The organism is Hylemonella sp. GW821-FHT10B10, from assembly GCF_059415585.1.
Genome location: NZ_JBWKNN010000003.1, coordinates 277,853 through 333,647 on the forward strand (window position 1 = coordinate 277,853; position 55,795 = coordinate 333,647).

General features: G+C 65.6%; 54 protein-coding genes (2 of these 54 cut by a window edge). 35 read left to right on the plus strand and 19 right to left on the minus strand.

All coding sequences use genetic code 11. From position 1 onward, the window contains the following. Positions 1 to 347: the 3' portion of a DUF1631 family protein gene (locus AC07NT_RS14850; protein WP_498599350.1), read on the plus strand. It extends 2,410 nt beyond the left edge of the window; 347 of the gene's 2,757 nt are visible here — the last part of the coding sequence; the start codon falls outside the window, past its left edge; the stop codon is at positions 345 to 347. Positions 348 to 406: 59 nt separating this feature from the next. Here the strand turns inward: AC07NT_RS14850 and AC07NT_RS14855 are convergent, their stop codons facing one another. The 3 genes from AC07NT_RS14855 to AC07NT_RS14865 all read right to left on the minus strand — a co-directional run bounded on the left by AC07NT_RS14855 (position 407) and on the right by AC07NT_RS14865 (position 3,407). After that, positions 407 to 904 carry a Smg family protein gene (locus AC07NT_RS14855; protein ID WP_498599349.1) on the minus strand — a complete coding sequence of 166 codons (498 nt, stop codon included), beginning with the start codon at positions 902 to 904 and terminating at the stop codon, positions 407 to 409. Positions 905 to 974: 70 nt separating this feature from the next. Continuing rightward, a complete protein-coding gene (gene dprA, locus AC07NT_RS14860) occupies positions 975 to 2,099 on the minus strand; it encodes a DNA-processing protein DprA (protein ID WP_498599348.1) in 1,125 nt (374 codons plus the stop codon). Positions 2,100 to 2,123: 24 nt separating this feature from the next. Continuing rightward, on the minus strand, positions 2,124 to 3,407 hold the full coding sequence (locus AC07NT_RS14865) for a LysM peptidoglycan-binding domain-containing protein (protein ID WP_498599347.1): 1,284 nt from the start codon (positions 3,405 to 3,407) through the stop codon (positions 2,124 to 2,126). 183 nt (positions 3,408 to 3,590) lie between these two features. Here AC07NT_RS14865 and def point away from each other — a divergent pair, with 183 nt between their 5' ends. From def to AC07NT_RS14920, 11 genes are all read left to right on the plus strand, one after another. Then, positions 3,591 to 4,100, plus strand: coding sequence for a peptide deformylase (def, locus tag AC07NT_RS14870; protein ID WP_498599346.1), 510 nt, complete (start codon positions 3,591 to 3,593; stop codon positions 4,098 to 4,100). Beyond that, positions 4,097 to 5,056: a methionyl-tRNA formyltransferase gene (gene fmt / locus AC07NT_RS14875; RefSeq protein WP_498599345.1), complete on the plus strand. Its 960-nt coding sequence runs from the start codon at positions 4,097 to 4,099 to the stop codon at positions 5,054 to 5,056. Before def ends, fmt begins: the two co-directional genes overlap by 4 nt. 3 nt (positions 5,057 to 5,059) lie before the next feature. Continuing rightward, positions 5,060 to 5,794 carry an AzlC family ABC transporter permease gene (locus AC07NT_RS14880; protein ID WP_498599344.1) on the plus strand — a complete coding sequence of 245 codons (735 nt, stop codon included), beginning with the start codon at positions 5,060 to 5,062 and terminating at the stop codon, positions 5,792 to 5,794. Further along, positions 5,791 to 6,138 (plus strand): AzlD domain-containing protein, encoded by a 348-nt coding sequence (locus tag AC07NT_RS14885; RefSeq protein ID WP_498599343.1) that lies wholly within the window; start codon positions 5,791 to 5,793, stop codon positions 6,136 to 6,138. The genes AC07NT_RS14880 and AC07NT_RS14885 overlap by 4 nt, the downstream gene beginning before the upstream one ends. A 117-nt stretch (positions 6,139 to 6,255) precedes the next feature. Beyond that, positions 6,256 to 7,446, plus strand: a complete 1,191-nt coding sequence (locus AC07NT_RS14890) for a phosphoglycerate kinase (RefSeq protein WP_498599342.1) — start codon at positions 6,256 to 6,258, stop codon at positions 7,444 to 7,446. A gap of 99 nt (positions 7,447 to 7,545) precedes the next feature. Then, entirely contained in the window at positions 7,546 to 8,142 is a 597-nt protein-coding gene (locus AC07NT_RS14895; RefSeq protein WP_498599341.1) for a TetR/AcrR family transcriptional regulator, read from the plus strand. Between the two features lie 98 nt (positions 8,143 to 8,240). Beyond that, a complete protein-coding gene (locus AC07NT_RS14900) occupies positions 8,241 to 8,939 on the plus strand; it encodes an SDR family oxidoreductase (protein ID WP_498599340.1) in 699 nt (232 codons plus the stop codon). Between the two features lies 1 nt (position 8,940). Continuing rightward, the gene (locus tag AC07NT_RS14905) at positions 8,941 to 10,344 is read left to right on the plus strand and encodes an MFS transporter (RefSeq protein WP_498599339.1); all 1,404 of its coding nucleotides are present in this window, start codon (positions 8,941 to 8,943) and stop codon (positions 10,342 to 10,344) included. 113 nt (positions 10,345 to 10,457) lie between these two features. Next, positions 10,458 to 11,891, plus strand: a complete 1,434-nt coding sequence (gene pyk / locus AC07NT_RS14910; protein ID WP_498599338.1) for a pyruvate kinase — start codon at positions 10,458 to 10,460, stop codon at positions 11,889 to 11,891. 85 nt (positions 11,892 to 11,976) lie between these two features. Continuing rightward, positions 11,977 to 13,041, plus strand: coding sequence for a class II fructose-bisphosphate aldolase (gene fba / locus AC07NT_RS14915; RefSeq protein ID WP_498599337.1), 1,065 nt, complete (start codon positions 11,977 to 11,979; stop codon positions 13,039 to 13,041). A 65-nt stretch (positions 13,042 to 13,106) separates the two neighbouring features. Beyond that, positions 13,107 to 14,003, plus strand: a complete 897-nt coding sequence (locus AC07NT_RS14920) for a phosphoribosylaminoimidazolesuccinocarboxamide synthase (RefSeq protein ID WP_498599336.1) — start codon at positions 13,107 to 13,109, stop codon at positions 14,001 to 14,003. A 62-nt stretch (positions 14,004 to 14,065) separates the two neighbouring features. Here the strand turns inward: AC07NT_RS14920 and trxA are convergent, their stop codons facing one another. Then, entirely contained in the window at positions 14,066 to 15,028 is a 963-nt protein-coding gene (gene trxA, locus AC07NT_RS14925) for a thioredoxin (protein WP_498599335.1), read from the minus strand. A 37-nt stretch (positions 15,029 to 15,065) separates the two neighbouring features. Here trxA and purE point away from each other — a divergent pair, with 37 nt between their 5' ends. The 4 genes from purE to AC07NT_RS14945 all read left to right on the plus strand — a co-directional run bounded on the left by purE (position 15,066) and on the right by AC07NT_RS14945 (position 19,050). Beyond that, on the plus strand, positions 15,066 to 15,557 hold the full coding sequence (gene purE, locus AC07NT_RS14930; protein ID WP_498599334.1) for a 5-(carboxyamino)imidazole ribonucleotide mutase: 492 nt from the start codon (positions 15,066 to 15,068) through the stop codon (positions 15,555 to 15,557). After that, on the plus strand, positions 15,554 to 16,726 hold the full coding sequence (locus tag AC07NT_RS14935; protein WP_498599333.1) for a 5-(carboxyamino)imidazole ribonucleotide synthase: 1,173 nt from the start codon (positions 15,554 to 15,556) through the stop codon (positions 16,724 to 16,726). Before purE ends, AC07NT_RS14935 begins: the two co-directional genes overlap by 4 nt. A gap of 2 nt (positions 16,727 to 16,728) precedes the next feature. Beyond that, complete coding sequence (locus AC07NT_RS14940) at positions 16,729 to 17,724, plus strand: L-threonylcarbamoyladenylate synthase (RefSeq protein WP_498599332.1); 996 nt, start codon at positions 16,729 to 16,731, stop codon at positions 17,722 to 17,724. Between the two features lie 81 nt (positions 17,725 to 17,805). Then, complete coding sequence (locus tag AC07NT_RS14945; RefSeq protein WP_498599331.1) at positions 17,806 to 19,050, plus strand: Nramp family divalent metal transporter; 1,245 nt, start codon at positions 17,806 to 17,808, stop codon at positions 19,048 to 19,050. 6 nt (positions 19,051 to 19,056) lie between these two features. On the opposite strand, the gene AC07NT_RS14950 is transcribed toward AC07NT_RS14945, so the two are convergent. Together AC07NT_RS14950 and dacB are read right to left on the minus strand one after the other, a co-directional pair. Then, complete coding sequence (locus tag AC07NT_RS14950; RefSeq protein ID WP_498599330.1) at positions 19,057 to 19,314, minus strand: SemiSWEET transporter; 258 nt, start codon at positions 19,312 to 19,314, stop codon at positions 19,057 to 19,059. Positions 19,315 to 19,342: 28 nt separating this feature from the next. After that, entirely contained in the window at positions 19,343 to 20,782 is a 1,440-nt protein-coding gene (dacB, locus tag AC07NT_RS14955) for a D-alanyl-D-alanine carboxypeptidase/D-alanyl-D-alanine endopeptidase (RefSeq protein WP_498599329.1), read from the minus strand. Positions 20,783 to 20,829: 47 nt separating this feature from the next. On the opposite strand from dacB, the gene AC07NT_RS14960 reads away from it, so the two are divergent. From AC07NT_RS14960 to AC07NT_RS15005, 10 genes are all read left to right on the plus strand, one after another. Next, the gene (locus AC07NT_RS14960; protein ID WP_498599328.1) at positions 20,830 to 21,786 is read left to right on the plus strand and encodes a DMT family transporter; all 957 of its coding nucleotides are present in this window, start codon (positions 20,830 to 20,832) and stop codon (positions 21,784 to 21,786) included. Beyond that, positions 21,783 to 22,493: a tRNA (adenosine(37)-N6)-threonylcarbamoyltransferase complex dimerization subunit type 1 TsaB gene (gene tsaB, locus AC07NT_RS14965; RefSeq protein ID WP_498599327.1), complete on the plus strand. Its 711-nt coding sequence runs from the start codon at positions 21,783 to 21,785 to the stop codon at positions 22,491 to 22,493. The genes AC07NT_RS14960 and tsaB overlap by 4 nt, the downstream gene beginning before the upstream one ends. 16 nt (positions 22,494 to 22,509) lie before the next feature. Further along, positions 22,510 to 22,977 (plus strand): ribosomal protein S18-alanine N-acetyltransferase, encoded by a 468-nt coding sequence (gene rimI, locus AC07NT_RS14970; RefSeq protein WP_498599326.1) that lies wholly within the window; start codon positions 22,510 to 22,512, stop codon positions 22,975 to 22,977. Between the two features lie 9 nt (positions 22,978 to 22,986). Then, complete coding sequence (locus tag AC07NT_RS14975) at positions 22,987 to 23,817, plus strand: uracil-DNA glycosylase (RefSeq protein WP_498599325.1); 831 nt, start codon at positions 22,987 to 22,989, stop codon at positions 23,815 to 23,817. A 23-nt stretch (positions 23,818 to 23,840) separates the two neighbouring features. Beyond that, the gene (locus AC07NT_RS14980; protein ID WP_498599324.1) at positions 23,841 to 24,254 is read left to right on the plus strand and encodes a DUF8785 domain-containing protein; all 414 of its coding nucleotides are present in this window, start codon (positions 23,841 to 23,843) and stop codon (positions 24,252 to 24,254) included. A 65-nt stretch (positions 24,255 to 24,319) separates the two neighbouring features. Next, positions 24,320 to 24,655 (plus strand): hypothetical protein, encoded by a 336-nt coding sequence (locus AC07NT_RS14985; protein WP_498599323.1) that lies wholly within the window; start codon positions 24,320 to 24,322, stop codon positions 24,653 to 24,655. A 22-nt stretch (positions 24,656 to 24,677) separates the two neighbouring features. Then, positions 24,678 to 25,751: an alpha/beta fold hydrolase gene (locus AC07NT_RS14990; protein WP_498599322.1), complete on the plus strand. Its 1,074-nt coding sequence runs from the start codon at positions 24,678 to 24,680 to the stop codon at positions 25,749 to 25,751. A gap of 156 nt (positions 25,752 to 25,907) precedes the next feature. Next, on the plus strand, positions 25,908 to 26,399 hold the full coding sequence (locus AC07NT_RS14995; protein ID WP_498599321.1) for a MarR family winged helix-turn-helix transcriptional regulator: 492 nt from the start codon (positions 25,908 to 25,910) through the stop codon (positions 26,397 to 26,399). Positions 26,400 to 26,552: 153 nt separating this feature from the next. Continuing rightward, complete coding sequence (locus AC07NT_RS15000; RefSeq protein WP_498599320.1) at positions 26,553 to 27,605, plus strand: aromatic ring-hydroxylating dioxygenase subunit alpha; 1,053 nt, start codon at positions 26,553 to 26,555, stop codon at positions 27,603 to 27,605. 8 nt (positions 27,606 to 27,613) lie between these two features. Beyond that, positions 27,614 to 28,582 carry a PDR/VanB family oxidoreductase gene (locus AC07NT_RS15005; RefSeq protein WP_498599319.1) on the plus strand — a complete coding sequence of 323 codons (969 nt, stop codon included), beginning with the start codon at positions 27,614 to 27,616 and terminating at the stop codon, positions 28,580 to 28,582. Here the strand turns inward: AC07NT_RS15005 and AC07NT_RS15010 are convergent, their stop codons facing one another. After that, positions 28,583 to 29,488, minus strand: a complete 906-nt coding sequence (locus AC07NT_RS15010; RefSeq protein ID WP_498599318.1) for a LysR family transcriptional regulator — start codon at positions 29,486 to 29,488, stop codon at positions 28,583 to 28,585. 119 nt (positions 29,489 to 29,607) lie between these two features. Between AC07NT_RS15010 and AC07NT_RS15015 the strand changes: the two genes are divergently transcribed. From AC07NT_RS15015 to AC07NT_RS15025, 3 genes are all read left to right on the plus strand, one after another. Then, positions 29,608 to 30,249, plus strand: coding sequence for an NAD(P)-dependent oxidoreductase (locus tag AC07NT_RS15015; RefSeq protein ID WP_498599317.1), 642 nt, complete (start codon positions 29,608 to 29,610; stop codon positions 30,247 to 30,249). A gap of 58 nt (positions 30,250 to 30,307) precedes the next feature. Then, positions 30,308 to 31,147, plus strand: a complete 840-nt coding sequence (gene pyrF, locus AC07NT_RS15020; RefSeq protein ID WP_498599316.1) for an orotidine-5'-phosphate decarboxylase — start codon at positions 30,308 to 30,310, stop codon at positions 31,145 to 31,147. Between the two features lie 102 nt (positions 31,148 to 31,249). Further along, a complete protein-coding gene (locus AC07NT_RS15025) occupies positions 31,250 to 31,834 on the plus strand; it encodes a hypothetical protein (RefSeq protein ID WP_498599315.1) in 585 nt (194 codons plus the stop codon). Between the two features lie 20 nt (positions 31,835 to 31,854). Here AC07NT_RS15025 and AC07NT_RS15030 read toward each other — a convergent pair whose 3' ends face one another. After that, positions 31,855 to 32,787: a DMT family transporter gene (locus AC07NT_RS15030; RefSeq protein ID WP_498599314.1), complete on the minus strand. Its 933-nt coding sequence runs from the start codon at positions 32,785 to 32,787 to the stop codon at positions 31,855 to 31,857. 8 nt (positions 32,788 to 32,795) lie between these two features. Next, positions 32,796 to 35,789, minus strand: a complete 2,994-nt coding sequence (gene uvrA / locus AC07NT_RS15035; protein WP_498599313.1) for an excinuclease ABC subunit UvrA — start codon at positions 35,787 to 35,789, stop codon at positions 32,796 to 32,798. 247 nt (positions 35,790 to 36,036) lie between these two features. Here uvrA and AC07NT_RS15040 point away from each other — a divergent pair, with 247 nt between their 5' ends. The 4 genes from AC07NT_RS15040 (at position 36,037) to ssb (ending at position 41,219) form a co-directional block, all read left to right on the plus strand. Continuing rightward, entirely contained in the window at positions 36,037 to 37,872 is a 1,836-nt protein-coding gene (locus AC07NT_RS15040; protein WP_498599312.1) for a DUF1800 domain-containing protein, read from the plus strand. A 12-nt stretch (positions 37,873 to 37,884) separates the two neighbouring features. Next, positions 37,885 to 39,375 carry a DUF1501 domain-containing protein gene (locus tag AC07NT_RS15045; protein WP_498599311.1) on the plus strand — a complete coding sequence of 497 codons (1,491 nt, stop codon included), beginning with the start codon at positions 37,885 to 37,887 and terminating at the stop codon, positions 39,373 to 39,375. A 153-nt stretch (positions 39,376 to 39,528) separates the two neighbouring features. Next, on the plus strand, positions 39,529 to 40,701 hold the full coding sequence (locus AC07NT_RS15050; protein ID WP_498599663.1) for an MFS transporter: 1,173 nt from the start codon (positions 39,529 to 39,531) through the stop codon (positions 40,699 to 40,701). A gap of 26 nt (positions 40,702 to 40,727) precedes the next feature. Next, the gene (gene ssb, locus AC07NT_RS15055; RefSeq protein WP_498599310.1) at positions 40,728 to 41,219 is read left to right on the plus strand and encodes a single-stranded DNA-binding protein; all 492 of its coding nucleotides are present in this window, start codon (positions 40,728 to 40,730) and stop codon (positions 41,217 to 41,219) included. 62 nt (positions 41,220 to 41,281) lie between these two features. Here ssb and AC07NT_RS15060 read toward each other — a convergent pair whose 3' ends face one another. Beyond that, positions 41,282 to 42,211, minus strand: coding sequence for a LysR family transcriptional regulator (locus tag AC07NT_RS15060; RefSeq protein ID WP_498599309.1), 930 nt, complete (start codon positions 42,209 to 42,211; stop codon positions 41,282 to 41,284). Positions 42,212 to 42,364: 153 nt separating this feature from the next. Between AC07NT_RS15060 and AC07NT_RS15065 the strand changes: the two genes are divergently transcribed. Further along, positions 42,365 to 43,564 (plus strand): MFS transporter, encoded by a 1,200-nt coding sequence (locus tag AC07NT_RS15065; protein WP_498599308.1) that lies wholly within the window; start codon positions 42,365 to 42,367, stop codon positions 43,562 to 43,564. Positions 43,565 to 43,582: 18 nt separating this feature from the next. Here AC07NT_RS15065 and AC07NT_RS15070 read toward each other — a convergent pair whose 3' ends face one another. From AC07NT_RS15070 to AC07NT_RS15090, 5 genes are read right to left on the minus strand one after another with little or no spacing between them, the layout of a single operon-like run. Further along, positions 43,583 to 45,028, minus strand: coding sequence for an aldehyde dehydrogenase family protein (locus AC07NT_RS15070; protein ID WP_498599307.1), 1,446 nt, complete (start codon positions 45,026 to 45,028; stop codon positions 43,583 to 43,585). A gap of 2 nt (positions 45,029 to 45,030) precedes the next feature. Beyond that, complete coding sequence (locus AC07NT_RS15075) at positions 45,031 to 45,948, minus strand: dihydrodipicolinate synthase family protein (RefSeq protein WP_498599306.1); 918 nt, start codon at positions 45,946 to 45,948, stop codon at positions 45,031 to 45,033. Positions 45,949 to 45,953: 5 nt separating this feature from the next. After that, positions 45,954 to 47,126, minus strand: a complete 1,173-nt coding sequence (locus AC07NT_RS15080) for an L-rhamnonate dehydratase (protein ID WP_498599305.1) — start codon at positions 47,124 to 47,126, stop codon at positions 45,954 to 45,956. 10 nt (positions 47,127 to 47,136) lie between these two features. Next, a complete protein-coding gene (locus tag AC07NT_RS15085; RefSeq protein WP_498599304.1) occupies positions 47,137 to 48,153 on the minus strand; it encodes a 4-hydroxythreonine-4-phosphate dehydrogenase PdxA in 1,017 nt (338 codons plus the stop codon). Between the two features lie 7 nt (positions 48,154 to 48,160). Next, positions 48,161 to 49,108, minus strand: a complete 948-nt coding sequence (locus AC07NT_RS15090) for a Bug family tripartite tricarboxylate transporter substrate binding protein (RefSeq protein ID WP_498599303.1) — start codon at positions 49,106 to 49,108, stop codon at positions 48,161 to 48,163. A gap of 119 nt (positions 49,109 to 49,227) precedes the next feature. Between AC07NT_RS15090 and AC07NT_RS15095 the strand changes: the two genes are divergently transcribed. After that, a complete protein-coding gene (locus AC07NT_RS15095) occupies positions 49,228 to 50,163 on the plus strand; it encodes a LysR family transcriptional regulator (protein ID WP_498599302.1) in 936 nt (311 codons plus the stop codon). Between the two features lie 40 nt (positions 50,164 to 50,203). On the opposite strand, the gene gspF is transcribed toward AC07NT_RS15095, so the two are convergent. The 4 genes in view from gspF to gspN are tightly spaced (at most 13 nt apart) and all read right to left on the minus strand, a layout consistent with a single transcriptional unit that may run on beyond the window. After that, positions 50,204 to 51,442: a type II secretion system inner membrane protein GspF gene (gene gspF, locus AC07NT_RS15100; protein ID WP_498599301.1), complete on the minus strand. Its 1,239-nt coding sequence runs from the start codon at positions 51,440 to 51,442 to the stop codon at positions 50,204 to 50,206. Between the two features lie 13 nt (positions 51,443 to 51,455). Further along, positions 51,456 to 52,856 carry a GspE/PulE family protein gene (locus AC07NT_RS15105; RefSeq protein WP_498599300.1) on the minus strand — a complete coding sequence of 467 codons (1,401 nt, stop codon included), beginning with the start codon at positions 52,854 to 52,856 and terminating at the stop codon, positions 51,456 to 51,458. Further along, a complete protein-coding gene (gene gspD / locus AC07NT_RS15110) occupies positions 52,853 to 55,021 on the minus strand; it encodes a type II secretion system secretin GspD (RefSeq protein ID WP_498599299.1) in 2,169 nt (722 codons plus the stop codon). Before gspD ends, AC07NT_RS15105 begins: the two co-directional genes overlap by 4 nt. Before the next feature lie 2 nt (positions 55,022 to 55,023). Next, on the minus strand, positions 55,024 to 55,795 hold the 3' portion of the coding sequence (gene gspN, locus AC07NT_RS15115) for a type II secretion system protein N (protein ID WP_498599662.1). 29 nt of this gene lie beyond the right edge of the window; 772 of the gene's 801 nt are visible here — the last part of the coding sequence; its start codon lies off the right edge, out of view; it ends in the stop codon at positions 55,024 to 55,026.

Genomic DNA, 55,795 nt, shown 5'->3' on the forward strand with positions numbered 1-55,795 from the left:
TGATGCTGGGCATCGATGCTTCCACCATCGACGTGGTAACCAATGGCGGCTCCAAGCCGACACCGGCCATGGTGGCTTGGGCGCAGGAGTTGCAGCTGGGCTCCTGGTTCACGCTGGACCACAACGGCAAGGTCAACCAGGTGCAGTTCGTCTGGCGCAGTGACCGCAAGCACCTGAACCTGTTTGCTTCGAGCGATGGCCACAGCTACCTGATCCAGGCCGGGCGTCTGGCGGCTTATCTGCAGGCTGGACTGTTGTTGCCCCAGGAAGAAGAGACGCTGACCGTGCGCGCCACGCGCGAGGCGTTGACCCGACTGGAAGCCAATCCCGAACGACTCGTCACCTGATGATGAAAGATAAAAGGCCCCGCAAGGGGCCTTTTATCTTTCATGCGAGGGCTGCGGACTCAATGTGCGACGCGTTCGGCACTGTCGTCGTAGAGCTCGTCGAGTATCAAGGTGTCGGGTTCCTCGCCAAAGCTCCAGTACACCATCAGGATGATGATCTTGAGATCGTCCAACGAGATCGGTTCGCCCGGCACAGCCATGGCGCGGTCCAGAACGACTTCGCGCAGGGGGGGCGGCAGCACTTCGGCTGATTCCAGGAAGCTGATGAAGCCCAAGCATTCGGCACCCAGATGGTTCTGCTCGGCGACCGAGTACACACGCATGCTGTCGGGGGACTGGACCTGGAAGAGGGTGGTGTCGGGCTGGGGCTGTGGAGCGGCATCGAGCCAGAGGGTACTCTGGGCAGCGAGGTTCAGGCCGTCGAGCCAGAGCAGCGCGTCGCGTATTTCGTCGGCGTCGAAGCCGATGGCGCTGAGCTTGCGTTCCAACTGGGGTAGTTCGGGGCAGGCATCGCCGCGCCAGTAGTTTTCGTACACGTACACAAGCACTTCGAACATGGCTTCAATATAGCGCAGAAAACGCCGGAGGCCAGCGGGAAATGGCGGGTGTTGTCGGCGCTGTTGCGCTTCAGGTACGCACCAGGCGCTGCAGCAGGCCCCCGGGCAGACGTGCCACCAATCCGTCGAGTTCGAGCGCCATCAGGCGGGCTTGCAAGGCGGCGATGTCCAGGCCGGTGCGGGCTTGCAGGGCGTCCAGGCTGACCGGGTCCAGTCCCATGGCCCGCAGCAAGTCATCGTCGGTTTCGGGGATATCGGCCTTGTCCGACGCCGGTAGGCCGAGGCTGGCGACGACCGGCATCTCCTCCAGCACGTCCTGCGCCGATTCGACCAGTTTGGCGCCCTGGCGGATCAGTGCGTGGCAGCCGCGCGATTGTGTGGCGTGGATGGACCCCGGGATAGCGAAGACGTCCTTGCCCTGTTCGGCCGCCAGCCGTGCCGTGATCAGCGAGCCCGATTGCAGTGCCGCTTCTACCACCAGGGTGGCACTTGAGAGCCCGGCGATGAGGCGGTTGCGACGTGGGAAATTGGGTGCCAATGGGGGTGTACCCAGCGGGTACTCGCTGACGATCAGGCCCTGTTCGCTGATGCGGTGCGCCAGCGTGTGGTGGCTTTTGGGGTAGACCCGGTCCAGGCCGGTACCCACCACGGCCACAGTGGCCAGGCGCTCCGGCGCCTGTGCATGATCGGCCAGTGCACCTTCGTGGGCAGCGCCATCGATACCGAGCGCCAGCCCTGAGACGATGGTCAGGCCCGCCTGGCCCAATGCCTGCGCGAACTGGCGCGCGTTCAGCGCCCCCTGCGGGCTCGGGTTGCGGCTGCCGACCATGGCCAAGCTGCGGCTGACGTCCAGCGGTAGATCCAGCCGGCCCATCAGATACAGCAGCAGGGGCGGGTCTTCGGTGTCCAGCAGCGAGGCCGGGTAGCGGGCATCGCCCAAAGGAGCCAGCGCGCGCTGCTGCGGGGCCTCCTGCAGCCATTCCCAGGTGCGGTCCAGGAGTTCGTCCAGCCCATCGGGCGCAGCTTGGAGAGCCTGGGCCTGTGCCGAGTTGAGCAACTGCTGCAGCGCTGCCGGGGCCTGTTCGAAGATGGCGGTGGGCAGGCCAAAGGCGGCTAGCAGGCGGCGTGCGCTTTCATTGCCAACCCTGGGCGTGAGCGTCAGGCGCAGCCAGGCGCCCAGTTCATCGCGCTCCATGGCGTTGCGCGCCGCAGCAGACTCTTACTGCGGGGAGGCCAGGCGGTCACCGACACGTACCGTGTCAGTGATGTCCAGGATCAGGGCGTAGGACAGCTTTTCGTAGGTGCGGAACACCATCATCAGGCCATTGCGCTCATTGGGCAGCTTGATCAGAGGCCGGGATGCATCGGTCTTGTCGATCAACCGCCGGCCGTCCATGAGGATGGCCAGTACGTGGCCGCTTTCTATGCCGTCGCGACGACCGCGGTTGATGACCACCACCTGGTTTTGCGAGGCATTGGCGACGGCACTGCTGCCGTAGATGGAGACGATGCGCCCATTGATAGCACTTGCCGGTGCTCGCGGCACAAAGTTCAGGAACTCGCGTTCGGGTTCGGGCGCCATGCGGTCCCCCACCAGGATCTCGCTTTTGGTCGACACGATGTCGATGGTGGCTGGCACCAGGGCCGTGTTGACTTTGCCATCGGTCGAGGTTAGCTCGGTATTGCCTTCGCTGCGCACCAGCGCAGCCTTGCCCAGGAATTCGGCCTCGTAGCCTAGGACTTCTCCACTGTCCGGGTCCTTGAGGGGTTTGGCGTTGCGGAAGATGCGGTATTGCTTGAACTTCTGCTGATCGTCCATCAGGGGTGCGCTGGTCGGGCCGCGTGCGTAGACGCGGTCACCGCGGCCGATCATGACGCGGTTTTCGCCGGCGGCCACGATGCGCGGCGCGACTTGCAACTCGTTTTCTTCGACGATCAACGGTTCGGCCAGGAAAGCCTCGATATCGCGGGTCTGCAGCGTGGTCAGGGGGGGGCTTGTGGCCTCGGAACGGATGCGCGGCGACAGGCGCACGGTTTCGATGCCACCGGCGCCCTCGCGACTGGTGACGACCGGGGCGGGGGCGCTGCCTTCACTGGTGACGGCAGGCGGGGTTTCGGTGCCCGTGCCAGGTGGCGTGCCGGTCAGGCGGGCGCGGCCATCGCGTTTGTCCAGGTACAGGGTCTGGCCCGGATAGATCAAGTGCGGGTTCAGGATCTCTTCGAGGTTCATGCCCCAAAGCTCGGGCCAGCGCCAGGGGCTGCGCAGGTACATCTTGGAAATCGCCCACAGGGTGTCACCGGACTTGATGGTGTAGGTATCGGGCGCATCGGGGGCCAGTTCGGACAGCGGCACACCGGCCTGAGCCACTTTTTGTGCAGTGGCGTTCTGTTCAGCGCTGATGGGTAGATTGGGGAATTTCTGGCTCCAGACCGGCAGGCTCAGCAGGCCCAGGGCCGCGATCATGGAAACTTGGGTACGGATCCCCATCCTGCTTTTCGTCATGTCTTGCTGTTTCACGTTGCCCCCGGCTGGTTCCGGACGCGGGCTGGCCGCCCGCTGCATCCGGAAAACTTAATAAATCACGCACGATTCTCCGCCCAAGCCCTTGATTGGGCAATGTTTTCTGTACTTTGTTGCAAACTCGTCGGCCAAAAGTGGCGAAAATAACGACATTGACGAGGTTTTATGGCGCTGCTTCCCATTCTTTGTTTTCCTGATCCTCGCCTGCACACGGTGGCCAAACCCGTGCAGGCCGTGGATGCGCGTATCAAGCAATTGATCGCCGACATGTTTGAAACCATGCACGAGGCCTCCGGCATCGGGCTGGCCGCGACCCAGGTCGACGTACACGAACGCCTGATCGTGATCGACGTCTCCGAGGGGCGCGATCAGCCCCTGGTGTTGATCAACCCGGAGATCGTCTGGGCCAGCCCGGAGACGAAGGTCAACGACGAAGGTTGCCTGTCGGTGCCCGGCATCTATGACGGCGTCGAGCGCCATGAGCGTGTGCACGTGCGAGCGCTCGATGGTGAAGGCAAGGAACGCGTGATCGAGGCCGAGGGTCTGCTCGCCGTCTGCGTTCAACATGAAATGGACCACCTGCTGGGCAAGGTCTTTGTGGAATACCTGTCGCCGCTCAAGCGCAATCGCATCAAGACCAAGATGCTCAAGGCGCAGCGCGAGGAGCGCCGTTGAGGGTCGTTTACGCCGGCACGCCCGAGTTCGCCCGGGTGGCGCTGGAACGGCTGCACGCGGCCGGTTTCGAAATTCCCCTGGTCCTGACCCAGCCTGACCGACCGGCCGGCCGCGGCATGAAGCTGCAGGCTTCGCCGGTCAAGCAGTTTGCGCAGGAACACGGCATCGCCGTCGCGCAGCCACGCAGCCTGCGCCTGGACGGCAAGTACCCCGACGATGCCGCCTCTGCCCGCGCCGCACTGGAAGCTGCGCGCCCCGATGTCATCGTGGTGGCAGCTTATGGCCTGATCCTGCCGCAATGGGTGCTGGAGTTGCCGCGCCTGGGTTGCCTGAACATTCATGCCTCCCTGTTGCCACGCTGGCGCGGAGCTGCGCCGATCCACCGCGCGATTGAAGCCGGTGACGACGAGACCGGTGTCACCATCATGCAGATGGATGCGGGGCTGGACACGGGCGACATGTTGTTGGTGGAGCGCTTGCCGATCACGGCGAACGACAGCACGGCCAGTCTGCATGACAAGCTCGCCCTGCTGGGTGGTCGCCTGATCGTAGAAGCGCTGGAGATCGCCGCCTGCGGTGGGCTGACGCGCACGCCCCAAGCGGCCGAGGGCGTGACCTATGCACACAAGATCGAGAAGCAGGAGGCGGCCGTCGACTGGGCGCAGCCGGCCGTCGTGATCGAGCGCCGGATCCGGGCTTTCGACCCCTTCCCCGGCGCTGCCACGGTCTGGCAGGGGGAAGCCATAAAGCTCTGGCGGGGCCAGGCCGTTCCAGCCAGCTCCAGCAGCAAGGCGCCGGGCACGGTGTTGCTTGCGGGTGCCGAGGGCATCGCCGTGCAATGCGGTGAGGGCGTGCTGAATCTCACGGAGTTGCAGCGTGCCGGCGGTAAGCGTCTGTCGGCGGCCGATTTCCTGCGCGGATTTGCTTTGCCGGTCGATGCCGTGCTGGGGGCCTGAGCCATGAGCAGCCTGCGCCAGATCGTCCGTCATCCGGAATTTCGCCAGGGCATGGGCGACATGAGCTCGGTGGCCCCCGGCCTGGCGGCCTGGGGCATGATGACCGGCGTGGCCATGATCAAGTCCGGCATGAGCCTGTTCGAAGCCATCGCCATGACCTTGCTGGTCTATGCCGGTAGCTCGCAACTCGCGGCCATCCCGCTGATCGCGGCCGGTGCGCCTGTGCTGGTGATCTGGGCCACGGGCTTTTGCGTGAACCTGCGCTTCGTAGTCTTCAGCGCGCACATGCGGCCCTACCTCATGCACCTGCCACGACACTGGCGTTTGCTGGCTGGCTATCTAACGGCCGATATCAGCTACGTCATGTTTACCAAGCGCTTTCAACAGCCGCCGCAGACGGATGCCGAACGTCAGACCCAGTTGGCCTATCTGCTGGGCGGCTGTACCACCAACTGGAGCAGTTGGCAGTTGGCCAGCCTGCTGGGCATCTTCCTCGCGCACTCTGTGCCCGCGCACTGGGGTTTGGGCTTCGCAGGCATCCTGGCCCTATTGGGCGTATGCCTTTCACTGGCCAGCAGCCGGCTGAGGGTGGTCTCGGCCGGCGTGGCCGGGGCGGCGGCCGTGGCTGTTTTTGCCCTGCCTTTCAAGCTCAACATCGTGGTGGCGATTGCCGCGGCGGTGGCGCTTTGCCTGCTGCTCGAAAAGACACCACCTTTCAAGCACAAGGAGGCGCATTGAAAGACACTGACTTCTGGACGGTGGGTGTCATCTTCGGCTTGGCCGTGGTGACGGTGGTCACGCGTTCCTTCTTCTTCATTTCCAGCAAGCCCTGGAGCCTCCCGCACTGGGCCCAGCGCGGCTTGCAGTACGCGCCCATTGCGGCGCTTTCGGCGGTGATCGTGCCCGAGATGGTCATGAGCCAGGGGCATCTGGTCCAGACCTGGCAGGATGCGCGCCTGTTTGCCGTGGCGGCCGGGGCCGCCTGGTATTTCTGGCGCAAGCAGAGCTCCTGGGCCATGCTGGGCACCATTGTGGTCGGCATGGCGGTTTACCTGCCCCTGCACCTCGTCCTGGGCTGGTGAGTTTCAGGCCACACGGCACGGGCCGTTAGCGGGGTGTCAGGCTCGGCCGCCTAAAATTGCGGGTTACAAGCGGGTTTCAGACCTGCCACCCGTTTCCAAACTCTGTGCCGAGACACCATGAACTTCCTCCGTTTCCAGACCCTGTGTGACCAGGGCAAGGCCCAAGGGCAACGCGTTTTCATCCGCGCCGACCTCAACGTCCCACAGGACGATGCGGGACGAATCACTGAAGACACCCGCATCCGCGCCAGCCTGCCCTGCATCCAGATGGCGCTCGCCGCTGGTGCGGCGGTCATGGTGACCTCGCACCTGGGTCGCCCCACCGAAGGGGAGTTCAAGCCCGAGGACAGCCTGGCTCCCGTGGCCAAGCGCATGGCCGAGCTGCTGGGCCGCGAGGTACCGCTGGTGTCCAGCTGGGTCGATGGTGTGCAGGTCGCGCCGGGCCAGCTCGTGATGCTGGAGAACGTGCGCCTCAACAAGGGCGAAAAGAAGAACAGCGACGAGCTGAGCCGCAAGTTGGCTGCTCTGTGCGACATCTTCGTGCACGACGCCTTCGGCACTGCCCACCGTGCCGAAGCCTCCACCTACGGTATTGCCCAATACGCCAAAATTGCCTGTGCCGGTCCCCTGCTGGCGGCGGAGATGGACGCCATCGGCAAAGCCCTGCAGGCCCCCAAGCGGCCGCTGGTGGCCATCGTGGCCGGCTCCAAGGTCAGCACCAAGCTCACCATCCTCAAGAGCCTGGCCAACAATGTGGACCAGCTCATCGTTGGCGGCGGCATTGCCAACACCTTCATGCTGGCCGCCGGCCTGAAGATCGGCAAGAGCCTCGCCGAGCCCGACCTGCTGGCCGAGGCCAAGGCCGTGATCGAGATCATGAAAGCACGTGGTGCCGAAGTGCCGATCCCGGTGGACGTGGTTACCGCCAAGGAATTCAAGGCCGATGCCAAAGCCACGATCAAATCGGCCAGCGAAGTGGCAGATGACGACCTGATCTTGGACATCGGCCCCCAGACTGCGAAGAAGCTGGCCCAGCAATTGAAGGCAGCCGGCACCATCGTCTGGAATGGCCCGGTGGGTGTGTTCGAATTCGCGGCCTTCGAGAGCGGCACCCGGGAGATTGCCAAGGCCATCGCCGAATCGAGCGCCTTCAGCATTGCAGGCGGTGGCGACACGTTGGCAGCGATTGCCAAGTACGGCATCGAGAAGCAGGTGGGTTATATCTCCACGGGCGGAGGCGCCTTTCTGGAGGTGCTGGAGGGCAAGACCCTGCCGGCCTTTGAAATCCTCGCAAAACGCGCGGCCTGAGCACCGGGGGAGGCTCCGGCTTCCCCTTCTTCTTTTCCCTGTTTCAACCGTTTGTCGGCTGGCTTGCAAAAATATGATGGTCATCATATAATTGACGCCATGAGCCCGACACCCGGCCGCAAGGCCCTGACCCACGACCGCATCCTGGATACCGCCGCGCGTGCGATCCGTCGCGCGGGGTGCGGTGGCGTGGGTGTGGCCGACATCATGAAAGAGGCGGGCCTGACCCATGGCGGCTTCTACGCCCACTTTCCCTCGCGGGACGCCTTGCTCGTCGAAGCCTTGGACCGCGCGGGTCGGGACAGCGTGGAACGCATCGAGGCCGGTGTGGCCAAGCGTGCCGGCAAAGAACAGTCCCCTTTGTCCGCGCTGGTGCGGGCTTACCTGTCGGATGAACATGCCGGCAATGCCGAGCATGGTTGCCCGGTCGCCGCATTGGTCAGCGAAATGCCGCGCCAGGCGCCCGAGGTGCAGGACGCCGGGCGCGTACGCGTCAGCAGCCTGGTCGAGCGTGTGCGGCGCGCTTTACCCGTGGGTGCAGACCCCCAGCAGGCCTTGGCCATCACGAGCACCCTGGTCGGTGCCCTGCAATTGGCGCGCGCCATGGGCTCCGGGTCACAAGCCAAGGCGGTGCTCAAGTCCAGCCGTGACGCGCTGCTGGCACAGTTCGACACGCCTCCTCTTCCTTCCCGCTGAAACAGCTTGTAGCAGTAGCTGCTTTTGCTCGACTCAATATATGACGACCATCATATTTACTTTCTCTTTTCTTCAACCCTGAACTGAAAGATCCCACCATGAACTTCTCGAATGCCACTTTTCTGATCACCGGCGCCAACCGGGGCCTGGGCCTGGCCCTGGCGCGTGAGGCTCTGGCTCGCGGGGCGCGCAAGGTCTACGCGGCCGCCCGCGACCCCGCCAGCATCACCTTGCCCGGCGTGGTGCCGGTGCGCGTGGATGTGGCGGATGCCAAAGAGGTGGCCAGGCTGGCCGAGCATGTGCCCGATGTGACCGTGCTCATCAACAACGCCGGCGTGGCTGAGCTCGGCGGTTTCCTGCCTGAGGGCAGCGAAGCCGCAACGCGCCGGCAGCTGGAGGTCAATCTTTTTGGCCCCCTGCGGGTGACCCAGGCCCTGGCCCCCTTACTGGCCGCCAACGGTGGCGGCGCGGTACTCAATGTGCTGTCAGTGGCGAGCTGGATCCACAAGCCCCTGCTCGGCAGCTACGGTGCCACCAAGGCCGCCGCCTGGGCGCTGACCAACAGCCTGCGCCATGAACTGAGGGCACAAGGCACCCACGTGAGCGGCCTGCATGTGGGTTTCATCGACACCGATCTGACCCAGGGGCTGGATGTGCCCAAGCTTCTTGCGGCTGACGTCGCCCGTCTTGCCTTCGATGGCCTGGCCGCAGGTGACGAAGAGATCCTGATCGACGATTTCACGCGCCAGGTCAAACAGGGCCTGAGCGCGAAAGCTCCCATCTACCTGGTGCCTTGAGATGAATACCCTGAACCCACCCCTGGCCGCACCCGCGGTCCCCGCTACATCACCCTGGCCGGTCTTCTGGATCGCCAGCGTCGCGGTCTTTCTGGTGTCGCTGGACGGTACCGTGTTGTTTGCGGCCTTCAGCGCGATGCGGGCGAGTTTTGCGCACGCCTCGGCGGCCGATATGTCCTGGGTCCTCAATGCCTACACCGTGGTGTTTGCCGCGATGCTGATCCCCGCTGGCGGCATCGCCGACCGCCATGGCCGCAAGAAGATCTTTCTGCTGGGGGTGGCCCTGTTCCTGGCCGCCTCGGCGGCCTGCGGGCTGGCTGGCAGTGTTGGCACGCTGGTAGCGGCCCGGGTGCTGCAGGCGGTCGGCGCGGCCTTGCTCACGCCGGCTTCCCTGTCGCTGGTGCTCGACGCCTTCCCGCGTTCGCAACGTGCTGTGGCGGTCAGCCTCTGGGGCGCGGTGGGTGGCCTGGCTGCGGCCCTGGGTCCCAGCCTGGGTTCGCTGGTGGTGGATACCGTGGGCTGGCCCTGGGCCTTCTATCTGAACCTGCCCCTGGGCGCCATCTCCCTGTGGCTGGGGCGGCAACGGCTGCGCGAGTCGGTACAGGCGGACAATCGACGTCCTTTCGACCTCGTGGGCATGGGTCTGCTGATCGTGGGCGTGGGCGCCCTGGCCCTGGCCATCGTGCAACTCGAGGCCCCGCACTGGAGCCGAGGTGAATTGCTCGCCGTGGCTCTGCTGGGTGGGGCGGCCATTGCCGGTTTTGTCGCGTGGGCCCGGGTGGCCACAGCGCCGCTGCTGGACTTGAGCCTGTTCCACCATCGCAGCTACCGCGACGTCAACCTGGCCACGCTGAGTTTCGGCACGGCATTCGCGATGATGTTCTTCGCCTTCTTCTTCTACATGACGGGCATCTGGCACTACAGCCTGCCGCAGGCGGGCCTGGCCGTGACGCCAGGGCCACTGCTGGTCATCCCCACCGCCATCGTCAGCGGTCGTCTGGCTGCGCGCATCGGTCATCGCCCCTTCCTGGTGGGTGGCAGCCTGGTCTATGCGGCCAGCGCCTTGTGGCTGCTGCTGGTGCCGGGCACCGAGCCGGACTACCTGCGTCACTGGCTACCCGGTCTGCTGCTCAGTGGCCTGGGTGTCGGTCTGGTCCTGCCCTCGCTGTCTGCGGCGGCGGTGCACCGCCTGCCACTGGAGCACTATGCGGTGGGGAGTGCCGTCAACCAGGCCACGCGCCAGATCGGCGCGGTACTGGGTGTGGCACTGACGGTGCTGATGCTGGGGCATGAGAATCTGAGCCGAGCCGATTTCATCCCGCTCTACGGCGGCCACATCACCTTGGCCCTGCTGACCGGCTTGTTGTGCCTGAGGGTGGACACACGTCCACGTGTCGAGGCCTGAGCGAGTCATTCGTTCTAGAGGGGGACAGCCACCGCCAAGCACCTGCATCTTGTTGTTCCGATGTAACTAATTTCGTGCAAGAATAGAAATTAAATTACAACGGAGACTGATACATGACGCGTCGTGCGACCAAGATTGTTGCTACCCTCGGCCCCGCTTCCAGCGATCCGGCCCTCCTCGAACAGATGATCCGTGCCGGGGTCAATATGGTCCGGCTGAACTTCAGCCACGGCAAGGCCCAGGACCATATCGATCGCGCCCGCTTGGTGCGCGAAGCCGCCAAGCGCGCCGGCCGTGAGGTGGGCATCATGGCCGACCTGCAGGGCCCCAAGATCCGCGTGGGCAAGTTCGCCGAGAACAAGGTGCAGCTCAAGACCGGCCAGAAATTCGTGCTCGACGCCAGCCGCACCGAGCCGGGTGACATCAACGGCGTGGGGCTGGACTACAAGGAGCTGCCGCAGGATGTGAAATCCGGCGACCTGCTGCTGCTCAACGACGGCCTGATCCTCATGGAGGTCGAGGCCGTCAAAGGCCAGGCTGTGCACTGCAAGGTCACCATGGGCGGCGAACTGTCCAACAACAAGGGCATCAACAAAAAGGGTGGCGGCCTGACCGCGCCGGCCCTGACGGCCAAGGACATGGAGGACATCAAGACTGCCATGAGCTTCCAGGCCGACTATGTGGCCGTGAGCTTCCCGCAGAACGCCACCGACATGGAGATGGCGCGCCAGCTCTGCAATGTGGCCGCCGCCGAGTTCAACCACAAGCCCTTGCTGATCGCCAAGATCGAGCGCGCCGAGGCCATTCCGAAGCTGGAAGAAATCCTGCGCGCCAGCGACAGCATCATGGTCGCCCGCGGCGACCTGGCCATCGAGGTGGGCAATGCCGCCGTGCCGGCCCTGCAAAAGCGCATGATCAAGATGGCGCACGAAATGGACAAGACGGTGATCACCGCGACCCACATGATGGAGTCCATGATCAACAACCCCATGCCCACCCGCGCCGAGGTCAGCGACGTTGCCAACGCCGTGCTCGACGGCACGGACGCGGTGATGACATCGGCCGAAACTGCCGCCGGCAAGTTTCCGCTGGAAACGGTGATCGAGATGGCCAGCATCTGCGTGGCTGCCGAAGCGGCCGAAGAGGTCAAGCTCGACGCCGACTTCCTGGGCAAAACCTTCTCGCGCATCGACCAGTCCATCGCCATGGGCGCCCTGTTCACGGCCTACCACCTGGGCGCCAAGGCCATCGTCGCGCTGACCGACAGCGGCTCCACCGCCCTGTGGATGAGCCGCCACCGCGTGCACATCCCGATTTACGCGCTGACGCCCCGGGTCTCGACCCAGCGCAAGATGACGTTGTTCCGCAACGTCAGCCCCCTGCTGATGGACACCAGTGCCGATCGCGACACCGCGCTGGAGCAAGCCGAAAAGCATCTGAAGGCGCGCGGCATCGTGCAAAGCGGCGATGTCTACGCCATCACCTGCGGCGAACCCATGGGGTCGCCCGGCGGTACGAACATGCTGAAGATCTGCCGCGTGGCCTGAGTTCGGCCGGGATTTCTGGTGGTATTCCCCAAAGGATAAAATCGCTGGTTACTGAGCAGTTACCAACTTTCCTGGGGATACCACCATGGCACTCGTCTCGATGCGCGAGCTGCTGGACCATGCAGCAGCCAACGGCTACGGCATTCCGGCTTTTAACGTCAACAACCTGGAGCAGGTCCAGGCCGTCATGGAGGCGGCCAAGGAAACCGGCGCTCCCGTGATCCTGCAGGCCAGCGCCGGTGCACGCAAGTACGCCGGTGAGGCCTTCATCAAGCACCTGATCCAGGCGGCGGTCGAAGCCTACCCCAACATCCCCCTGGTCATGCACCAGGACCATGGGCAGACCCCGTTGATCTGCCAGGGCGCCATCGACCTGGGCTTCGGCTCGGTCATGATGGATGGCTCGCTCAAGGAAGACGGCAAGACGCCGGCCGATTTCAGCTACAACGTGGACGTGACCCGCAAGGTCGTGGACATGGCGCACAGGGTCGGCGTCACCGTCGAAGGTGAACTCGGCTGTCTGGGCAACCTGGAAACCGGTGACGCCGGTGAAGAAGACGGGATTGGCGCCGAAGGCAAGCTGGACCACAGCCAGATGCTGACCGACCCTGAAGAGGCCGCCCAGTTCGTCAAGGCCACCCAACTCGACGCTCTGGCGATTGCCATCGGCACCAGCCACGGCGCCTACAAGTTCAGCCGTCCGCCCACCGGTGACATCCTGGCCATCAGCCGCGTCAAGGAAATCCACAAGCGCATTCCCAACACCCACCTGGTGATGCACGGTTCCTCCTCCGTGCCGCAGGAACTGCTGGCCATCATCAACCAGTACGGCGGCAAGATGAAGGAAACCTACGGCGTGCCCGTCAAGGAAATCCAGGAAGCCATCAAGCACGGCGTACGCAAGATCAACATCGACACCGACATCCGCCTGGCGATGACGGGCGCGGTGCGCAAGTTCCTGGCCGAGAACCCGGACAAGTTCGACGCGCGTGAGTGGCTCAAGCCCGCCCGTGAGGCCGCCAAGCAGGTCTGCAAAGCCCGCTACCTGGAGTTCGGCTGCGAAGGCCAGGGCGCCAAGATCAAGGGTGCGACGCTGCAGGTCATGGCGAGCAAGTACGCCAAGGGCGAACTGGCCCAGCTGGTGAACTGAACCGTTCTTGCGATAATCACAAGCCCGGTGCCATCGCGCCGGGCTTTTGTTTTTCAGAGCTACCCATGACCAACGCCCTGCACACCTCTTCCATCACCTCCCTGCCCCTGCTGGCCCGTGGCAAGGTGCGCGACAACTACGCCGTGGGCGAGGACCGCATCCTCATGGTGGCCTCCGACCGCATCAGTGCCTTCGACGTCATCATGGGCGAGCCCATTCCCGGCAAGGGCGAGCTGCTCACGAAGATGGCCCTGTTCTGGTTCGACAAGCTGGGCCACATCTGCCCCAACCACCTGACCGGCGCCGCGCCCGAGAGCGTGGTCACGCCTGCCGAGGTGGCCCAGGTGCGCGGGCGTTCCATGCTGGTCCAGCGTCTCAAGCCCATTCCGGTAGAAGCCGTCGTGCGCGGTTATCTGGCGGGCAGCGGCTGGGCCGAGTACCAGGCCAACCAGTCGGTCTGCGGCGTCAAGCTGCCCGCCGGCCTGAAGAACGCCAGCAAGCTGCCCGAGCCCATCTACACGCCCGCCGCCAAGGCCGAGGTCGGCGAACACGACGAGAACATCACCTTCGAGAAGACTGTGCAGATGGTCGGCCCTGAACTGGCCGCCAGGATCCGCGACATTTCAATCGCCATTTACAAGGCCGCCAGCGAGATCGCCCTGAAGAAGGGCATCATCATTGCCGACACCAAGTTCGAATTCGGCCTGACCCAGGACGGCAAGTTGGTGCTGATGGACGAGGTGCTCACGCCCGACTCCTCGCGCTACTGGCCGGTCGAGGGCTACAAGGAAGGCGCCAATCCGCCCAGCTACGACAAGCAGTTCCTGCGCGACTGGCTGGAGACCGCCCGGGTCAACGGCCAGCCTTGGGGCAAGAAAGCACCCGCCCCCAAATTGCCCGCTGACGTGATCGAAAAGACCGCTGCCAAGTACCGTGAGGCTTTGACCCGGCTGACGGCCTGAGTCTTTTGGGCTTCAAACAAAACGGCACCTTAGAGTGCCGTTTTTGCTGGTGCTGGGCGTGTTCAGTTCAATGCCATGCTGAGCTTGCGCCGGTAGGCTGATACCAGGGCCGCCTGTTCGTCCTGCTCCACCGTGGTGTGGCCGGCCAACTCAATGCCGCCAGCGGTCTTGCCGCTGGCTTCCGGGCCGGGTGCCTTGGGCTTCGGGGGCGTCAGCAGCTCCAGGATGCCGACGAAGGTCTTGCGCGGGGCTTCACCGTCCCACTTTTTGTCGCGCATGATGATTTCGAGCAGTTCGTCCAGCGCGCCCACCCAGTCGTTGGCCACCATCATCACGCGGGCCCTGGCGAAGCGGGCTTCGAAGTCACGCTTGTTGGCAGTGATCAATTCGTCGAATTTTCCCAGCGGCCAGCGTCCGCGCGGGTCGGTGCTGACGAACTCCAGGGCGTTGAGCCACTGCTGCAAAGCCTCGAAACGCAAAGGCACCGGGATCTGCGCCAGCGCCGGGGCCAGCGCGCCGGCCGCCTCGGCCAGGTGACCCGTGCCGATCAGCAGTTTGACGTAGTCGTAACGCAGCTCGTCGTTGCCGGGTTCGGCCCGCAGGGCCTCGTCCATGCGGGCAATGGCGCTGGCTATGTCGCCCGAGGCCAGGGCCTCCTGCGCCTCGTCGATCTCTTCCGGCGGCGCCTGCAGCTGACCCTCCGCAGGCAGGTGCTTGTCCAGAAACTCGCGCAGCTTGCCCTCGGGCAGGGCGCCCATGAAACCGTCCACGGGCTTGCCACCCATCATGAGAATACAGGTCGGGATGCTGCGGATACCAAATGCTCCGGCCAGCTCCTGCTGCTCATCGGAGTTGATCTTGGCCAGCACAAAGCGGCCCTCGTAGGCGGTTTCCAGCTTTTCCAGGATGGGGCTCAGCGATTTGCAGGGGCCGCACCAGGGGGCCCAGAAATCCACCAGGACGGGCACGGACATGGAGGCGTGGACAACCTCGGTTTCGAAGTTTTCGGTGGTGATATCGATCATTTGGGGCTATCCGGGACGGGAAAGTAAAATTCGGGGGATGAAAACACTCATCGGCGTCGTCATGGGTTCCAGCTCCGACTGGGACACCATGCAACAGGCAGTCCAGATTCTCCACCACTTTGGCATCGGTCATGAAGCCAAGGTCGTGTCCGCGCACCGCATGCCCGATGACATGTTCGCCTACGCCGAGAGCGCGGCCGGCCGCGGGCTCAAGGCCATCATCGCCGGTGCCGGTGGCGCGGCCCACTTGCCCGGCATGCTGGCGGCCAAGACCACGGTGCCGGTGCTGGGCGTGCCGGTGCCCAGCAAGCACCTGCAGGGAGTCGATTCCCTGCACAGCATCGTGCAGATGCCCAAGGGCATACCGGTGGCCACCTTCGCCATCGGCGGGGCCGGTGCCGCCAATGCTGCTTTGTTTGCCGTCGCCATGCTGGCCAATGAAGACCCTGCCCTGCGAGGGAAGCTGGAAGCCTATCGCGCCGAGCAGACCGCCACCGCGCGCGGCATGAGCCTGCCGCCCGCGATATGAGCCGAGTCATTCTTCCTGGCACCCTGGTCAATGGTCAGCCCGCCACGCTGGGCGTGATGGGCGGCGGCCAGCTGGGTCGCATGTTCGTGCACGCAGCCCAGCGCATGGGGTATTTCACCGTCGTGCTCGACCCCGATGCTGCCAGCCCGGCCGGTCTGGTCAGCCACCACCACATCCAGACGGCTTACCTCGACGAACAGGGCCTGAAGCAGCTCGCGCAGCTGAGTGCCGCCATCACCACCGAATTCGAAAACGTGCCTGCGCCCGCACTGCGTACCTTGGGCATGCAGCGCCCGGTGGCGCCCGCGGCCGACGCGGTGGCCATCGCCCAGGACCGCGCGCAGGAGAAGGCGCACTTCACACGCTGCGGCGTGCCGGTGGCGCCCAATGCGGTGATCGAGACTGGGGCCCAGCTGGCCGCCGTGCCCGATGCACTCTTGCCTGGCATCCTCAAGACAGCGCGCATGGGCTACGACGGCAAGGGACAGATGCGTGTAAAGACGCGCGCCGAGCTGGTCGCCGCCTGGGACGCGCTCAAGCAGGTGCCCTGCGTGCTCGAAAGGATGCTGCCCCTGGCTGCCGAGTGCTCGGTGATCGTGGCGCGCGGCGCCGATGGCCAGATGGTCAATCTCCCCGTGCAGCGCAATCTGCACCGGGAGGGCATCCTGGCCGTGACCGAAGTGTTTGAAGGCAATGTGCCGCCCGCACTCGCGGCACAAGCCATCGCCGCGACGAAGTCCATTGCCGAAGGTCTGCAGTACGTGGGCGTGCTCTGTGTCGAGTTCTTCCTGCTGCAGGACGGCTCGCTGGTTGTCAACGAAATGGCCCCGCGCCCCCACAACAGCGGCCACTACAGCATGGACGCTTGCGACCAATCGCAGTTCGACCTGCAGGTGCGCACGCTGGCGGGTTTGCCTCTGGTACAGCCTCGCCTGCACAGCCCCAGCATCATGCTCAATCTGCTGGGCGACATCTGGTCGGCGTACAAGGGTGTGCCGCCTTGGGACCGGGTGCTGACCCTGCCCGGCACGCACCTGCATCTCTACGGCAAGCTCGATGCCAAGCCCGGCCGCAAGATGGGCCACCTGAACGTCACCGGCAAGACCGTGGATGAGGTGCGCGCCACCGCACTCGCGGCGGCCAAGATCCTGGGCCTCGCGCCCTTCTGAACATGATCCTCGACGGACGGGACCCGGCCTCGGTCAGCGCTGCGGCGCAGGCCCTGCGCGCGGGCGAATTGGTGGGCCTGCCTACCGAAACCGTCTACGGCCTCGCGGCAGATGCCGCCAGCGATACCGCCGTGGCGAAGATCTTTGCCGCCAAGGGCCGTCCCAGCGACCACCCGCTGATCGTGCACGTGGCCGATGCCGATGGTGTGGCGCATTTCGCGAGCGAGGTGCCCGCTTTTGCCCACAAACTCATGCGGGCTTTCTGGCCAGGCCCGCTCACCCTGATCCTGCCCCGCCGTGCCGATATGGGTGCGGCAGCCGCTGGCGGGCAAGACTCCATCGGCCTGCGCTGCCCTTCGCACCCCGTGGCCCATGCCCTGCTGCTGGCTGCTCGCGCGCTGGGCGTGCACGGCGTGGCTGCGCCCAGCGCCAACCAGTTCGGCCGCGTCAGCCCGACCACCGCCGCGCATGTGCAGGGTGAGTTCGGCGACACCCTGCTCGTCCTGGACGGCGGGCCCTGCGAGGTCGGTATCGAATCCACCATCATCGACTGCACACGCGGCGCGCCCGTGCTGCTGCGCCCGGGCCGTATCACGCGCGAGCAGGTGCAGGCTGTGGGCGGCCTGCGCCTGTTGGACAAGGACGAGCTGGCCGCACCGGCCCCGCGCGCCTCGGGCACGCTGGAGGCGCATTACGCGCCGAACGCCAAAGTCAGGCTCATGGACGGCAAGCCCTTGCAGACCGCGCTGGACGTGCTGGGCAAGGACTTCGACGGTGCCACCATTGCGGTCTATGCGCGCAGCATGCTGCGCGTGCCTTCCGCGAAAGTGCTTTACCGCCGCATGCCCGACGATGCCGCCGCGGCGGCGCAACAGCTGTTTGCCGTGCTACGTGATTTCGATGCCCAGGGGGTGCACCTGATCTGGGTCGAAACCCCGCCCGAGACCTCGGAGTGGGAAGGCGTGCGCGACCGCCTGCAGCGCGCTGCCGCCAGCTGAAACAGGCTACACCCGGGGCGGGTTCCGTGGCACAGTCCGTCGTGACGCAGCGGGCTTCGCTTGCGCAGGGGAAACAGAAACATGAAGCTGGAATCCATGCGCCGACTCGGACCAGGCCTGATCACCGGCGCAGCCGACGACGATCCCAGCGGCATTGCCACCTATTCGCAGGCCGGTGCCCAGTTCGGCTGTGCCATGCTGTGGACGGTCGTCTTCACCCTGCCGCTGATGGTGGCGATCCAGATGGTCAGCGCGCGCATCGGCCACGTGACAGGGCGCGGCCTGACGACCAATATCAAGCGCAGCTTTCCTCGAGCGGTCCTGCTGGCCATCGTCGGCATGCTGGTGCTGGCCAACACCCTGAACCTGGCCGCGGACATTGCCGCCATGGCCGAAGCCCTGCGCTTGCTGGTGGGAGGTTCGGCACACATCTATGCCGTGACGTTCGGCCTGCTCTGTCTGGTGTTGCAGGTGTTCCTGAGTTATGCCGCCTACGTGCGCTGGCTCAAGTGGTTGACGCTAACGCTCTTGTCCTACGTGGCCGTGGTCTTCACCCTGCATATAGACTGGTGGCAGGTGGCGCGACAGATCGTCTGGCCGCAGCTGCCGGGCTCGAAAGAAGCACTGCTCACCATCGTGGCGGTCTTCGGTACCACCATCAGCCCCTATCTGTTCTTCTGGCAAGCCGCCCAGGAGATGGAGGACGTGAATGGGGGGCCGGGCCAACCGCATACACCGCAGCAGGTGCGCAGCCATCTGCGTCGCATCAAATGGGACACGCTGGTGGGCATGGCCTTTTCCAACCTCATTGCCTTTTTCATCATCTTGAGCGCGGGGGCGACCCTGCATGCGGCCGGGGTGCGTGATGTCCAGACCTCGGCCCAGGCGGCTGAGGCCTTGCGTCCACTGGCGGGTGAACTGACTTTTCTGCTCTTCAGTCTGGGCATCATCGGCACGGGCATGCTGGCCGTCCCTGTGCTGGCGGGTTCGGCGGCCTATGCGGTGGCGGAAGCCGCCGGCTGGGAGGGCAGCCTGAGCCTGCGACTGGACAGGGGAGAAGGGCGGGGGTTCTATGGCGTGGTGGCCATCGCCACGCTCGGGGGCGTTGCACTGTGTTTCACGCCGATCGATCCGGTCAAGGCGCTGTTTGGCGTGGCGGTGCTCAACGGCGTGATTGCGGTGCCCATCATGGGGGTCATGATGCTGCTGGCCTCGCGCCCGGGTGTCATGGGAGAACACGTGATCAGCCGGCGCCTGCGCTGGCTGGGCTGGCTGGCGACCCTGGCTATGGGCGGCACAGTGGTCGCCATGCTGGCCATGCTCTGATCGTCGTCAGCTGTCCTGGTGGTAACGCAGCTTCATCACCAGGATGGCCAGGGCCAGGGCCAGCGTGACCGCATTGGCCACCACGATGGGCCAGGCGCCCAGCAGCAGTCCATAGACCAGCCACAGAGCCACGCCCGTGGCGAACATGCTGTACATGCCCAGCGAGATCCCGCTGACATCGCGCGTGCGGAAGGTGTGCAGGGCCTGGGGCAGGAAGCTCAGGGTGGTCAGGCTCGCAGCGAGATAACCGATCAGGTCGTCCATGGGCGTCGTGTTTTGTGGGTCGTCAGGTTCAATCGGATTTTTTCTTGCGGCTCTGCGGCAACTGGGCAGCCCATTCCACCAGAGCTTCCATGGCCGGGCGCGCGGCATTGGCGTTCGGGTGGTTGACCAGCGCCACCAGCACATAACGCCGTCCGCCCTCGGCATGCACGATGCCGGCGATCGAGGCCACGTCGCGCAGGCTGCCGGTCTTCAGATGGGCCTGGCCCTGGGCGCGCCAGCGACTGGGCCGCAGCGTGCCGTCCAGGCCGCTGATGGGCAGGGAGCTCATGAGCTCGGGCATCAGCGGCGAAGCCCAGGCGTATTGCAGCAGGCGGGCCAGGGCCGCAGCGCTCATGCGGTCTTCGCGTGACAGGCCCGAGCCATTGGCGATCAGCGGCACTTCGCTGGTGCCAAAACGCTGGCGCCACCAGTCCTGCAACAGTTCGCGCGAGCCGGCCATCGTGCCCTTGCCCTGCTGCTGCAGGCTCAAGGTGAGGAAGAGCTGCTGTGTCATCACATTGTTGCTGTACTTGTTGATGTCGCGTACGACCTCGGCCAGGGGCGGCGACTCCAGCGCAAAGGCTGCTGCCAGCCCCTCGGGCACGGTGCCGTAGCGCACGCCGCCCTGTAACTGACCGCCGATGGCACGCCACATGCCTTCGATGGCACGCGGGCCATAGCCGGCCGGATCGGCATAGGCCAGAGGCCAGACCTTTTCGCCGCAGCCTGCCGGGTAACGGCCTGCGAAGCGGGGTTGTGTAGGGTCGGAGAAGTCAGCGCGCAGCGCGCTGCGGTAGTCGTTGCATTCGGCTTCGCGCAGCGGCACCTGGCCGGGCCAGACCACGCCGGCCAGCGGCGGCTCCACATGCACATAGGCTGTGTTGCTGGCACGGTCGGGCACGAAAGTCATGAGCACCGACTTGAAGTTCAACAGCAGGGCGTCGGGCGCGGCGTTGTAGGGGCGCAGCGGCTCGCCGTCGAACTCGGCCGGGTCGACCGCCACGGTTTCGAAAGCACTGCGGTCCAGCACGATGTCGCCGGCGATGTTGCGGATGCCCAGGCCCTGCACGCGGCGCAGCAGCAGCCAGATGCGCTCGGCCACCAGCTTGGGGTCTCCCTGGCCCCTGATGTAGAGCTTGCCGTAGAGCGTGCCCTCGCGTACCGCGCCTTCTACATACACCGGTGTCGTCCAGCTCCAGCTGGGCCCCAGGGTTTCCAGCGCGGCCAGGGTGGTCACCAGTTTCATCACCGAAGCCGGGTTCATGGCTGCACTGGCACGGTGGCTCAGCAAAGGTGTATCGCCGTTGCCGACTTCTTCGACCACCATGCTCACGGCCTCGGCAGGCACCTTGGCGCGGGCGAGAGCTTTGAGCACCGTGGACGGCAGGGCGGGCTCGCGGGCCAGGGCGGCGGTGCCGGCCAGCAGGGCCAAGCCGGCCAGCAACAGGGACGTGCGGGTCAGGGACATGGCGCCGAGTTTAGGGCCTGTTCACTCAGGCCGCCGATAATGCGGGCATGCATTTTCTCAAGGGCCTGTCACCGCGGACCATAGGCATCGCGGCGGCGGTCATCACCGTCGGCATCTGGACCGCCTTCATCGTCATCGCCCGGGCTTCGGCCCAGGGTTCCCTGGGCCCCTTCGACATCGCGCTGGCGCGCATCATCGGCGCCAGTGTCGTGCTCCTGCCCCTGGGCTGGTGGCTGGTGCGGCGCGACCGCGCGCAAGCCACGGGCGCCACGGCCTCTTCCTTTTTCGGCCTGTCGCCGCTGGCCCTGCGCATCACTGTGCTGGGCGGACTGTTTGGTGGCTTCGGTTATGCCTTGCTGGCCTATGCGGGCTTTTTCTACGCTCCGGCGGCCCATGCCTCGGTGCTGATGCCCGGCAGCCTGCCGTTGTGGACCACGTTGCTGGCGGCACTGATGCTGCACACGCCCATTTCGCCGGCACGCGCCATCGGCCTGGCCTGCATCGTGGGCGGCGACCTCCTGGTAGGTGGGGCCAGCCTGCTGCGGGCCTTTGAAGGCGGCGAGGTCTGGAAGGGTGATCTGCTCTTCATGAGCGCGGCGCTGAGCTGGTCGGTCTACAGCGTGCTGGCGCGTCGCCACAGCCTGGACGCCGTGCGTGCCACCACGGCCGTCACGGTGTTCGCGCTGTTCAGTTATGTGCCCTTCTACTTGTTGCTGCAGGGGCTGGGCGCCATCGAGAGCCGGTTGTTTTCGGCGCCCCTGGGCGAACTGCTGTTCCAGGTGGTCTTCCAGGGGGTGGGCTCAGTGGTGATTTCGGGCATGACTTTCGTGCGCATGATCCAGTACTTCGGCCCGGTGCGCTCGACCATGATCACAGCCCTGGTGCCCGGCCTTTCAGCGTTGGGCGCTGTGATCTTCCTGGATGAACCGCTGTACTGGAACTTGCTGGCCGGTCTGGTGCTGGTCACCGTGGGCATCACCTTCGGGGTTCGCAAACAGACATGAAGCTGCTCGCTTTCGATACCAGTACCGAGTTGATGTCCATCGCCGTCACACGCGCCGTCGACGGCGCGCACCGCGTCTGGGAACATACCGGCACCGGAGGCGCCCAGGCCTCTAGCGCGTTGATCCCAGCCATCGAAACCCTGATGGCCGAGGCGGAACTCAAGTTCGAGGAACTCGACGCCATCGCCTTTGGCCGTGGGCCGGGTTCCTTCACCGGCCTGCGTACCGCCTGCGCCGTGGCCCAGGGCCTGGGTTTTGGTGCAGGCGTGCCGCTGCTGCCGGTGGACACCTTGCTGGCCGTGGCCGAGGAGGCACGCGCGCAGCAGGCGCCCCAACAGCTGGCCCTGCGCCTGCTGGTCCTGCTCGATGCGCGCATGGATGAACTCTATGCGGCGCCCTATGCCTATGCGCAGGGCCGCTGGTCGCAGCAGGCCGACTTCAGCCTGCTCAAACCGGAGCAAGTGGCCCTGGGTGACGCCCAGGCCCTGGCCGGGAATGTCTTTGCCGAATACGGCGAGCGCCTGCCGCGGTCCGCAGACTTACCTTGCTGGCAGGCCCTGCCCACGGCGGCGGCCATGCTGCGTCTGGCACCTGGCCTGTTGGCCGACGGCAACGCCGTGGCCGCAGCCGATGCCCTGCCGCGTTACATCCGCGATAAAGTGGCCCTGACCACACAGGAGCGTGCCGCCGCCAAGGCGCGAAACTGAGACCTGCACGACCACGATGAGCGCCGTCCTCGAACCCGTCGAAGCCCGCTTCGAGCCGCTGGAAGCCGCGCGGCTTGAACAGTTGCTGCAGATCGAGCAGCGGGCCTACCCGCACCCCTGGACACGCGGCAATTTCATGGACGCGCTGCGTACCGGCTACCACGCGCGCGTGTTGTTGGCCGGCGATGAACTGCTGGGTTATTACGTGGCCATGCAGGGCGTGGACGAGGTGCACTTGCTGAACATCACCGTGGCGCCCGAGTACCAGCGCCAGGGGTGGGGGCGCGTCATGCTCGACGCCATGGCCTTGTGGGCGCGTGGCCTGGGCGCGCAATGGCTGTGGCTGGAAGTACGTGTGGGCAACACACGGGCCATCGCCATCTACGAGTCGCACGGCTACCGCCGTGTCGGCCTGCGCAAGAACTATTACCCGGCTGGGCATGGTCAGCGCGAGGACGCGGTGGTCATGAGTCTGCGTCTGTAAGATCGGGCCATGAGTCTGCAACTGGATACGCGCCAACGCGCGATGCTGGCCGAGATGGGAATCCGGGTTTGGTCGCCCGAACACCCTGCGGGTGTTCCTGCGGATGTTTTCAACGATGCCCCCCCCAGCCCCCCTCAAGAGGGGGAGGCCGCCGAGCCGGCGGCCCGCGTGACCGTGACACGCCCGGCCACGGCGGTGGCTGCACCCGCTCTGACTGCTCCCCGTGCGTTGCCGGCCGAGATCGCGGCCATGGACTGGGATGCGCTGCAGCAGGCGGTCGCCAGCTGCCAGGCTTGTGGACTGTGCAAGAGCCGCAAGAACACCGTGTTCGGTGTAGGCGACAAACAGGCGCGCTGGCTGGTGGTGGGCGAGGCTCCGGGTGAGAACGAGGACCTCCAGGGCGAACCTTTTGTCGGCCAGGCCGGACTGCTGCTGGACAATATGTTCAAGGCCATGGGCTTGAGTCGCCAGGGCACAGGTACGCAAGGCGTCTATATCGCCAACGTGCTCAAGTGCCGCCCGCCGGCCAACCGCAATCCGCAGCCTGAGGAAGTGCTGCAATGCGAGCCCTATCTGCGCCGACAGGTCGCATTGCAGCGGCCGCAAATCATCCTGGCCCTGGGCCGTTTTGCCGCGCAGTCCCTGTTGGCGTCCAGCGTGCCCGATGTGGCGACCCTGCCGCTGGGCAAGCTGCGCGGCCAGGTGCACAGCTATGAAGGCGTGCCCGTCATCGTGAGCTACCACCCGGCCTATCTGCTGCGCACACCGCAGGACAAGGCCAAGACCTGGGCTGATCTGTGCCTGGCCATGAACGTGATGCGTGCCGGCGTACCGGCCTGAATTGTGAAAAAGGGAGAACCCGCATGAAAGACAAACTGATACGCCTGCTGCTCACCTTCCTGGCCATTCTGGTCGTGCTGGCCATCGCCTGGGCCTGGATTGCGCTGCAATGGAGCTATGCCGACGGTGAGCGCGCCGGCTACGTGCAGAAGTTCTCGAACAAGGGTTGGCTCTGCAAGACCTGGGAGGGTGAGATCGCCATGGTCACCATGCCGGGCGCCATACCCGAGAAGTTCGAGTTCACGGTGCGCGACGACGCCGTGGCGCAGCAGATCAATGCCCTGGCGGGCAAGCGCGTTGTGCTGCACTACCGTCAGCACAAGTTCATCCCTACTACCTGTTTTGGTGAGACGGAGTACTTTGTCGATGGCGCACGCGAGATGCAGGATGGCGCTCCGCCCGTGCCACAGCAGGGCCAGCTGAGCACACCGCGCTGAGATTTCGAGGCGGGGCCTGCGACCCGCCCGGCGGGCTTCTTGAAGACAGCGGGAGTGTTGACGCCATGTACGAATCCAAAAAACAAGCGCCTCTGCCGCACGCCAGTTTTGTCCGGCGCATCCTGTGGCATCTGTTTTTAGCGCTGACTCTGCTGGTCCTTTCGCTGCTGGCCGGCATGGCGGGTTACGCGTATTTCGAGCAGCTCCCCTGGCTGGACGCTTTTCTCAATGCCGCCATGCTGCTGGGAGGCATGGGGCCGGTCCACCTGCCCGTCACGGCCGGGGGCAAGCTTTTCGCCGGCTGCTATGCCCTGTATGCTGGTTTGGTGTTCATCGCCACTGCCGCGCTGTTGTTCACGCCCATCCTGCACCGGTTGCTGCACAAGTTTCACTGGGAATAAATTGATAACAGAGGAGACAGACATGACAAGCAAAGGTTTTCTGAACATTCGGCGCGGGCTGATGCTCTTGCTGCTGACGCTGGCCGTGCCGCTTTGGGCGGCCGACTACCCGGCGCCCAAGTCGGGCAGCTGGACCATCAAGAATTTCCGCTTCAACACCGGCGAGGTGATGCCGGAGCTGAAGGTGAACTACCACACGGTGGGCGAACCCACGGGCGAACCCGTGCTGATCCTGCATGGCACAGGGGGCTCCGGCCGGGGCATGCTCAGCCCGGGATTTGCCGGTGAGCTGTTCGGCCCCGGGCAGCCGCTGGACGCTGCGCGCCACTACATCATCCTGCCGGACGCCATCGGCGCGGGCGGTTCCGCCAAGCCTTCGGACGGCTTGCGCATGGCTTTCCCCCGCTACAACTACGAAGACATGGTGCGGGCCCAGCATGCGCTGGTGACCGAACACCTGGGGATCAAGCAGCTCAAGCTGGTGCTGGGCAATTCCATGGGCGGCATGCACACCTGGCTCTGGGGCGTGATGTACCCGGAGGCCGCACGCAACCTCGTGCCCATGGCCTCCATGCCGGTGGAGGTGGCCGGCCGCAACTGGATGACACGCCGCATGCTGATGGAAGTCATCAAGATGGACCCGGAGTGGGCAGGCGGCAACTACACGCGCCAGCCGCGCAGCCTGCAGATCGCGCAGCTGTATTTCAGCGTGGCCACCTTGGGCGGGAACCAGGGCCTGCACCAGATCGCCCCTTCACGCGAGAAGGCCGACCAGTACATCACCGAGCAGCTGGCCCGTCCCTCCCCCAATGACGCCAACGACATCCTCTACCAGTTCGATGCGCTGCGCGACTACAACCCTGCCCCCAGGCTGGAGGCCATCCGCGCCCGCCTGCTGGCGATCAACGCGGCCGATGACGAGCGCAACCCGCCCGAGCTCGGCATCATGGAGCGTGAACTCAAACGCGTGAAGAACGGCAGCCTCTACCTGATCCCCGCCAGCCCTGATACGCGTGGCCATGGCACGACGGGGCAGGCCAGGTGGTGGAAGGCCCAGTTGCAGACTTGGCTGGCCCAGGAGCCGGCCGGCCGCTGACCCGGGAGCCACGCCAGCCGGCGTGGCGTGGATTCGCGGGGGGCGGACCGGGACGACCTATCAGGTCTTGCCACATGGTTGCACAGCAGAATTTGTCGGAATTGGTTCGGCTTGAAGCACAATTCGCTTTCAGCACCGAATCCCGTCTTTTCCGCCATGAACAACAAGACTGCCGACGCCCCTCTTTCCATCGAGCTCTACGATGAACCAGGCCACCTGATCCGTCGCGCCCAGCAGATCGCCGTGTCGAAGTTCCATGAAGTGCATGGCCGCCACGTCACCCCCATCCAGTACGCCATCCTGCGCACCCTGCACGAGACCCCGGGCATCGACCAGGTCACGCTGGCGCAGCTGATTGCGCTCGACACCTCCACCACGGCCGACATCGCCGCGCGCCTGGAGACCAAGGGGTGGATCCTGCGCGAAGTGCTGCCGCGCCGCCAGCGCCGCCTCTCCCTGACCCCCGAAGGCGAGGAGGTGCTGCTGGAGCTCAAGCCCGGGGTGGATGTGCTCTACCACGGCATGATGGACAGCCTGGAGCCGGCGGAGCAGCAGGAGTTCATGCGCCTGTTGCGCAAGTTCGTGCATCTCTACGATCGCCAGAACCAGACCGAGGATCGCAAGCTGCGCCTGGCCGCCAAGGTCTGAACCCCACTCCGCTGCTGCGCACAAGGCGGCGCCGGATCAGGGAAACCCCGGGGTTTTAGGGTTTGACAGGGAAGGATCATTCAGTACAATGAATGACATTCAGTATACGGAATGAATAAATCCGTCTATTTTTAATTCCCCTGAGGAGCCCGCATGTTCCCGAAAAACACCTGGTACGTCGCCGCCACGTCCAACGAGATCGACGAAAAGCCCCTGGGCCGTACGGTCTGCAACGAACGCATCGTCTTCTATCGCGGCTCTGAGAACAAGGTCGCGGCCGTGCAGGACTTCTGCCCGCATCGCGGCGCGCCTCTGTCCCTGGGTTATGTCTGTGAAGGCAAGCTGGTTTGCGGCTACCACGGCCTGGAGATGGGTTGTGATGGCAAGACCATTCACATGCCGGGCCAGCGCGTGCGCGGTTTCCCCGCCATCAGGGCCTACCCCGTGGTCGAGCGCTATGGCTTCATCTGGGTCTGGCCCGGTGACGCGGCCCAGGCCGACGAGAAGCTCATCCCCGTGCTCGAGTGGTATGACAACCCCGAGTGGGCCTACGGCGGTGGTCTGTACCACATCGCCTGCGACTACCGACTCATGATCGACAACCTGATGGACCTGACGCACGAAACCTACGTGCACAGCACGTCCATCGGCCAGAAAGAGATCGACGAGACGCCCTGCAAGACCACGGTGAATGGGGACGAGGTGGTGACCAGCCGTTTCATGAGCGGCATTGAACCACCGCCCTTCTGGAAGGCTGCGCTGCGTGGCAACAACCTGCCCGATGACCAGCTGGTGGATCGCTGGCAGATCTGCCGCTTCAATCCGCCCAGCCATGTGATGATCGAAGTGGGCGTGGCTCTGCAAGGCCATGGCGGCTACGACGCACCCAACGACAAGAAGGCCTACAGCGTGGTGGTGGACTTCATCACGCCCGAGACCGACACCTCCATCCACTACTTCTGGGGCATGGCACGCAAGTTCAATCCCAAGGACAAGGCGCTGACCGCCACCATACGCGAAGGCCAGGGCAAGATCTTTGCAGAGGACCTGGAGATGCTGGAGCGCCAGCAGAAGAACCTGCTGACCTGGCCTGAGCGCCAATTGCTCATGCTCAACATCGACGCCGGTGGCGTGCAGTCGCGCAAAATCATCGACCGCATCCTGGCGTCCGAGCGCGTCAGCCCCGCCATACCGGCAACAGTCTGAGGAGGACCATGAGCACGGCCCCGACATTGCAGGTGCGCGTGGCGCGCAAGGCGCAGGAAGCGCTGGACATCGTCACGCTGGAACTGGTGGCCACCGACGGCCGCGCCTTGCCGGCCTTCTCGGCCGGTTCGCATGTGGACGTGATGCTGCCCCAGGGCATCACACGCCAGTACTCCCTGTGCAACGATCCGAACGAAACGCACCGCTACCAGATCGGTGTGCTGCGCGATCCGTCCTCGCGCGGCGGTTCGTCGGCCGTGCACGACAGCCTCAAGGAAGGCGACGTGCTGACCATCAGCACGCCGCGCAACCATTTCGGTCTGGCGCACGAAGCGAAGAAGCACCTGCTGCTGGCCGGCGGCATTGGCGTCACCCCCATCCTCTGCATGGCGGAGCGCCTGGCCATGACGGGCGTGGATTTCGAGATGCACTACGCCACCCGCGCACCGGAGCGCACGGCCTTCCGCGCGCGCATCGCGGCGTCTACGTTCGCTACGCGTGTGCACTTCCATTACGACAACGGCGCCGCAGCGCAGAAGCTGGACCTGCAAACACTGCTGGCCAAGCCGGAGGCCGGCACCCATCTCTACGTCTGCGGTCCCAAGGGCTATATGGATGCGGTGCTGGGCACGGCGCGTGCAGCCGGCTGGCCCGAGACACAGATTCATTACGAGTTCTTCGGTGCCGAAGTGGCCAAGTCCGACAGCGACGCCAGCTTCGAGATCAGGCTGGCCAGCTCGGGGCGTATCGTCTTGGTGCCCAAGGACCAGACCGTGACTCAGGCCCTGGCCGCGGCCGGTGTGGACATCATGATGTCCTGCGAGCAGGGTGTCTGCGGCACCTGCCTTACAAGGGTGCTTGAAGGCGTGCCGGACCACAAGGACAGCTACCTTACGCCCGAGGAGCAGGCAGCCAACGACCAGTTCACACCCTGCTGCTCGCGCAGCAAGACGCCGCAGCTCGTGATCGACCTCTGATCAGTACTGCACGCCGGGCAGGCTGCGCAGGTACTGCCCCAGTGCGGCAATCGCGAGCCGCACCTTGGCCGGCTGGGCATCGCGCTGCGGCGTGACTGCCCAAAGGTCCAGCGCACCAAAATCCCAGTCGGGCAGCAGCCTTTGCAGGCGACCCGCAGCCAGCGCCTCTTGCACGTCCATGCTGCCGAGCAGGGCCGGGCCCAGGCCGGCCTCACACATCTGCTGGATCGAGAGCTGGTTGTTGCTGGCTATGCGCGTCGCCACGCGCAGCGTGCGGGCTTCGTCCTGCGGGCTGCGCAACTCGAGCTGCAGGCTGCTGTGCCCGCGGTCGAAACCCAGCCAGCCTTGCGTGAGCAGCGCGTCCGGGTGAGCGGGAAGACCACCATGTTGCGTGATCCATGCGGGCGCTGCGCACAACCACCACTGCATGCGACCCAGGCGTTGGGCCACCCAGCTCGAGTCGGCCAGGCGCCCGAAGCGGATCGCCAGATCGATGCGCTCATTGATGAGGTCGATGAAGGCGTCGTCCACCAGCAGACGCAGGCGCAGGGCGGGGTGGGCGCCCAGCAGGGGCCCCAGCGCCGGGGCGATATGGCGTGCAAAACCCACGGGCGCCGACAGGCGCAGCTCCCCGCTGGGTTCGGCGCGGCTGGCGGCCAGCTCGGCGCGCGCCTGCTCCGCCGCCGTCCACATGGTGGCGCACAGGGCGTGGTAACGCTGACCGGCTTCGGTCAGCACCAGCTTGCGCGTGGAGCGGTGTAGCAGGGTGACTCCGCCGTCGCGCTCCAGTTGCCGCACCTGCTGGCTCACCGCCGAAGTGCTCAGTCCCAGGGAGCGTGCGGCGCCGCTCATGGAGCCGTGTTGCACCACGGAGGCAAAAACCGCCATGCGTTTGAGATCGTCCATTGTGAAGATCAGCTTAAAAATATAGGTTGAATTATCCGACTAGTGCGTTGATTGACAATTTTTTAAGCTAGAGCCGTGATTTGAACCTACCTATCTCTGACCCTGGAAAAGGACACCCTATGAAGATCGCACTCATCGGCGCCACCGGCTTTGTTGGCACCCCTCTGCTCGAAGAACTGCTGCAACGCGGCCACCAGGTCACGGTGCTGGCGCGCAACCCCGGCAAGCTCGCAGTTCGCAAAGGACTGACGGTGGTGGCCGCCGACGCCCAGGATGCTGCGCAGGTGCGGCAGGCCGTGGCTGGCCAGGACGCCGTGATCAGCGCATACAACCCGGGCTGGACCGTGCCCGACATCCACGACCAGTTCCTCAAGGGCACCCGCGCCATTCATGCCGGTGTGCGTGAGGCCGGTGTGCGCCGCCTGCTGGTGGTTGGCGGCGCTGGCAGCCTCTATGTAGCACCTGGCCTGCAACTGGTGGACACGCCCCAGTTCCCGGCCGAGTACAAGCAGGGCGCACTGGCTGCACGCGAGGCGCTGAACCTGATCCGCGAGGAAAAGGGGCTGGACTGGACCTTCCTCTCCCCGCCCATCCTGCTGGTGCCGGGCGAGCGCACGGGCAGCTACCGTCTGGGGCTGGACGCGCCGCTGATGAATGGCGAGCAACCCGGCACCATCAGCGTCAAGGACCTGGCCGTGGCCATCGTTGACGAGATCGAGCAGTCGCGCCATCTGAAGCAACGCTTTACCGTGGCCTATTGAACCGGGGTCAGCGCTGCGCAAAAAGGGGGCCTGCGGGCCCCCTTCTTACAATAGGGGCATGACCTTTCTCGAGATGCTGCGCGCGGCCGAGCGCCAAAACAATTCCATGCTCTGCGTGGGCCTGGACCCGGAGCCGGCCCGCTTTCCCGGTGCGCTCAAGGGCGATGCCAGCAAGATCTACGATTTCTGCGCCGCCATCGTTGAGGCCACGGCCGACCAGGTGATCGCCTGGAAGCCGCAGATCGCCTACTTCGCAGCGCACCGTGCCGAAGAACAGCTCGAACGGCTCATGAAGCACATACGCCGTGTCTCGCCGAATGTGCCGGTGATCCTGGACGCCAAACGCGGTGACATCGGCAGTACGGCCGAGCAATACGCCAAAGAGGCTTTCGAGCGCTACGGCGCTGACGCGGTCACGCTCTCGCCCTTCATGGGCTTCGACTCGGTCCAGCCCTATTTGCAGTACCACGGCAAGGGCGCCTTCCTGCTGTGCCGCACCTCCAACCCGGGTGGCGACGACCTGCAGGCCCAGCGCCTGGCCAGCGTGCCGGGCGAGCCCCTGATGTACGAACACATCGCTCGCTTGGCGCAAGGGCCTTGGAACACCAATGGGCAGCTGGGCCTGGTGGTGGGCGCCACCTACCCGGCCGAGATCGAGCGCGTGCGGGCCGTGGCCCCCACCATGCCCCTGCTGATCCCCGGCGTAGGTGCGCAAGGCGGAGACGCCGTGGCCACGGTCAAGGCCGGCTGGCGTGCCAGCGGCGGCGAGACCACGGCACCCATCGTCGTGAGCTCTTCTCGGGCTGTGCTCTACGCCTCCTCGGGCCCGGACTACACCGCGGCGGCGCGCAAGGTGGCGCAACAGACGCGAGAACTGCTGCAAGCCGCACGGGGCTGAGTGAAACGGGCTTGAAACAAAACGTAGCTGGTTACCACAGCCCGCTACGCAGATGCACAATGGCGGCATCGTTTTGCAGCCGGTGCTGCGCAGGAAGCTGTCATGAAGAAAATCCTCAAGCAATTGCCGCTGTACGCCGTGGTCGGCGCCATGGTCCTGAGCGGGTGCTCCGTGGTGGCCGAAGCCCCTGGCGCCTCAGGCCCGGGCCGGGACCGCGATCGCAACGAACGACGTGACGACCGCAGGGATAACCATCGTGATGATCGCCGCGACGACCGGCATGACCGCCGGGACGATCGCAGAGACGATAGGCGCGATGATCGCCGTGACGACCGCGATGACGATCGCCGCGGTGGCGCCAACGTGCAGATCAACATCGGTGGCTACTTCGGCGAGCGCCAGCGCGCCGCGGTCTACGAGGCCTATGGCCAGCCACCGCGCGCCCATTGCCCACCCGGCCTGGCCAAGAAGAACAACGGCTGCCAGCCGCCCGGACAGGCCAAGAAATGGAAGATGGGCCAGCCCCTGCCGCGTGATGTGAGCTACCGTCCCGTCGAGGCGGATATCCGCGTGCGCCTGGGTACGCCGCCTGCCGGGCATGAGTTTGTGCGCGTGGCCAGCGACATCCTGCTGATCGCAGTGGGCACGTCCATGGTGATCGACGCCATCGAGGACCTGCAGCGCTGAAGCCCCGCAGCTGAGGCCCGTCAGCGAGGGGCGGGCGTCTCTTCCTTGGTGACCAGCCAGATGCCCCAGCAGACCAGCAGCAGGGCCAGACCGTTCTTCCATTCCAGGAAACGCTCGTCCAGGAACAGGGCCGACAGCGCGGTACCGAAGATCGGCACCATGAAATTGAAGACGGTGACCATGCTCACACGGTTGTGCTTGAGCAGGATGGTCCAGAGCGAGAAGGCCACTGCGGACAGGGCCACCAGATAAGCCAGCAGCGCCAGCGCGGCCGCACTCGGCAGGCCCAGGTGTCCACCGCAGGCATAACCCAGCAGCAGCAAGCCAGCACCGCCGATGCCCAGTTGCCAGCCCGTCAGCACCACCGAGTCGATGCGCTGCGAGATCTTCTTGCCGTAGATGCTGGCAGCCGAGAGCACCAAAGCCGCGAGCACGACAAAACCCTCACCGAGCAGGGTGAAGTCCAGGTTCAGCAGGCTGCCGTGGAAATTCACGACCATGACACCCAGGAAGCCGGCCACGCAGCCCAGCACCTTGTTGTAGCTCAAGCGGTCGTTGTGATAGATGAAGTGGGCCAGCAGCACGCTGAAGAAGGTGCCCGTGGCGTTCATGATCGAGCTTTTCACGCCGGTAGCGTAGGCCAGGCCGATGTAGAAGAACACGTACTGCAGGCTGGTCTGCGTCAGGCCCAGCAAGGTCACCTGGCCCAGGCTGCGCCGGTCCAGCGCGAACAACGGCTTGCGGCTCGCCGCGGCCACGGCCAGCAGCACCCCGCCCGCAAACAGGAAACGGTAACCTGCGAACACCAGTTTGGAGGCAATGTCGTCGCCCGCAATCTCGAACAGCGCATAGCCGTTCTTGATCGCCGGGTAGGCGCTGCCCCAGAGCAAGCAGCACAGCATGGCCAGCAGGAAGACGACCTTGCGGTCGGTGAAAACAGAAGGCTGGTTCATGGACGACTTCAGAGCAGAGGCTGGAGATAACGCCCCGTGTGGCTGGCCGGGTTGGCGGCCAGTTCCTCGGGTGTACCCATGCCTACCACCGTGCCGCCACCGGCCCCGCCCTCGGGCCCCATGTCGATCAGCCAGTCTGCCGTCTTGATGACGTCCAGGTTGTGTTCGATCACGACGATGGTGTTGCCTGCGTCGCGCAGCTGGTGCAGTACCTTGAGCAGCAGATCGATGTCGGCAAAGTGCAGACCGGTCGTCGGCTCGTCCAGGATGTAGAGCGTGCGGCCCGTGTCGCGCTTGGACAGTTCCAGCGCTAGCTTGACGCGTTGGGCTTCGCCGCCCGACAGCGTGGTCGCCGACTGGCCCAGCTTCACATAGGACAGGCCCACGTCCAGCAGGGTCTGCAGCTTGCGCGCGATGGCCGGCACCGCCTTGAAGAAATCGTGAGCGGCCTCCACCGTGAGGTCCAGTACCTGGGCGATGTTCTTGCCCTTGTACATGACCTCCAGCGTCTCGCGGTTGTAGCGCGCGCCGTGGCAGACGTCGCAGGGCACGTAGACATCGGGCAGGAAGTGCATCTCCACCTTGACCATGCCGTCGCCCTGGCAGGCCTCGCAGCGGCCCCCGGCCACATTGAAGCTGAAACGTCCCGGGCCGTAACCACGCTCGCGCGCCATGGGCACTTCGGCCATGAGGTCGCGGATGGCGGTGAACAGGCCGGTGTAGGTGGCCGGGTTGGAGCGCGGCGTACGGCCGATAGGTGACTGGTCGACGTTGATGACCTTGTCGAAATGCTCGATGCCCTCGATCTCCTTGACCGGGGCCGGCTCGTCGTGCGCACGGTAGAGCTGACGCGCCACGGCTTTGTACAAGGTGTCGTTGACCAGGGTGGACTTGCCCGAGCCCGATACCCCGGTGACGCAGGTGAACAGGCCCACGGGCACGTCCACGCTCACGTTCTTGAGGTTGTTGCCGGTCGCGCCGATGATCTGCAGGCGCTGGAGTTCGGTGTGCGCCGTGCCTTTTTTCGCGGGTCGCGGCTCACCCTCACCGCGCAGGGGCAGCCAGGGCGTACGGCGCTTGGGCAGCGGAATTTTCAGCGTGCCTGCCAGGTACTGCCCGGTCAAGGAATCCGGGTGGGCCTTGACTTCGTCGTACGTGCCCTGCGCCACCACCTGACCACCATGCACGCCGGCGCCGGGGCCCATGTCGATCAGGTGGTCGGCGGCGCGCATCATGTCTTCATCGTGTTCCACGACCAGCACGCTGTTGCCGATGTCGCGCAGGTGCCGCAGGGTCTCGATCAGGCGGTCGTTGTCGCGCTGGTGCAGGCCGATGCTGGGCTCGTCCAACACATACATCACGCCGGTCAGGCCGCTGCCGATCTGGCTGGCCAGGCGGATGCGCTGGGCCTCACCGCCTGACAGCGTCTCGGCGCTGCGGTCCAGGCTCAGGTAGTTCAGGCCCACGTCATTGAGGAACTTCAGGCGCAGGCGGATCTCGCGCACCACCTTGTCGGCGATGCCGGCCTTGGCGCCTTGCAGCTGCAGCTGCTCGAAGTAATCAAAGCACTCGCGCAGGGTCAGGTGGCTGACCTCGAAGATCGCGCGCGCATGAGGGCCTTCACCGAGCTTCACGTGCCGCGCTTCGGGGCGCAGGCGCGTGCCCGCGCAAGCCGGGCAGGGCTGGGTGCCGCGCAGGCGGGCCAGGTCCTCGCGCACCAGGGCGGAGTCGGTCTCGCGGTAGCGCCGTGTCATGTTGGGAATGATGCCCTCGAAGGGGTGGGTCTTGCTGACCTTGCGGCCCTTGGAGGCGCCAGAGTCCATCACATAACTGAACTTGATCTCGTCTTCGCCCGAGCCGTGCAGCAGAACCTCCTGGATCGGCAGCGGCAGCTCCTCAAAGGGATCTTCGAGCTTGAACTTGTAATGTTTGGCCAGGCTTTCCAGCATGGCGTAGTAATAAGCGTTGCGCCGGTCCCAACCCTTGATGGCGCCACCGGCCAGACTCAGACTGGGGAAAGCCACCACGCGCGCAGGATCGAAGAATTCCTGCTGGCCGATGCCGTCACACGTGGGGCAGGCGCCTTGCGGTGAATTGAAGGAGAACAGGCGCGGCTCCAACTCGCTGATCGAGTAATGGCACAGCGGGCAGGCGTAGCGCGCGTTGAACATGTGCTCGGCGCCCTTGTCCGTCTCCAGCGCGATGGCACGGCCCTGGGCGATACGCAGGGCGGCCTCGAAGCTCTCGGCCAGGCGCTGGCGCAGGGCAGCGTGCTCAGGCTCGTCAACACCGCGCACCTTGAGGCGGTCGATCACCACGTCGACGTCATGCTTTTCGGTCTTCTTGAGTGCGGGAAGTTCGTCAAAGTTGAGGGCCTGGCCGTCGATGCGAAAGCGCACATAACCCTGGGCCTGCATGTCCTCGAAGATCTCGGTGAACTCGCCCTTCTTCTGGCGCGCCAGCGGCGCCAGGATCATCAGGCGGGTCTCGGCCGGCAGGGCCAGCACGGCGTCCACCATCTGGCTCACGGTCTGCGCCTGCAGCGGCAGGTTGTGGTCCGGGCAGTGCGGGGTACCGGCGCGCGCGTAGAGAAGGCGCAGGTAGTCGTGGATCTCTGTCACTGTGCCCACAGTGGAGCGCGGGTTGTGGCTGGTGGCCTTCTGCTCGATGCTGATGGCCGGCGACAGGCCCTCGATCAGGTCCACGTCAGGCTTGTCCATCAGCTGCAGGAATTGGCGCGCGTAGGTCGAGAGGCTTTCGACGTAACGGCGCTGGCCCTCGGCGTACAGGGTGTCGAAAGCCAGGCTGGACTTGCCCGAACCTGAGAGCCCCGTGATCACCACCAGCTGGTTGCGCGGGATGTCCAGGTCGATGTTCTTGAGGTTGTGGGTGCGCGCACCACGAATGTGCATGGCCTGCTGCTGCAGGGCATGGGCCAGATAGCGCCCCTGGCCTTCTTCGGCAAGTGCAGGAGGACGATGGCTTTCAGGAATGGAGTTCAAGGGCGGCAACTTCGACTAAACCGACCATGATAGTCGCTTGGGGCTAGCCGGGATGAGGCCCCGGCTGGCGCAAAGCGTAACCGGGCATGGCCTGTTCGTGACACAAGTATGAGCAATTGCAACATTGATTTCAGTCCCCGGCGGAGGTAAGTGTCTGTAAAGCTCCCCCCAAAATCCGGTGGACAAAGGATAGGCTCCCGCTTGTGCGAATTGGCGCATAACAAGTTTCCAGACAGGGAGTCTGCTCATGATCGACGATGTGACCGAAGCGCTGGCAACGCCGGACCGCTCTGAACTGCAGACGCCCGACACGTCCTCGTCACAGGCTTTCCAGCTGGCCGCTGTGGCAGCCGCAGCGGCGGCGCTGGCGGGTTGCGGCGGTGGTGGCGGGGGTAGCGGCGGGTCGAGTACCCCTCCGCCCACGCCCGTTGCCGGGCGTACGGTGACGCTGCCGTCGGCGGGCTACAGCTACACGGCAGCGGGGGATGACAAGGAAGCAGCCCGCTTCCTGCTGCAGGCCCAGTTCTCGGCCCGCGGCGCCGACATCACCGCGGTACGTACCCTGGGCTTCATCCCCTGGCTGCAAGGCCAGATTGCCGCTTCCTACATCAACGGCTGGGACTGGCTGAACTACCAGGGCTACGCAGATCCCTACAGTTCCAACAACTATTACGACACCTCCTATCCCTGCGACTTCATGATCTGGGGCCAGCTGATGTCCACCACGGCACCGGTGCGCGCCCGCATGGCGCTGGCCCTGTCCGAGATGTTCGTCGTGTCGCTCAACAGCATCGACGACAACTGGCGCAGTCACATCGTCGCCCACTACTGGGACACGCTGATGCGCCACGGTCTGGGCAACTACCGCGACCTGCTGGAGGCCATCACGCTGAACCCGGCAATGGGCTACTTCCTCAACACCAAGGGCAATCTGAAGGAAAACTCTTCCGGTCGCCAGCCCGATGAGAACTATGCGCGTGAGGTCATGCAGCTCTTCACCATCGGGCTGAAGATGCTCAATCAAAACGGCACGGAGCAGGTCGATGGCTCAGGCAACCCGATCAACACCTATACCGCCAGCGATGTCAGCAATCTGGCCCGCGTGTTCACCGGCTACAACCTGGACCAGCGCCAGAACCAGCCCGTCGTGATCAGCGGGCGTACCATCCCCAGCACACACTTCACGCGTCTGCCCATGATCCAGACGCAGAACTCGCGCACGGTCTCTGAGGCGAATCACTCCACCCTGGCGGCGACCTTCCTGGGTGTCACCATTCCGGCCAACACGCCCGCGGCCACCGCGCTCAAGACGGCACTCGACACCCTGTTTAACCACCCCAACACGGCGCCCTTCGTCTGCAAGCAGCTGATCCAGCGCCTGGTCACCAGCAATCCCACACCGGCCTACGTGCAGCGGGTGGCGAATGTGTTTGACAACAATGGTGCGGGTGTGCGCGGTGACCTGGCCTATGTGCTGTCCGCCATCCTGATGGACACCGAGGCCCGTTCGCCTGCCGGGCTGACTGCGGCCGAACACGGCAAGCTGCGGGAGCCCATGGTGCGCCTGGTGCAGTGGGCGCGTACCTTCAACGTCACCTCGGGCAGTGGCAGCTGGAAGATCCAGGACCTGAGCGATGCCGGTTCCCGGCTAGGGCAGAGCCCCCTGCGCGCACCCTCGGTGTTCAACTTCTTCCGCCCGGGGTACGTGCCGCCCAAGACGGGCTTGAGCGCGGGCAAGGTGGCACCCGAGTTCCAGCTGGTCAACGAGACCAGCGTGGGCGGCTACCTGAACTACATGATGAGCGTGATCAGCAACGGTGTGGGCGACCTGCCCAGTGACATCCGCGCCACCTACAGCGACGAGATCGCGCTGGCCGTCAGCCCGAGCGCTGCCGCGCCCAGTGCGCTGGTTGAGCGCGTCAACCTGCTGCTTTGCGCGGGGCAGCTGTCCCCCGCTACGGTCAGCACCATCACGACCACGGTCGGCACCATGGCTTCGACCAGCGGCTCCAACCGGCTCAACCGGGTCTATGCCACTGTCCTGATGGTGATGGCCTGCGCCGAATACCTGATCCAGAAATAGGGAGGGCAAACAATGAATCCGATCACACTGCCACCATCAAGCCGGCGGGACTTCCTGCGCCGTTCCGGCCAGCTGGCCCTGAGCGGCACGGCCCTGCCTTTTGTCATGAATCTTGCCGCCATCGGCGAGGCGGCGGCCTTCAATTCGACCGCGGGCGACTACAAGGCCCTGGTCTGCGTGTTCCTGTTCGGTGGCAATGACTACGCCAACACCGTGATCACTTATGACGATGCCAGCTACGACAAGTACAGTCTCATCCGTGGCGGTGGGGCGGGTCGCACAGCGGGCGGGATCGCGCTGGCCCAGGCCGACCTCACGCCCACCCTGCTCACTCCGACGGTGGCGCCTGTCGATCCGCTGGGGGTGCCGCGTCAATACGCCCTGCATCCATCCATGACCGGGCTGGCCGGGCTCTTCAATGCGGGCAAGGCGGCGGTGCAGCTCAATGTGGGGCCCCTGATCAAGCCGATCACGCGCGCGCAGTACAACAGCACGAACAGGACGCTTTACCCGCTTCCGGCCCAGCTGTTTTCGCACAACGACCAGCAATCCACCTGGCAGTCCTCGCAGCCCGAGGGCTCCAAGATGGGTTGGGGTGGCAATATCGCGGACTTGGTGATCCCGCCCAACCCGAGCCTGAACAGCAACTCGCTGTTCACGGGCATCTCGGTTTCGGGCAACACGGTCTTTCTTGCGGGCGATATGGCCCTGCAGTACCAGGTCAGCACTGGCGGCGCCATCAAGATCCGGCCCGCCACGAACAGCTCCGTCTTTGGCTCTACAGCCGTTCCGGCAGCGATCAAGACGCTGATCCAGCAGACCAGCGCTCAGGTCCTGGAAAACGACTACAACGCCGTGACCAAGCGCGCCATCGACGCCGAGGCGACCATCACGACGGCCCTGGCCATGACTCAGCCGACCACCGTCTTCGGCACCGACGGCCTGTCCCAGCAACTGAAGATGGTGGCGCGCCTGATCCAGGGCCGCTCGACACTGGGCGCGCGCCGGCAGGTCTTCTTTGTCTCGATGGGCGGTTTCGATCTCCATGACGGCCTGATTGCCCAGCAGCCCACCCTGCTGGGTCGCGTGAGCGCGGCCATGACGGCCTTCTACAACGCCACGGTGGAACTGGGCGTGGCCAACCAGGTGACCGCCTTCACCGCCTCGGACTTCGGGCGCACCCTGGCCTCCAATGGCGACGGGTCCGACCACGGCTGGGGCAGCCATCACCTGGTGGTGGGTGGCGCCGTCAACGGCAAGGCCTTTTATGGCACTCCGCCGCCGGTCAGCGTGGGCAACGGGGCCGGGGCCGAGGACCAGTGGCATGTGGGCCAGGGGCGTTTGCTGCCCTCGACCTCGGTCGACCAGTACGCGGCGACCTTGGCCAAGTGGTTTGGCGTGACCGACGCCGAGATGCCGAGCGTTCTGCCAAACATAGGCAATTTCGGTGCCGCCGCCAGCCGGCCCGACTATCCGACGGACCTGGGTTTCATGATGGCCTGAGCTGGGCGAGCGGGTGCAGTCCTGCCGTCGGAGCTGGCGGGGCCCGGATCGGGGACAATCAAGGTTTTGCCTGCCGAACCTCGGCGGCTCTTGTGACCGAATCCCGTGCTTGCCCCCACCGCTTCCCCTGCCGCCAGCCCCGACGCCTACACCATGACCGCGCGTGAGCGGCGTGCCAGTGCCTCGCTGGCCGCCATCTTCGCCCTGCGCATGCTGGGCTTGTTCCTGGTGCTGCCGGTTTTTGCCCTGGAAGCTGCCCGCTACCCAGGCGGTGACGATCCGGTGCTCATCGGCCTGGCCATGGGCATCTATGGCCTGACCCAGGGCCTCCTGCAGATCCCCTTCGGCATGGCCTCGGACCGGTTGGGGCGCAAGCGCGTCATCATCGCCGGCCTGCTGGTCTTTGCCCTGGGCAGTTTTGTGGCCGCCCTGGCTGGCAGCCTGATCTGGCTCATCATCGGCCGTGCCCTGCAGGGTGCTGGCGCCGTTTCAGCCGCTGTCACCGCCTTGCTGGCCGACCAGACCCGCGACGAGGTGCGCACCAAGGCCATGGCCCTGGTGGGCGCCAGCATCGGGCTGATGTTTGCTCTCTCTCTTGTTTTGGCCCCATTGCTGGTGAGCTACATCGGCCTGGCCGGGCTGTTCACGCTCACGGGTTCCCTGGCCTTGGCGGGTGTGGCTGTGGTGATCTGGTGGGTGCCCATTGAGCCCCTGCAGCACAAGAACCAGCCCCGCGGCAAGCTCTCCGAGGTGCTCACGCACGCCGCTCTGCTGCGCCTGGACGCCGGTGTGTTCATCCTGCACGCCGTGCAGCTGGCGATGTGGGTGGCCATTCCCGCCCTGCTGGTGCAAGCCGGCCTGCCCCCGGCCCAGCATTGGGGGGTCTACCTGCCGGCCGTGCTGGCGTCCTTCGTGGTCATGGGTGCCACGCTGTTCCCGCTGGAGCGGCGCGGTTACCTGCGTGCCGTTTTCCTCGGCGCTATCGGTCTGATCGCCCTGGTTCAGCTGGGTCTGCTGTGGGCGGCGGATGCACCCCACATCGCCTGGCTGGCCTTCATGCTTTTCCTGTTCTTCTGCGGCTTCAATGTGCTTGAAGCCAGCCAGCCCAGCCTGGCCTCGCGTGTGGCCCCGCCTCATGCGCGCGGCGCGGCCCTGGGGGTCTACAACACCCTGCAGTCCCTGGGTTTCTTCGCCGGCGGCGCGGCCGGCGGCTGGCTGGTCAAGACCCAGGGCGTGCCGGCCCTTTTCATCGCCTGTGCGGTCGGCATGGGCCTGTGGCTGCTGCTGGCCTGGCCCATGGTGGCGCCCAGCCGCAAAGGCCCATAATTAACAAATATCTGGAGGAATTCCCCATGGCATCCGTCAACAAAGTCATCCTGGTCGGCAACTGCGGCCGCGACCCCGAAATCCGTTACCTGCCCTCGGGCCAGGCCGTGGCCAACGTCAGCGTGGCCACCTCCAGCCGCCGCAAGGACAAGAATTCCGGCGAGATGATCGAAGATACCCAGTGGCACCGTGTCACGTTCTATGACCGCCTGGCCGAAATCGCCGGCGAGTACCTCAAGAAGGGCCGTCCTGTCTACGTCGAAGGCCGCATCAAGTACGGCAAGTTCACCAACAAGGACGGCGTTGAGCAGAACACCTGCGACATCATCGCCACCGAAATGCAGCTGCTCGGCGGTCGTGAGGGCATGGGCGGTCCGGGGGATGAAGACGGCGGTGGCGCCCCGCGCCGTAGCGCGCCTCCGGCCTCGCGTCCGGCGCCCAGCGCAGCCTCGCGCCCGCAGGCCCCGGCCAAGTCGGCCAGCGGCTTCGAGGACATGGACGACGACATTCCGTTTTAAAGCGTCCACGCTCCGATTCGCGTCCCGCCCACCGTCAGGTTGGCGGGATTTTTTGTGTCCGTTCAGACCGACTGGATCAAGGCAGGCGCGGTCGCGCGCATGAGCTCCAGAAAGCGTCGTAGCCTGGCCGGTTGGAAGCGCGCAGGCGGGTAGGTCAGGTATACCGGCAAGGGCGTGGCTTGCCATTCGGGGACCAGCTGCACCAGCTTGCCGCGCGCAAGGTCCTCGGTGAAGAGCCAGCCTGAACCGATGCAGGCTCCCAGGCCCCGTAGCGCTGCGTGGCGCAGGGCGTAGAGACTGTCGGTGTTCAGTCGCGGTGTGATCGAAAACTGGCAGGTCTCGCCGCTGCGCAGATGGGTCAGATGGATCTCGTTGCGGTAGTAGGTGCCCAGGGCCAGCCAGGGCAACGCGCCCAGTTCGGATGGGTGTTGCGGCAAAGCGCTGCCGGCCAGCACCTCGGGTGCCACGACGGGAATACGCTTGACTTCGGCCAGCTTCAGGGCAACGACCGACAGGTCCGTGACCTCGCCCACATGGATGGCGCAGTCGACGCCCTCCGCGATGAAGTCAGGCTGCCGGTCGTGCAGCAGCCACTCCACCGACACTTCACGATGCGCGCGCAGGTAGTCGGCCAGCGGCCCCATGAGCAGTTCCTGGCCAAAGGCGTGCGGCGCCACCACACGCAACGTGCCTTCGGGCTCGTTTTCCACTCCGCGCAGTTCCGCGTCGAAAGCCTGCCAAGACGCTAGCAGGTCGCGGGCTCGGGTCAGGCAGCGTTGTCCGTCTTCGGTCAATCGCATCGCATGGGTTGACCGGCTCAGCAGGCGAACGCCGAAATGGCGTTCCAGGGCCTGCAGCCGCCGACTGACCGTAGGCTGGGTCGTGCCCAACTGCGTGGCAGCGGCCGACAGGCTTCCCGTGTCCACGATGTGCACAAAAGTCTGCAGCAGTTCGATGCGGTCGCTGGTTTGGAGGGCCGTGGCGGAAGACATGGGAAGGTGGAAGAGAAAATTTTGTTATACGTATATCGTATAAATATTCTGCGAATCGCGCCACTACACAAATGAAAGCTGAGCAATCAGACTCCTCTCATCGCAGTTTTAAGGGTTTTTACCATGTCTGATATGCAAATAACGAATCAAAAAATGTTGGGAGTGGTCCCAGCCGCCGCGGCGGGGACGGGCCTGACCTCCGGGCTGCTGGGTTTTTTGGCAGTGGGGGCCGGTCTGGGTGTGGCGCCCCTGTACTACAGCCAGCCCATGCTGGGCACGCTGGGTGCAAGCCTGGGCGCTTCGGCTTCCGCAGTGGGCATGCTGCCCACCATGACTCAACTCGGCTATGCCTTGGGCATCCTGCTGCTCATACCCTTGGGCGACCGCTACGACCGGCGGCGCATCATCCTGATCAAGGCCGCAGCGTTGTGCCTGGCCTTGTTGCTGGCCGCTGTGGCGCCCGCGCTGTCCGGCCTGCTGTTGGCCAGTCTGGTCATCGGGATCACGGCCACGCTAGCGCAGGACATTGTGCCGGCTGCGGCCACGTTGTCGGCGGCAGGCCAGCGCGGCAAGGTCGTGGGCACAGTGATGACTGGGCTGCTGCTGGGCATTCTTCTCTCGCGCGTGGTCAGCGGCCTGGTGGCGGAATACCTGGGCTGGCGCTGGATGTTCGCGGCTGCAGCGCTCAGCATCCTGGGCGTCGGCGTGGCGGCCTCGCGCATGTTGCCGCGATTCGAGCCCACGACCCGTCTGCCCTATGCGGCCCTGCTCGCCTCATTGGCGCAACTGTGGCGCCAGCACCCCGCACTGCGCCGCGCGACCTGGGCGCAAGGTCTCGTCTCGATCGGTTTCAGCGCCTTCTGGTCGACTCTGGCACTCATGTTGCATGGCGAACCCTTTCACTTGGGGGCGGCCGTCGCCGGCGCCTTCGGTCTGGCCGGCGCCGCGGGCGCCTTGGCGGCTCCTCTGGCGGGGCGCATGGCCGATCGCCACGGCCCCGGGCTTGTAACGCGTCTGGGTGCGGGCCTGGCGCTGGCAGCCTTTGCCGCGATGTCGTTGGTGCAGGCCCTGTCGCCGAGCGCGTACCTGTTGGTGCTGGTTGTGGGCACGATCGCCTTTGATTTTGGTGTCCAGGCCGTCCTGGTTGCCCACCAGACCATTGTCTACGGCATCGACCCCGCGGCCCGTGGCCGGCTCAATGCCATCCTGTTCACCGGCATGTTCATCGGTATGGCCGTGGGCTCTGCCCTAGGGAGCCTCCTGTTCGCCCAAGGTGGCTGGCTGGCCGTCACGCTGCTGGCAACGGCGGCGTCCTCGGCAACGCTGGTGCTGCGGCTGCGCACGGCGCGCTGATAGGGTGATGATCGCGAGTCAGGACCCAATGTAGGCCGTCTTCACGGTGGTGTAGAACTCCTGCGCGTAGCGGCCCTGCTCACGCGGTCCGTAGCTGCTGCCCTTGCGGCCACCGAAGGGCACGTGGTAGTCCACGCCCGCCGTGGGCAGGTTGACCATCACCATGCCAGCTTGTGCGTGACGCTTGAAGTGCGTGGCGTGCTTGAGGCTGGTGGTGGCTATACCTGCCGAGAGGCCGAACTCGCTGTCGTTGGCCACAGCCAGCGCTTCCTCGTAGTCCTTCACGCGGATCACGCTGGCCACGGGACCGAACACCTCTTCGCGGTTGATGCGCATGGCGGGCGTGGTGTCGGTCAGCAGCGCGGGGCTCATGAAATAACCTTCGTGCTTGCTCCCGGTGTGGCAGGTCATGCGCTGGCCACCGGCGGCCAGTGTCGCCCCCTCGGCTTGCGCGGCTTCTACGTGGCGCAGGTCCTGCGCCAACTGCGCCTGTGAGACCACCGGGCCGATGTCGGTGCCGGCGGCCAAGGCGTCGCCGATTTTCAGGGTGGCCAGGCGTGCCTGCAATGCTTCGATGTAGTGCGGGTAGATGCCTTCGGTCACGATCAGGCGGCTCGAGGCGGTGCAGCGCTGGCCCGTGGAGAAGAAGGCCGACTGCACGCTGAGCTCCACCGCCTGTTTCAGGTCGGCGTCGTCCAGGATGATCTGCGGGTTCTTGCCGCCCATCTCCAGCTGGACCTTCTTGTGCGTCTGCACGCAGGCTTCGGCAATGCGCCGGCCTACACCGACCGATCCGGTGAAGCTCACGGCGTTCACGCCCGGATGTCGCACGATGGCCTCGCCGATGATGCTGCCCTGGCCCATGACCAGGTTGAACACACCGGCGGGGATGCCGCTGCGGCTGATGATGTCGGCCAGGGCCCAGGCGCAGCCGGGCACCAGATCGGCGGGCTTGAGCACCACGCAGTTGCCAAAAGCCAGGGCCGGGGCGATCTTCCAGGCCGGAATCGCGATGGGGAAGTTCCAGGGTGTGATCAGGCCCACCACGCCTATCGGTTCACGCGTGATCTCGACCCCGACGCCGGGGCGCACCGAGGGCAGGGCCTCACCCGCCAGGCGCAGGCATTCACCCGCGAAGAACTTGAAGATGTGTCCCGCACGCGTGGCCTCACCGATGCCTTCGGGGCGGGTCTTGCCCTCTTCGCGCGAGAGCAGGGTGCCCAGCTCTTCACGCCGCGCGAGGATCTCGGAGCCGATGCGGTCCAGCGCGTCGAAGCGGGCCTGGATGCCGCTGGTGGACCAGGCGGGGAAAGCAGCCGACGCGGCGGCCACAGCCTGGTCCACCGCGGCGGCATCCCCCAGTGCATAGTGCCCCACCACGTCGGCGAGGTTCGAGGGGTTGATGTTGGGCGCGGCGGAGCTGCCGGCGAGCCACTCGCCGGCAATGTAGTGGGAATGGATCATCTTCAGCGGCCCCAGCGCAGCACGAGCGGGTCCAGGCGTTTCGCGGCATCCAGCAGGCCGGCGCGTACTTCGGGGTGCATGGGCGGGAAGGGGTGGCGCCCTGCTTCGCAGGCGATCACACCACCGGCCTTCATCAGCGCCTTGGCGGTGAGGATGCCGCCCTGGCGGTTCTCGGCGTTGATCAGCGGCAGCCATTTGCCATAAGCCGTCACCGCGGCTTCGCGGTCACCGGCCAGGTAGGGGTCGATGATGGTACGGATGCCATCGGGGTAGGCGCCGCCCGTCATGGCGCCGGTGGCACCGGCGTCCAGGTCGGCCAGCAGGGTGATGGCCTCTTCGCCGTCCCAGGGGCCTTCGATGGCCTCACCACCGAGGCGGATCAGCTCGCGCAGCTTGCTCGCGGCGCCGGCGGTCTCGATCTTGAAGTAGGCCAGGTGTTCGATCTCCCTGGCCATGCGGGCCAGGAAAGCCGGCGACAGCACCGTGCCGCTGGCCGGCGCGTCCTGCACCATGATGGGAATGTCGATCGCGTCCGACACCCTTGCGTAAAACTCATGGATCTGCGGCTCGGGCACGCGGAAGGTGGCGCCGTGGTAGGGCGGCATGATCATCACCATGGCCGCGCCCTGCTCCTGCGCGCGACGGCTGCGCGCAGCACAGACGGCCGTGCCGTAGTGGGTGGTGGTGACGATCACCGGAACGCGACCGGCGACATGCGCCAGCACCGTGCGCGTGATGACTTCACGTTCCTCGTCCGAGAGGGAGAACTGCTCGGAGAAGTTGGCCAGGATGCACAGGCCGTGAGAGCCGGCAGCTATCATGAAGTCGACGCAACGCTTCTGGCTCTCCAGGTCCAGCGTGCCGTCTTCATGGAAGGTGGTGGGCACCACCGGGAACACGCCCTGGTAACGACGCTGCATGACGCTCATTCTGTGATGTGGAACTGGTCGAGGTAATCGCGTTTGAGGGTCAGGCCCAGACCGGGCACGTCGTCGCGCAGGTCCAGGAAACCGTTCTCGGCGATGGGTTCACCGTCGAAGATATACCAGAACAGCTCGTTGCCCACTTCCACGTCGAAGATGGGGAAGTACTCGGCCATGGGCGAGGCCAGGGTGCTCATGGTGAGGTGGTAGTTGTGCATCTGGCCCGCGTGCGGGATCACCGGCACGCTGTAGGCCTCGCACAGGGCGTTGATCTTGTGCGCGGCCGTGATGCCGCCCACGCGGTTGGTGTCGTACTGCACCACGCTCACGGCCTTCTTGTCGAGCAGCTGCTTGAAACCGTAGAGCGAGAACTCGTGCTCGCCGCCCGAGATCGGGATGCTGGTGAGCTGGTTGAGCTCGGCGTAACCGTCGATGTCGTCGGCGATCACGGGTTCTTCCAGCCAGCGCGGCTCGAACTTCTCCAGCTTGGGCAGGATGCGCTTGGCGTACTCCAGGTTCCAGCCCATATAGCACTCGAGCATCAGGTCGTTCTCATAACCGATGACTTCGCGCACCGCTTCGACCGACTTGAGGTTTTCCGTCACGCCCTGCTGGCCGTGCGCTGGGCCGTAGCCGAAGCGCATCTTGAAGGCCTTGAATCCCTGGTCCTTGAACTGCTGGGCTTCGGCCTGCATGGCCTTGAGGTCGGTGCGGTAGAGCTTGCTGTAGTAGCAGGGGATCTTCTCCTTGGTGCGGCCGCCCAGGAGTTTGAACACCGGCTTGTTGACCGATTTGCCCAGGATGTCCCAGATGGCCAGGTCCACGGCCGAAATGGCGGCCATGGTCACGCCCTTGCGGCCCCAGGCGTGGGTGGCTCGGTACATGCGTTGCCACAGGTATTCATAGTCCCAGGGGTCCTGGCCCACGACCAGTGGCGTCAGGTACTCGTCGATGATGGCCTTGGCGATCTTGGGGGCCAGGGCCACATTGCCCAGGCCGATGATGCCGTCGTCGGTCTCCACTTCCACCACGGTCCAGGAATGGAAACGGAAGGTGCTCATGGTCTCCTTCTTGGAGTAGAGCAGGTCCATGGCGTTGGAGCAGAAGTTGCCCTGGGGCGGAACGGTCTTGCCCTTCCATTCGAAGACACGGGCACGGACGGATTTGATTTTCATGAGGAGACTTTCAGGAAGACAGGCTTGCCGCACCCATGCGGCAGGCGATGAGAAACGCTTGTTCGGTGGCGCTCACGTTGGCGCGGCCCTGGCCGGCGATGTCGTAGGCCGTGCCGTGCGCGGGCGTGGTGATGGGGATGGGCAGGCCGCCCTGTACGGTCACGCCCTTGGAGAAGCCCATGAGCTTGATCGCGATCTGTCCCTGGTCGTGGTACATGGTGACGATGGCGTCCAGCTCGCCGTCGCGCGCCTTCAGGAAGATGGTGTCGGCGGGGAAGGGCCCGGCGACGTCCAGGCCTTCGGTCTTGAGCGCCCGCACTGCGGGTTCGATGATCTCGATCTCTTCACGTCCACAGGTGCCGCCGTCCCCGCCGTGCGGGTTGAACGCCGCCACCGCCACGCGCGGCCGGGCCGCGCCTGCGGCCTGCAGCGAGCGGTAGATCAGGCGCGTGGCCTGCTGGATGCGCTCCACGCTCAGGTAGCTGGCCGCGTCCTTGAGCGGGATGTGCGAGGACACGCGCGCGGTCCACAGGCCGTTCAGAGTGTTGAACTCGCAGAAATAACTTTTCACACCCAGGTACTCTGCGAAGTGGTGCAGCTCGTCCTCGTGCCTGAGACCGCCCATCTTCATGGCCTGCTTGTTCAGCGGCGCAAAACAGATGGCGTCCACCGCGCCGGCGCGCGCCGCGTCCATGCAGCGGTTGAGCACCTGCAGCACCGAGCGGCCACCGGCCGCGCCGACCTGGCCCACGGTGACCTCGCTGCGCTGCACCGTGTCCATGGCCACGAAGGCAACTTGCTGAGAGTTGGCGCGACCGCGCGCCTGCTCCAGCGTGGCCAGCGGCGCGGTGGCCACCTGCACACCGGCCATCTGCTGGCCCCAGGCCCAAAGCCAAGGGTCGCCGATCAGCACAACATTGGCGCGGCTCGTGGTGTCGGGCTGGGCCAGCAGGCGGGCGATCAGTTCGGGGCCGATGCCGGCAGGGTCGCCCAGGGTCAGCGCGACGACGGGAAGGGGGGCGCTCATGTCGGGTTCAGTCCAGTTTGATGTTCTTCTTGCGGATCAGGTCGCCGTAGCGCTGGTTTTCGGCATCGTGAAAGGCCTTGAACTGCGCGGGTGTCATGGGGGTCAGGTCGGCGCCGATGGCGGCCAGACGGGTCTGTGTCTCGGGCATGGCGATGACCTTGTTGACCTCGGCGTTCACGCGTTCGATCACGGCCTTGGGCGTGGAGGCCGGCATGTAGATGCCGTACCAGGCGCTCATCTCCACGCCCTTGACGCCGGCTTCCGCCATGGTGGGCACCTCGGGCAGTTGCGGGTTGCGCTTGGCTGCGGCCACGGCCAGGGCCTTGACCTTGCCGTTCTTGATGTGGCCGATCACAGAGGGCATGGTGTCGAAGCTGATCTGCACCTGGCCCGCGATCAGGTCGATCAGTGCGGGGCCGCTGCCGCGGTAGGGGATGTGGGTGATGAAGGTGCCGGTAGCATCCTTGAACAGCTCGGCCGCGATGTGTTGCGTGCTGCCCGCGCCGCTGGTGGCGTAGTTGAGCTGACCGGGTTTGCTCTTGGCCAGTTTGACCAGTTCGGCCACATTGGCTGCAGGCAGCGCGGTGTTGGCCACCAGCACATTGGGCACCGAGCCGACGAAAGCCACGGGCACCAGATCCTTGTTGTTGTCGTAACCCAGCTTGATCAGATGCGGCGCGATGGCGTGCGCGGTGGACACGCCCATGACCAGGGTGTGGCCGTCGGTGGACTTGGCGGTCACGTCGGCGGCCAGGGTGTTGGAGGCGCCGGGGCGGTTTTCCACCACCACGGGCTGCTTGAGCAGGGGGCCCAGGCGGTCGGCCACGGCGCGGGCCATGGCGTCGGTGCCGCCACCGGGCGCGGAGCCGACCATGATGCGGATCGAACGGCTTGGCCATTCCTGGGCCTGCGCTGCGCTGCAGGCGGCCAGGATCGCGAGGGCGATCGTTGTCATGAAGGTTTTCATTGCTTTGTCTCCTGGATGTTTGAGGAACCGTCCAGCCGATGGTAGGCAGGCAATTGCTTGCCGTAAACTGAAAGCTATTGATCGATCGATAACCTGAGGTAATCAGCATGGGCTCCATCGACCGCCAGGACAGCACCCCGCAGCTGCTCAACCGCCTGCGCATGCGGCAGATTGCGTTGATGCTCGCCATCGACAGCGAGCGCACCTTGCGGGGCGCAGCCGGCCAGCTGGGGCTGACCCAGCCGGCCGCCACCAAGATGCTCAAGGAGCTGGAAGACGCCCTGGGCCAGTCCCTGTTTGAACGCGTGGGCCGCGGCCTGCGGCTCAACGCGGCGGGCGAGCGGGTGACCGGTTACTTCCGCAGCATCCGCGGCAGCATGGAGGCGTTGAACCGCGAGCTGGTGGAGGTGCGCCAGGGCCGGGCCGGGAAGTTCGCCGTGGGCAGCATCATGGCCGCTTCACCGGGGCGGCTGACCGAAGCGCTGCTCGGGCTCAAGGAGCTGTTTCCCCTGCTGACCATCGAGATCGCGGTCGACACCAGCGACCGCCTGATGCAGCAGCTGAGCGAAGGCGTGCTCGAGGTGGTGGTGGGCCGGCGCGTGGGCAACCCCGGCATCGAATGCCGTTTCACCGCCATCGAGGACGAACATCTGGCCGTGGTGGTCGGCAACGAGCATCCTTTGGCGAGCAAGCGCCGTGTGACTTTCGAGGCCCTGCTGGACTACCCCTGGGTGCTGCAGCCGGCGGGCAGCCCCCTGCGTGACCTGATCGAGCGGGAATTCCGCGACCACCAGGCCCCGCTTCCCAAAGGGCTGATCGAGACCGGCTCCATCCTCACCACCATCAACCTGATCCGGCGCTCGCAGCTGGTGTCCGTCATCCCCGAGGCCGTGGCACAACGTGACGCCGAACACGGTATCCTGCGCATCCTGCCCTACCGTCTGGGCCAGAGCCTGGCCGCCTACGGCAGCCTGGTCAGCAAGGATCGCCCGTTGAGCACACCGGCCGAGCATTTTCTGAGGCTGCTGCACCAGAAGCGCTAGCCTCTTCCGTGTTTCAAGGCAGCACGCCGAGCGCCCCGTCCTAGCGGACCATCTGGTTGAGTTCGATGATGGGCAGCAGCACGGCCAGCACGATCAGCATCACGATCAAGCCCATCGCCACGATCAGCAGGGGTTCCAGCAGTGTGGCCAGCGCCAGGGCGCGGCGCTGCACTTCGGTGCCCAGCTGCCGCGCGGCGCGCTCCAGCATTTGCGGCAGCTCGCCGGTCTGTTCGCCCAGGCGGGCGAACATGCCCAGCAATCCTGGAAAGCGCTTCTTCTGCGCCAGCGCCGCCGCCAGCGGTGCGCCTTCGCGCACCATGACCAGGGCGTCGAGCGCATCGGCGCGCAGCGCCCGGTTGGACAGGGTGTCGGCCGCCGCCTGCAGGGCCTTGAGGATGGGAACCCCGGCGGCAGCCAGCATGGCCAGCGTGCTGGCAAAGCGGGCGGCGTTGTAGCCCCGGGCCAGCCGCCCCACCAGCGGCAGCGTGAGCCAGACGGTATCAAACCTGAGGCGGAACGCCGCGCCGGCCCAGGCCAGGCGGGCGGCTGCCGCCCCGAGCAGCAGCGCCAGCAGCAGCAACCAGCCGTGGTTGCGCACGAAGCCGCCCAAGGCCAGCATGACGACAGTCAGCGCGGGCAGGGCACGTTTGCTGCCCGCAAAGACCTGGGCGATCTGCGGCACCACATAAGCCAGCAGGAAGGTCACGATGCACAGTGCCACCACGGTCACGATGGTGGGGTAGAGCGCCGCGCCGATGAGCTTGGCCTTGAGCTCCTGGCTCTGTTCCAGATCATCTGCCAGCCGTTCCAGCACCAGACCCAGGTTGCCGCTGTGCTCGCCGGCACCAATCACGGCACAGTAGGTCACGGAGAACTCGCGCGCATGTTGCGCCAGCGCGCTGGCGAAGGTGGCGCCGCCGTTGACCTCCGCGCGCAGGGCCGCCACCAGGTTGCGCTGGCGTTCGTCCTCGGCCTCGTCGGACAACACCGTGAGGGCACGCTCCAGCGGCAGGCCAGCGCTCACCAGCCCGGCCAGCTGCCGCGTCCAGATCGCCAATTCCGTGGCATTGAACACGCGGCTGCTCCACAGTGTGGTGTTCAGCCATGACGATCCCGGGCCGGTGCCGGCAAGACCACCTGCACCCACAGCCTCCACACGCAGGGGCACCAGCGCCTGCGCGCGCAGCAGGCCGCGGGCCGAACGCGCGCTGTCGGCCTCGACGGTGCCGTTGCGGGTGTCGCCTTCGGGGGTCAGCGCTTCGTAGGTGTAGGCGGGCATGGGTGCGGGCAGGTCAGTCGCGGGTCACACGCAGCAGTTCTTCGCGCGAGGTGATGCCCTGGCGCACCAGGCGTTCGCCGTCCTCGCGCATCAGCGTCATGCCGCGCTCCAATGCGGCTGCCCGGATGTCGGCCTCGGCCGCGCAGGCATGGATCAGCGAGCGGATATGGTCGTCGGCGACCAGCAGTTCGAACACCCCGGTGCGCCCCTGGTAACCCGACTGTCCGCAGACCTGGCAGCCGGCGCCACCGCAGTCGGTACAGCGCCTGCGCACCAGGCGCTGCGCCAGTACGCCCAGCAGCGACGAGCTCAGCAGAAAGGGCTCGATGCCCATGTCGGTCAGCCGCGTCACGGCGCTGGCGGCGTCATTGGTGTGCAGCGTGGCCAGCACCAGGTGGCCGGTCAACGAGGCCTGGATGGCGATCTGCGCGGTCTCGAAGTCGCGGATCTCGCCGATCATGATCACATCCGGGTCCTGGCGCAGGATGGCGCGCAGGGCCTTGGCGAAGCTGAGGTCGATTCGGGCGTTGACCTGGGTCTGGCCCACACCGGGCAGCTCGTACTCGATCGGGTCCTCGACCGTCATGATGTTGAGGCTGCGCGTGTCGAGCCGCTCCAATGCGGCATAGAGCGTGGTCGTCTTGCCTGAACCGGTGGGGCCGGTGACCAGGACGATGCCGTGTGGTTGCGCCACCAGCTGCTCGAAACGGGTCAGCACCTCGCCCTGCATGCCCACGGCTTCCAGGTTGATCTTGCCGCCGGTCTTGTCCAGCAGGCGCAGCACGGCCCGTTCGCCGTGCGCGCACGGCAGGGTGCTGACGCGCACATCCACTGCGCGGGTACCGATGCGTAGAGAGATGCGGCCATCCTGCGGCAGTCGCTTCTCGGCGATGTCGAGCTCGGCCATGATCTTCAGGCGCGAGATCAGCGCCGCGTGCAGTGCGCGGTTGGGCTGCACCACATCGCGCAGCGTGCCGTCCACGCGGAAACGCACGATGGAATGGCGCTCATAGGGCTCGATGTGGATGTCGCTGGCGCCATCGCGTGCCGCCTGCGTCAGCAGGGCATTGAGCATGCGGATGATGGGCGCATCGTCCGAGGTCTCGAGCAGGTCCTCGATGGCGGGCAGGGTTTCCATCATGCGCGAGAGATCGATATCACTCTCGACTTCGCTGACCACGGTGGCCGCGCTCGATTCGCTCTGGGCATAGGCGGCACTGATGCGCTGGCGCAGCAGCTCGGGCGCTTCGGTCCGGACCTGCTGCACCTCGTACTTGCGCAGGACTTCGCTCAATCCGTCGGCATGGCGCAGCCCTTGCAACCATAAGGTGAGTTCACCGTCGCGGTCCTCCAGCAGCAACTGGTGGCTGCGGGCGTAGGCGTAGGGCAGCGGGTACAAAACGGACAGGCTCATGGGCTGGTTCGCGGGGCTGGTTCGCCGGGGTCTGTGGCGGGCCCGGGCGTGTCGGCAGGCTGTGCGGTGGGGGCGGGGATCGGGGCAGCCGCGGGGGCAGGCGTTGCGGCGGGTGCCACGGGCGGTGGGGCCAGCGGCGGGAGCACCGCCGCCCCATTGATGGGCAAGACGACGCTGGAGGGGGGTTGCGCCCCCTGCTGCAGGGACTGCATGAACTCGTAACGGTCCTGCGACAGGCTGGTGGTGGTCGTCCCGTCGCGCACGACGACCGGACGCAGGAAGACCATCAGATTGGTCTTCTTGCGGGTACGGCTCTCGTAGCGGAACAGCGCGCCGAGGAAGGGGATGTCGCCGAGCACCGGCACCTTTTCCTGGCCGCCGGTGTATTCGTCCTGCAGCAGGCCGCCCAGCACCACGATGCCGCCGTCGTTGACCAGCACATTGGTCTCGATCGAGCGCTTGTTGGTGATCAAGCCGGCGGTGTTGGTCTCGGATTTGTCGACGCTGGAAACCTCCTGGTAGATGGTCATGCGCACCGTGCCGTTTTCGCTGATTTGCGGCTTGACGCGCAGCGTCAGGCCCACGTCCTTGCGTTCGATGGTCTGGAAGGGGTTGACTGTCGCTGTGCTGCCGGTGGTGCTGTACTGGCCGGTGACGAAGGGTACGTTCTGGCCGATGACGATCTTGGCCTCCTCGTTGTCCAGCGTCAGCAGGTTTGGTGTGGACAGCACGTTACCGTCGCCGCTGGTCTCCAGCGTGCGGGCCAGGAAACCCAGCACATAGATGCCGTTGTTCTGCGTGGCGGCGCCGACGTTCAGGCCCCGGCCGGGCAGCACGGTGCCACCGGCCTGGGTGCTGAGATTGGCGATGTTGTTGCCGCCGGTGCCGAAGTTGGTGCCCAACAGGCCGACGGTGCTGTCGCCCACCTTGCCGATGGCGCCTTGCCACTGGATGCCGAATTCGGCGGCCTTGTTGGCGTTGACCTCGGCGATCAGGCTCTCCACGAACACCTGGGCCCGGCGGGCATCGAGCTTGTCAATCACTGCCCGCAGCTGGCGGTACTGCGGCTCGGGCGCGGTGATGATGAGCGAGTTGGTGGCAATGTCGGCTTGGATCTGTCCGCCGGTGGACGATGCGGCCGGTGCAGCCTGTGCCCCCGGGGCGGTCGTGGTCGCTGGTGCAATGGCGGCGGTCGCTCCGCCGGCCATGGCTGCGCGCAGGGTGACGGCCAGCTTGGTGGCTTCGGCGTTCTTCAGGTAGACCACGTGGATGTTGCCGTCGGGGTTTTGCGAGGCCGGTTGATCGAGCTTGTCGATCAAGGAGCGGGCCAGCGCGAGCCGGGCCGAGTTGGCCGCGCGCAGGATCAGCGCGTTGCTGCGCGGTTCGGCGATCAGTGTGGTCTTGAACGAGCCGTCGCCCGCGGGCTGGCCGCCGGCGCTGCTGGCGTCGAGCAGGCGCAGCACCAGCGGCGCCAGGTCCATGGCGATGCCGTGACGCAGGGGAATGACTTCGACCTCGGTGGCATTGGCAACGTCCATCGCCGCGATGATCTGGGCGATGCGGCGCAGGTTGTCACCGTAGTCGGTGATGACCAGCGAGTTGTTGCCCGGGTTGACGTTGATGGTGTTGTTCGGACTGATCAGCGGCCGCAGGATGGGCAGCAGGGTGTTGGCGTTCTCGAAGTTGAGCTTGAAGATCTGGGTGGCGATCTGGTTGCCCGCCACCATCTGCTCCGAGAAGACGGCACCGCTTTGCAGCTTGGCGTCCGCCTCGGGGACGATCTTGTCCAGGCCCGGCGTGCTCACCACGGTGTAACCCTGCAGCCGCAACACTGCCAGGAACTGGCTGTAGGCCACGGCCGGGGTCACCGGCTGTTCGGTGGCCAGCGAGATGGTGCCCTTGACGCGCGGGTCCACCACCACATTGCGTCCCGTGATGGTGGCCATGGTGCGTGCCACGGCTTCGATGTCTGCATTGCTGAAGTTCAGCGTCACCGGTTCGCCGCGGCGCGGTGTCGGCGCCGCGGCCTGGTTCGGGCTCGGAGCCACGGGGGCCGGCTGGGCCGCCACGTGTCCGGACAGCAAGGCTGCCGTGCAGCCCAGCAGCATAGAGACGACCAGCGCCTGTCGGGTCAGGGCCTGGCGTTGGGGGTATTGGAGTTTCATGCTTAGCCCAGGTTGATGAGGGAGCGCGCGCCGTCGCGCCGCCCCAGGATGTTGAGCAGGTTGGCCAGTGCTTCCACCCGCTCGGGTGCGGCGCTGGCCGCGCCTTCAAAACGAAGTTTCTGGCCGTTCCACAGACCTCGGCCGGAGAGCTGCAGGCTGCCCTCCAGCGTGGCCAGCTCGAAGGCGGCTGCATCGCCGCCCTGCAAGGTCAGCCGGTAGCTGCCCAGGGGCCGCAGTGTGCTCAGACGCGAGGACAGGCGGCGCGCATCGACCTGCAAGCGGCCGCTTAGACGAAGCCGCCCGTCTGTCCAGTGGACAGCCAGGCCCTGGGTCGAGAGGTCCAGTTGTCCCTGGGGCAACACGGTGTTCCACGGCGTGCCCAGCCCGCCCAGCAGGCTGGCGGGCCAACGCGACTGGCCATCCGCGACGTCCAGGCGCAGATTGCGCAGACCGGCCGGTGCCAGCGTGATGTGCAGGGGCAGCGCGGTGCAGCAATCGGCCGTGAGCTGGATGCGCAGGCCGTCCCAGGCGGGCCGGATGCGCCAGGCTAGCCGGTCCGGCAGGGCCGCGGCGCTCTGGCTGCCCACCCCGCCGGTGAGTACCAGGCGGGCGCTGCCTTGCCATAGGCTTCCCCGGGCATCGAGCAGGCGGACCTGCTCGTCGCTGCCCAGGTCCACCGCGCGGGCGAGCCAACGGGCCGGGGCAAAGACCACCACGGCGGCCAGCAGCCCGGCCAGGGCGCCCAGCGCAGCCCATCCCCAGGGCGCAGTGGTG

Coding starts and splice junctions, on each gene's coding strand:
- AC07NT_RS14855 (WP_498599349.1), bottom strand. CDS start 904: ATGTTCGAAGTGCTTGTGTACGTGTACGAAAACTACTGGCGCGGCGAT.
- dprA (WP_498599348.1), bottom strand. CDS start 2,099: ATGGAGCGCGATGAACTGGGCGCCTGGCTGCGCCTGACGCTCACGCCC.
- AC07NT_RS14865 (WP_498599347.1), bottom strand. CDS start 3,407: ATGACGAAAAGCAGGATGGGGATCCGTACCCAAGTTTCCATGATCGCG.
- def (WP_498599346.1), top strand. CDS start 3,591: ATGGCGCTGCTTCCCATTCTTTGTTTTCCTGATCCTCGCCTGCACACG.
- AC07NT_RS14880 (WP_498599344.1), top strand. CDS start 5,060: ATGAGCAGCCTGCGCCAGATCGTCCGTCATCCGGAATTTCGCCAGGGC.
- AC07NT_RS14890 (WP_498599342.1), top strand. CDS start 6,256: ATGAACTTCCTCCGTTTCCAGACCCTGTGTGACCAGGGCAAGGCCCAA.
- AC07NT_RS14895 (WP_498599341.1), top strand. CDS start 7,546: ATGAGCCCGACACCCGGCCGCAAGGCCCTGACCCACGACCGCATCCTG.
- AC07NT_RS14900 (WP_498599340.1), top strand. CDS start 8,241: ATGAACTTCTCGAATGCCACTTTTCTGATCACCGGCGCCAACCGGGGC.
- AC07NT_RS14905 (WP_498599339.1), top strand. CDS start 8,941: ATGAATACCCTGAACCCACCCCTGGCCGCACCCGCGGTCCCCGCTACA.
- pyk (WP_498599338.1), top strand. CDS start 10,458: ATGACGCGTCGTGCGACCAAGATTGTTGCTACCCTCGGCCCCGCTTCC.
- fba (WP_498599337.1), top strand. CDS start 11,977: ATGGCACTCGTCTCGATGCGCGAGCTGCTGGACCATGCAGCAGCCAAC.
- AC07NT_RS14920 (WP_498599336.1), top strand. CDS start 13,107: ATGACCAACGCCCTGCACACCTCTTCCATCACCTCCCTGCCCCTGCTG.
- trxA (WP_498599335.1), bottom strand. CDS start 15,028: ATGATCGATATCACCACCGAAAACTTCGAAACCGAGGTTGTCCACGCC.
- purE (WP_498599334.1), top strand. CDS start 15,066: ATGAAAACACTCATCGGCGTCGTCATGGGTTCCAGCTCCGACTGGGAC.
- AC07NT_RS14935 (WP_498599333.1), top strand. CDS start 15,554: ATGAGCCGAGTCATTCTTCCTGGCACCCTGGTCAATGGTCAGCCCGCC.
- AC07NT_RS14940 (WP_498599332.1), top strand. CDS start 16,729: ATGATCCTCGACGGACGGGACCCGGCCTCGGTCAGCGCTGCGGCGCAG.
- AC07NT_RS14945 (WP_498599331.1), top strand. CDS start 17,806: ATGAAGCTGGAATCCATGCGCCGACTCGGACCAGGCCTGATCACCGGC.
- AC07NT_RS14950 (WP_498599330.1), bottom strand. CDS start 19,314: ATGGACGACCTGATCGGTTATCTCGCTGCGAGCCTGACCACCCTGAGC.
- dacB (WP_498599329.1), bottom strand. CDS start 20,782: ATGTCCCTGACCCGCACGTCCCTGTTGCTGGCCGGCTTGGCCCTGCTG.
- AC07NT_RS14960 (WP_498599328.1), top strand. CDS start 20,830: ATGCATTTTCTCAAGGGCCTGTCACCGCGGACCATAGGCATCGCGGCG.
- tsaB (WP_498599327.1), top strand. CDS start 21,783: ATGAAGCTGCTCGCTTTCGATACCAGTACCGAGTTGATGTCCATCGCC.
- rimI (WP_498599326.1), top strand. CDS start 22,510: ATGAGCGCCGTCCTCGAACCCGTCGAAGCCCGCTTCGAGCCGCTGGAA.
- AC07NT_RS14975 (WP_498599325.1), top strand. CDS start 22,987: ATGAGTCTGCAACTGGATACGCGCCAACGCGCGATGCTGGCCGAGATG.
- AC07NT_RS14980 (WP_498599324.1), top strand. CDS start 23,841: ATGAAAGACAAACTGATACGCCTGCTGCTCACCTTCCTGGCCATTCTG.
- AC07NT_RS14985 (WP_498599323.1), top strand. CDS start 24,320: ATGTACGAATCCAAAAAACAAGCGCCTCTGCCGCACGCCAGTTTTGTC.
- AC07NT_RS14990 (WP_498599322.1), top strand. CDS start 24,678: ATGACAAGCAAAGGTTTTCTGAACATTCGGCGCGGGCTGATGCTCTTG.
- AC07NT_RS14995 (WP_498599321.1), top strand. CDS start 25,908: ATGAACAACAAGACTGCCGACGCCCCTCTTTCCATCGAGCTCTACGAT.
- AC07NT_RS15000 (WP_498599320.1), top strand. CDS start 26,553: ATGTTCCCGAAAAACACCTGGTACGTCGCCGCCACGTCCAACGAGATC.
- AC07NT_RS15005 (WP_498599319.1), top strand. CDS start 27,614: ATGAGCACGGCCCCGACATTGCAGGTGCGCGTGGCGCGCAAGGCGCAG.
- AC07NT_RS15010 (WP_498599318.1), bottom strand. CDS start 29,488: ATGGACGATCTCAAACGCATGGCGGTTTTTGCCTCCGTGGTGCAACAC.
- AC07NT_RS15015 (WP_498599317.1), top strand. CDS start 29,608: ATGAAGATCGCACTCATCGGCGCCACCGGCTTTGTTGGCACCCCTCTG.
- pyrF (WP_498599316.1), top strand. CDS start 30,308: ATGACCTTTCTCGAGATGCTGCGCGCGGCCGAGCGCCAAAACAATTCC.
- AC07NT_RS15025 (WP_498599315.1), top strand. CDS start 31,250: ATGAAGAAAATCCTCAAGCAATTGCCGCTGTACGCCGTGGTCGGCGCC.
- AC07NT_RS15030 (WP_498599314.1), bottom strand. CDS start 32,787: ATGAACCAGCCTTCTGTTTTCACCGACCGCAAGGTCGTCTTCCTGCTG.
- AC07NT_RS15040 (WP_498599312.1), top strand. CDS start 36,037: ATGATCGACGATGTGACCGAAGCGCTGGCAACGCCGGACCGCTCTGAA.
- AC07NT_RS15045 (WP_498599311.1), top strand. CDS start 37,885: ATGAATCCGATCACACTGCCACCATCAAGCCGGCGGGACTTCCTGCGC.
- AC07NT_RS15050 (WP_498599663.1), top strand. CDS start 39,529: ATGACCGCGCGTGAGCGGCGTGCCAGTGCCTCGCTGGCCGCCATCTTC.
- ssb (WP_498599310.1), top strand. CDS start 40,728: ATGGCATCCGTCAACAAAGTCATCCTGGTCGGCAACTGCGGCCGCGAC.
- AC07NT_RS15060 (WP_498599309.1), bottom strand. CDS start 42,211: ATGTCTTCCGCCACGGCCCTCCAAACCAGCGACCGCATCGAACTGCTG.
- AC07NT_RS15065 (WP_498599308.1), top strand. CDS start 42,365: ATGTTGGGAGTGGTCCCAGCCGCCGCGGCGGGGACGGGCCTGACCTCC.
- AC07NT_RS15070 (WP_498599307.1), bottom strand. CDS start 45,028: ATGATCCATTCCCACTACATTGCCGGCGAGTGGCTCGCCGGCAGCTCC.
- AC07NT_RS15075 (WP_498599306.1), bottom strand. CDS start 45,948: ATGCAGCGTCGTTACCAGGGCGTGTTCCCGGTGGTGCCCACCACCTTC.
- AC07NT_RS15080 (WP_498599305.1), bottom strand. CDS start 47,126: ATGAAAATCAAATCCGTCCGTGCCCGTGTCTTCGAATGGAAGGGCAAG.
- AC07NT_RS15085 (WP_498599304.1), bottom strand. CDS start 48,153: ATGAGCGCCCCCCTTCCCGTCGTCGCGCTGACCCTGGGCGACCCTGCC.
- AC07NT_RS15090 (WP_498599303.1), bottom strand. CDS start 49,108: ATGACAACGATCGCCCTCGCGATCCTGGCCGCCTGCAGCGCAGCGCAG.
- AC07NT_RS15095 (WP_498599302.1), top strand. CDS start 49,228: ATGGGCTCCATCGACCGCCAGGACAGCACCCCGCAGCTGCTCAACCGC.
- gspF (WP_498599301.1), bottom strand. CDS start 51,442: ATGCCCGCCTACACCTACGAAGCGCTGACCCCCGAAGGCGACACCCGC.
- AC07NT_RS15105 (WP_498599300.1), bottom strand. CDS start 52,856: ATGAGCCTGTCCGTTTTGTACCCGCTGCCCTACGCCTACGCCCGCAGC.
- gspD (WP_498599299.1), bottom strand. CDS start 55,021: ATGAAACTCCAATACCCCCAACGCCAGGCCCTGACCCGACAGGCGCTG.